The organism is Microbacterium telephonicum, from assembly GCF_003651225.1.
Taxonomy (GTDB): domain Bacteria; phylum Actinomycetota; class Actinomycetes; order Actinomycetales; family Microbacteriaceae; genus Microbacterium; species Microbacterium telephonicum.
Window position 1 is genome coordinate 566893 of the sequence record NZ_RCDB01000001.1, and the last position, 55324, is coordinate 622216.

Consider the following 55324-nt stretch of genomic DNA (forward strand, 5'->3'; position numbering starts at 1 on the left):
CCGGCGCCGTGCGGGCCTCACGCCTCCGCGCGGTCGGCGGCGGCGCCCGGCGCGGGGAGCGCGGCGGTCGCGGCCCAGCTCGCGAGCACGCGGAGCGCATCGGCCGACGGCGTGCCGGGCTCGGCGGTGTACGTCGACAGCGTCAGCCCCGGGTCGGCGGGCAGCTCGAACGCCTCGTAGGTGAGCTCGAGCTCGCCGACGACCGGATGGTGGATCCGCTTGACCCCGGAGCGGTGGAAGCGCACATTGTGCGCCGCCCACAGGGTGCGGAACCGCTCCGACCGGGTGGAGAGCTCGCCGACGAGGTCGGTCAGCCGCCGATCGAACGGATTGCGACCCGCCTCGCCGCGCATCGCGGCGACGAGCTCCTGCGTGTTCTTGTCCCACTCCACGTAGAACTCCCGTGCGGCGGGATCGAGGAACGCGAAGCGGGCGCTGTTCGGCGCCGGATCGGCGAACACCGGGGAGTACAGCGCGCGGGCGAGGGGGTTCGCGGCGACGTAGTCGAAGTAGTTGTTGCGGATGATCGCGGGCGCCTCGGTCATCGCATCGAGCAGGCGCTGCAGGCTGGGGCGCACCGCATCCGTCTTCCGCCGCGGCCGCCGGGCGGCCGGTGACGCGTTCGCGGTGCGGGCGAGGTCGAACAGGTGCGCCGTCTCGGCTTCGTCGAGCTGGAGCGCGCGGGCGAGCCCGTCGAGCACGCTCTCGCTCGCGCCCGACAGGTCGCCGCGTTCGAGGCGCGTGTAATAGTCGACGCTGACGCCGGCCAGCAGGGCGACCTCCTCGCGGCGCAGTCCCGGCACGCGCCGGTTGCCGCCGAAGGCCGGGAGTCCGGCGCGGTCGGGGGTGAGGCGGTCACGTCTGCTCGTGAGGAATTCGCGCACCTCGCTCCGGTGATCCATGCCTCCGACGGTACGCCGTGCGGATGCGGGGAGGGAGGTACTGCCGGTACCGGGCACGACGTCCACTGCCGCCGCGGACGCGCCCGTCGTTGACTGGAGCACGACAGAGCATGACCGTCCGCACGACAAGGAGACCCCCGTGATCGACCTCACCCTCAACAACGGCGTCACGCTGCCCGCACTCGGGCTCGGCGTCTTCCAGAGCCCTCCCGAGCAGACCGCCGCCGCCGTGCGCGCCGCCCTCGAGGCCGGGTACCGGCACATCGACACCGCCGAGGCCTACCGCAACGAACGGGAGGTCGGCGCGGGACTGCGGCAGTCGGGAGTCCCGCGCGATGATGTGTTCCTCGAGACCAAGGTGTGGGTCAGCGACTACGGCTACGACCAAACCCTGCACGCGTTCGACAAGTCCGCCGGCAAACTCGGCGTCGACACGCTCGACCTGCTGATCCTGCACCAGCCCGTGCCCAGCCGGTTCGCCACGGTCCTGGCTGCCTACCGCGCCCTCGAGACGCTGCTCGCAGACGGACGCGTGCGTGCCATCGGCGTCAGCAACTTCATGCCCCACCACCTCGACGCCCTCCTCGCCGAGACCTCGATCGTGCCGGCGGTGAACCAGATCGAGGTCCATCCGTACTTCGCCCAGCGCGATGTGCAGCGCGCGAACGCCGCGCACGGCGTCCTCACCCAGGCCTGGTCGCCGATCGGCGGCATCACCTTCTACCCCGGTTGGGGCGACGGGAAGCGCTCGGCCCTCGACGGCGAGACCATCGGCGCGATCGCGGCGGCCCACGACGTGTCGCCCGCCCAGGTGATGCTGCGCTGGGGCATCCAGCAGGGGCGGTCCGTGATCCCGAAGTCGGTGAACCCGGCGCGCATCGCGCAGAACATCGACGTGTTCGGCTTCGAGCTCACCGGCGACGAGATCGCCCGCATCGACGCGCTCGAGACGGGCGTGCGCGGCGGTCCCGACCCCGACCAGCCCCGCGACGCGTTCTTCGACGTCGTCATCGACGAGGCCTGACGGCTTCCCCTCGGCTTTCCCTCGAAAAGGAGATCACCATGCACACCCGCACCCTCGGATCGCATCGCGGCGACGGCGGCTTGACCGTCTCGGCGGTCGGCCTCGGCGCCATGGGCATGTCCATGAGCTACGGACCGAACCCCGGCGACCGCGACGACATGATCGGCGTGCTCCGCCACGCGGTCGAGCGCGGCGTCACCTTCATCGACACCGCCGAGGTCTACGGACCGTACGACAACGAAGAGCTCGTCGGTGCCGCGATCGCTCCGATCCGCGACCGGGTCACCGTCGCGACGAAGTTCGGCTTCCGCATCGTCGACGGCGCGATGGCCGGCACCGACTCGCGTCCCGAGAACATCCGGGCCGTCGCCGATGCGTCGCTGCGCCGGCTCGGCGTCGACGCGCTCGACCTCTTCTATCAGCACCGCGTCGACCCGGCGGTGCCGATCGAAGACGTGGCCGGCACGGTCGGCGAACTCATCGCCGCCGGCAAGGTGCGCCACTTCGGGCTGTCGGAGGCGTCGGCCGCGACGATCCGACGTGCCCACGCGGTGCAGCCGGTCACCGCGGTGCAGAGCGAGTACTCGCTGTGGACGCGCGACCCCGAGCCGGAGGTGCTGCCCACGTGCGTCGAGCTCGGCATCGGCTTCGTGCCGTTCAGCCCGCTCGGCAAGGGGTTCCTCACCGGAACCGTCGCGGCCGATGCGACGTTCGGAGGCGGCGAGATCCGCGCCCGGGTCCCGCGGTTCCAGCCCGACAACCTCCGCGCCAACCAGGCCCTCGTCGACCGGGTGAAGACCCTCGCCGACGATCACGGTGCGACGCCCGGTCAGGTGGCACTGGCGTGGCTGCTCGCGCAGCATCCGTTCATCGTGCCGATCCCGGGCACGCGTCGCCGTGAGCGGGTCGACGAGAACGCCGCCGCGACGACGGTGCGACTGTCGGCCGACGACGTCGCCGCGCTGAACGCACTCGCCGCGACCGTCGGCGTGGCCGGCGACCGCTACGACGCCGCCGGGATGGCCGCCGTCGGTCTCTGACGCGGCGGGCGGTGGTGGGCGCCCCGACCGCCGCCGAGCGTGTCACACGAACGGCCGTGAGGATGCGGGGTACGCGACCGTTCGTGTGACATGCGCGACCGCCGTGTCACGCGAAGTGCCTTCTGGCCGAGCGGGAAGCGACCGTTCGTGTGACATGCCGCGACACCCCGCGCGCTGTGACGCCCGGGCAGAATGGCCGCATGGCCCCCGACGCTCCCGGCGCGCTCGACGACATCGTCGTCGAGCTGTACGCGGTGCCGCCGGCGGAGTTCACGGCCGCACGCACCGCACGCGCCGCAGAGTCGGATGCAGACCTGGCGGCGGAGATCCGCAGCATCCGCAAACCGGTCGTCGCCGCCTGGGCGGTCGACCTGCTCGCGCGCGAGGGGATGCTCGGCGATGCGATCGCGCTCGCCGCCGACCTCCGGGAGGCACAGGAAGGGCTGGATGCGGCGGAGCTCTCGCGACTCGGACGGCAGCGGCGGCAGCTCGTCGCCGCTCTCGCCGGTCAAGCCGTGAGTCTCGCCGACGAGCGCGGCGTGGCGGTGAGCGCCGCCGCGCGCACCGACATCGAGCAGACCCTCAACGCCGCCATGATCGACGCGGATGCCGCCGCCGCCGTGCTCTCCGGACGGCTCGCGAAGCCGATCTCGGCGACCGGTCTCGGCGATGTCGATCTCACCGACGCGCTCGCCGGATCGGTTCCGGCCGGCGCCGCGCCCGCGCCCCCGCCCGACGACCTCGCCGAGCGTCGTGCGCGCAAGGTCGCGGAGAAGGTCGTGCGCGAGGCCGAACGCGAGGCGGAGGGTGCCGAGCGCGAGCGCGCACGGGCCGACGCGCGCCGCGACCGGGAGCAGGCGCGCCTCGACGATGTCCGCGAGCGTGTCGACGCGCTCAGGCGCGACCTCGAGCGCGCCGAGGCCGACGCCTCCGACGCCGAGGAGCGGCTGGCCGACGCCGCCCGCGCCGCGAAAGCCGCCGCCACCGCCGCCCGCGCCGCCACCAAGAAGGCCGCCGCCGCCCGCGCCGCCCTCGACTGACCGCCCGCGCGCAGCGTCCGCGCGCAGCATCCACCCGCCCTCACCCCCCCCTCGCGCAAACGGAACTAGGGTGGGGCGGATGCCTGAGATCACCGCGGTCGGATGGGCGCTGCTCGCGTTCGGGGCGCTCGTCGTGGGGCTGTCCAAGACCGCGATCCCGGGTGCGGGGACGGTCGCGGTCGCGCTGTTCGCGGCGGTGCTGCCGGCGCGGTCTTCGACGGCGACGCTCCTGCTGCTGCTGATCCTCGGCGACGTGCTCGCCCTGTCGATGTACCGCCGCCACGCGGACTGGCGCGCGCTGCTGCGGCTCGCGCCGGCGGTCGTGCTCGGGATGGTCGTGGGTGCCCTGTTCCTGCTGTTCGCCGACGACGGCGCCGTCCGCCGTGTCATCGGCGGCATCCTGCTCGCCCTCCTCGCGCTCACCGTCTGGCTGCGCCGGCGGCCCGCGCCGCGGCCCGCGCCGACCCGCGCGCCGGACGACGAGCACCGCGCCGCTCCCGCGGGGCGGCTCGCCGCGGCCGGCTACGGCTCGCTCGGCGGGTTCACGACGATGGTCGCCAACGCCGGTGGACCGGTGATGTCGCTGTACTTCCTCGCCGCGCGGTTCGACGCGAAGGCGTTCCTCGGCACGGCGGCGTGGTTCTTCGCGATCGTCAACGTCGCGAAGCTGCCGTTCATGATCGGCTCCGGCCTGCTGACCGTCGACGCGCTGCTGCTCGACCTCCTCCTCGTCCCGGCGGTGCTCGTCGGCGCCCTCGTGGGCCGGCTCGTCGTCGCCCGGATGACGCAGTCGCTGTTCGAGCTGATCGTCATGGGCCTCACCGCCGTCACCGCGGTGTACCTCATCGTGGCCTGACGCTCAGTCGGCGGGGTCGAGTAGCGCCGCCAGCAGCGTCCGCATGGCGGCGACGGGGTCGGTGCCGTCGGCGAGCCAGCGGATCTGCACGCCTTCCCACGCCGACACCACGAGCCCGGCCAGCTGCACGGGATCGCGCCGGGAGCGGATGCGGCCCTCAGCCTGGTCGAAGGCGATCATCCGGCCGTAGTCGACGGTGACAGCCGCGTACCGGCGCAACAGCCACTCGTGCGCCTCGTGGTCGGGCGCCGTCGCCTCGGCCGAGACGACCGAGAACATGCGCACGAGCTCGCGCCTGCCGAGATTGCGTTCGACGATGCCGAGCACCATCGGCATGAAGCCGTCGTGTCGCGCGCGGCCCTCGGCATCCGGGTCGGCGGCGTCCTCCTGGTCGAGTACGGCCTCCAGCAGCGCCGACTTCGTGGGGAAGTGGTGCATCAGGGTCGTCAGCGGCAGCCCGAGCTGCGCCGCGATCTGGCGCAGCGAGCCGCCCCGGTAGCCGTACGACGCGAACACCGCGGTCGCGGTGCGGATGATCTCCAGCCGCCGTTCCGCCGTCTTCGCGTAGGGACCGCGGCGGGCGGGCGGAGTGTCCGGCATGAGGGAAGCGTAGCCGCCCCGCGTAAAACGTGCACCTGCACGGGTTTTGATCTAGGATCAAGCGTGTGACGACGCAGACGACGAGATATCGCTGGGTGAAGAACGGCTCGCTGGGGGCGGGGAAGCTGCGCTACGGCGCCGACTACAACCCCGAGCAATGGCCCCGGGAGGTGTGGGACGAGGACGTGCGCCTCATGCAGGAGGCCGGCGTCAACATCGTCTCCCTCGCGATCTTCTCGTGGGCGCTGCTGGAGCCGCGCCCGGGCGAATACGACTTCGCCTGGCTCGACGAGATCATGGACCTCCTCCACGCCGGCGGCATCGACGTCGACCTCGCCACCGCGACCGCGTCGCCGCCGCCGTGGCTGGCGAAGCAGCATCCGGAGATCCTCCCGGTCGGCGAGGACGGCACCGTGTTCTGGCCGGGGTCGCGTCAGCACTGGCGACCCACCTCACCGGTGTTCCGCGCGCACGCCCTGCGGCTGACCCGTGCGCTCGCCGAACGCTACGCCGACCACCCCGCCCTGGTCGCCTGGCACGTCTCGAACGAGCTCGGATGCCACAATCTCTACGACTACTCCGACGACGCGGCCGCGGCCTTCCGGATCTGGCTGCAGGAGCGCTACACGAGCATCGACGCTCTCAACGACGCCTGGGGCACCGCCTTCTGGTCGCAGCGGTACGGTGACTTCGACGAGATCCTGCCGCCGCGCACGGCCCCGACCTTCCGCAACCCCGGCCAGCGTCTGGACTTCGAGCGGTTCAGCTCCGACGCCGTCCGCGACCACCTGCGCGTCGAGGGCGCCGTGCTGCGCGAGGTGACCCCCGACGTGCCCGTCACGACGAACTTCATGGTCGCCCAGAACGTGCGCGACATCGACTACGTGTCGTGGGCGGGCGACGTCGACTTCGTCGCCAACGACCACTACCTCCGCCCGGGCGAGCTCGGCCGCGACGACCTGTCGTTCTGGGCCAACCTCACCGGCAACATCGCCGGCGGTCGCCCGTGGTTCCTCATGGAGCACGCCACGAGCGCCGTCAACTGGCGCGAGGCGAACCCGCCGAAGCGTCCCGGCGAGTTGATGCGCGACGCCCTCACGCACGTCGCCCACGGCGCCGACGCGGTCTGTTACTTCCAGTGGCGGCAGTCGCGCGCCGGTGGCGAGCGCTACCACTCCGGGATGCTGCCCCACGCGGGCACCGACTCCCGTGTGTTCCGCGACGTCGTCGCCCTCGGGGCGAAGCTCGGCGAGCTCGCCGGCGTCACCGGCTCGGTGCGCGAACGCGCCCGCGTCGCCGTGCTCTTCGACTACGAGTCGTGGTGGGTGAGCGGCCGCGACGGGCACCCGACCGAGGGGCTGCACTACGACGTCGAGACCCTCGCGTGGTACCGCGCGCTGCTCGACCAGGGCGTGCGCGCCGACGTGGTCCCCGCCTCGTCGGACTGGGACGGCTACGAGGTCGTGATCGCGCCGATGCTGCACGTCGTCGACGCGGGCCTGCAGGGCCGCATCGACGCGTACGTCACCGGCGGCGGCCACCTCGTCACCACGTACTTCTCGGGCACCGTCGACGAGCACGACCGCGTGTGGCTCGGCGGCTATCCCGGCGCGCTGCGCGCGACCCTCGGCATCCGCGTGGAGGAGTTCGTGCCGCTGCTGCCCGATGAGACGGTCGCGCTCTCGTCGGGAGCATCGGCGTCGACGTGGACCGAGCGCATCGTGCACACGGATGCCGACGTCGAGGTGCTCGACGGCTACGCCGACGGCGACCTCACCGGCCTTCCCGCCGTGACCCGGCGGCGCCCGGCCGCGGGCGGCTCCGCGACCTACGTGTCGGCCGACCTCGGCCGCACCGGGGCGCTCGGGGTGCTGCGCTCGCTCGCGGTCGACGTGGACGCCCTCGTCGGCGACCCGCTCGCCGCCGACGGGCGCGTCGAGGTGATCGTGCGCCGGCAGGGCGCGACCCGCTACCTCTTCCTCGCCAACCGCACCGACGAGTCGGTGCTGGTGTCGGGCATCGGCCTCGCTCCCCGGGAGGTCGTCGTGCGCGAGGTGCTGATCGACTGAGCCGGCCGGTGGGGTGGATGCCGCCCCGTGGAACACACCCGAGGGAGCCCTCGGTGACACGTCGTCGCCGAGGGCTCCATCGGCATGTGGGCCGGCGGCACCTCGGTCGCGCCTCCGACTCGCGGGAATGGTTGACCGCTGTCTACAGTTGACGTACATCAACGATAAGCGTACAGTTGACGCAGATCAACGATTTAACGCAGGAGTCCACCTTGTCATCACCCGTCGCACCCGCGCCCGAGAGCACACGCTCCGCGCGCGAGGTCTTCACCGCGATCTCCGGCCTCGTGGTCGGCATGTTCGTCGCCGTGCTCTCGGGCACGGTCGTCTCCACCTCGTTGCCGGTCATCATCGCCGACCTCGGGGGCACCCAGTCGCAGTACACCTGGGTCATCACGGCGAGCCTGCTCGCCACCGCCGTCTCGACGCCGATCTGGGGAAAGCTCGCCGACCTGGTCGACCGCAAGATCCTCATCCAGCTCTCGCTCATCCTCTTCACCGTCGGCACCGTCATCGCCGGCTTCTCGACCGACACCAACATGCTCATCGCGGTGCGCGTCGTGCAGGGCCTGGGCGTCGGCGGCCTCATGTCGCTCGTGATGATCGCCGTCGCGCTGATCATCTCGCCTCGTGAGCGCGGCAAGTACATGGGTGTCGTCGGCGGCATCATGGCGCTCGGCACCATCGGCGGACCGCTGCTGGGCGGCGTCATCACCGACGCGTGGGGCTGGCGCGCCAACTTCTTCGTCGGCGTCCCGTTCGCGATCGTCGCGCTCGTGCTGCTGCAGTTCACCCTGCACCTGCCCAAGCCCCGCCGCGAAGGCAAGATCTCGATCGACTACTTCGGCATCGTGCTGCTCGCCGTCGGCGTCTCGTTGCTGCTGATCTGGGTCTCGATGGGCGGCAACCAGTTCGAGTGGGATTCCGCCACCAGCTGGGAGCTCGGTCTCGGCGCCGCCGTCGCCCTGCTCGCCTTCATCGCCGTCGAGTTCTTCGTCAAGGAGCCCATCGTCCCGATGACGCTCTTCAAGAACCGCACGTTCACGCTGTCGGTGCTCGCCTCGATCGCCATCGGCGTCTCGATGTTCGCCACCTCGGTGTTCCTCGCCCAGTACTTCCAGCTCGCCCGTGGCGCCACACCGACCGAGTCGGGTCTCATGACGATCCCGATGATCGTCGGCCAGATGGGCGCGTCCATCATCATCGGCCAGCTCGTCAGCCGCTTCGGAAAGTGGAAGGGCTGGATGCTGACCGGCTCCGTCCTGACCCTCATCGGCGTGAGCCTCATGGCGACGCTGCGCTACGACACCCCGTTCGTGCAGGTCGCGGCCTACATGGTGGTGCTCGGCGCGGGCCTGGGCATGGTCATGCAGAACCTGACGCTCATCGTGCAGAACGACACCCCGCCCACGCAGCTGGGTGCAGCATCCTCGAACGTCAACTTCTTCCGCACGATCGCGGGCACCATCGGCGTCACGATCATGGGCTCGATCCTCTCGACGAAGGTCGGCGAGTACGTCGCCGATGGGCTCGCGGGCTTCACCCCGAGCACGCCGGAGGACGCCGACGCGTTGCAGCACCTCGCCTCGGGCAACGTCCCGCACGTGTCGTCGCTGCCCGAGGGCATCCGTGCGATCGTCGAGGGCGCCTACGGCCACGGCATCGCCGACGCGTTCATCATCGCCATCCCGCTCGCGGCGCTGGCCATCGTCGCCATCGCGTTCGTGAAGAACAAGCCGCTGTCGACCAAGACGGCCGCCGAGGCGCTGCAGGAGGCCGAGGAATCGGTCATCGAGGTCGCCGAGGCCGAGATCGGCGCCGCCACCGGCACCATCTCGACCGTCGGCGGCGATCTGCGCGGCACGGCCACCTCCCCGGTCGCGGTGCTCGAGCGCACCGACGGCGAGCAGCGTTCGCGCTGACATGAGCGCCACTGGCTCGCTCGCGTCCCCGGCACGGGTCCACGGTGCCGGGGACGCGGCGGATCCCGCCCGCCCCTTCGACGAGGTCGAGGCCTCGATCAACCTGCTGTTCGCCCGTACCCGGATGATGTGGCGCGACGCCGCCGTCCGCGTGCACACCGATCTGCAGCCCTCGGGCTACAAGCTGCTCGCCCACATCGTGCGCAGCGGCAGCGCGAACGCCCACCAACTGGCCGAGCTGTTCGAGATGGACAAGTCCGTCGTCAGCCGCCAGGTGCGCATGCTCGAAGAGGTCGGGCTGCTCGAGTCGCGACCTGCCGAGCACGACGGGCGGATGCGGGTGCTCACCCCGACGCCGGCCGCCGTCGCCCTCGTCGACGAGCTGCGCGCCGAGTTCCACGCGCGCCTGCGCGAGGTGCTCGCCGGCCTCACCCCCGCCGAACTCGAAGCCGGCGCGAAAGTCGTGCGCTGCCTCGCCGAGTTCTGACCCGCCCACGCGAGGTCGTGATCGCCCGCCCGCTAGGTCCTCCGTCACTTGCTGGGCACCGCCGACCTGACAGGATGGCGGCATGGCGGAGCGGGTGACGGCGGAGCGCATCCGCGAGCACGTGCTGCGACTGGGGGAGCAGCATCCGCCCGGTGAGCGCCGCGCGGTGGATGTGACCGTCGTTCGCGCTGATGAACACATGCACGCCGTCGGGGTCGAGCACGTGGTCGTTGTTGAGGGCGGGCAGCCCGTCGGGCGTGATGTCGCGCAGCTCACGGGACGCGAGGTCGAAGCGCCACAGCCTGCCGTCGCCGTTGAGGATGAGCGCGTCGCCGTCGAGGGTCCAGTTCGGCGCCTCGAGCAGCATCCGCTCGTGCACGAGAACATCGTCGACGCCCCCGTCGACGTCGATCACCGACACGACGCAGCGCTGGCCGGGGGAGAGGCGGCGGTACGCCCCGTCCGCGTCGTCGTCGGTCACGACACGAATTCGGCGACGGTGGTGGCTCCCGCGTCGAAGCGGAAGGTCCGCCCGATGCTCGCGGGCGTGCGCAGTGCCGCCGCGACCACGGCCGCGACGTCGGCGCGCGGCACCGAGCCGCCCGGCTTCGCCTCGGCGACGCCCCCGGTGCCGGGCTCCTCGGTGAGTGTGCTCGGCGCGATGACCGTCCACTCCAGTTCCGAGTCGCGCAGCACCGCGTCGGCCACCGCCTTCGCCTGCGCATACGTGAAGAACGACTCCGACTGCGGGATGCCGTGATCCAGACGCGAGCCCGCCCACGACACCATCACGTAGCGCCGCACGCCCTCGGCGAGGGCTGCCTGCATCGACAGCACCGCCGCGTCGCGGTCGATCGCGTTCGTGCGCGCGGGGGAGCCGCCGCCCGCACCGGCCGACCAGACGACGGCGTCGTGTCCTTCGACGAGCCCGCGCCACTCGTCGAGCGTCATCGTCTCGGCGTCGGCGACGACCGCCTCGGCACCGAGGGCGCCGATCTCGGTGACGTGGTCGGGGTTGCGCACGACCGAGGTGACAGTGTCGCCGTCGGCGAGCAGGAGAGGGGTGAGGAGGCGGGCGACCTTGCCGTGGCCGCCGATCAGCAGGATGGCGCTCATGCCTCCACGCTACCGACGCCCGCGCAGCCGCGGGCCGTCGCGGTTCCCTCCGGTGGTCGAGTAGCCGGCGCCGACGGCGTATCGAAACCCGCGCACCCACCATCGGTTGCGGGGTCCGGGGCGTTTCGACTCGTCGCTGCGCTCCTCGCTCAACGACCGGGAGGGGGCATGCACCGACCCCCGGTCGTTGAGCGAGCGGAGCGAGTCGAAACGCGCGAGCAGCCCGTTTCGACGCGGCCCATAGGCTGGAGGCATGGCGATCCAGCACACCGTGGTCTTCCGTCTCGTCCACCCCGAGGGCTCGGTCGAGGCCGCGGCGTTCCTGCGCGACGGGGAGGCGGCGCTGACCTCGATCCCGGGCGTGACGGACTTCCGGATCCAGCGGCAGGTGAGTGCCAAGAGCGATCTGACGCTGCAGTTCTCGATGGTCTTCGCCGACCAGGACGCCTACGACGCGTACAACACGCACCCCGCCCATGTCGGGTTCGTCCAGGACCGCTGGATCCCCGAGGTGGCCGCCTTCCAGGAGTACGACTTCGTCGCACGGTGACGCCTCCGCGCGCCGCGGGATAGGAATCCGCCGCTCGTAGACTGGCGGGATGACGGCCGCCGACCCCGATGCCCCGCGCTCACGCGGTGCGTACGCGAAGGGGATCGCGCGACGTCAGGAGATCCTCGACCGGGCGATCGAGGTGTTCGCCCAGCGCGGCTCCGAGCGCACGAGCCTGCGCGCCATCGCCCGGGAGGTCGGAGTCACCCACGCGGCACTCACGCACTACTTCGGCTCGCTCGAAGAGCTGCTGGTCGAGGTGTACCGCGAATCCGAAGCGGATGCCGACAGCCACGTCGCGCCGCCGGTCGAGGTGACGCCCGGCGAGGCGATGCGCATCTCGGCCGAAGAGAACCGGGCCATCCCGGGGCTCGTGCAGCTGTACTCCCGACTCGTCGCGGCGTCGCTCGAAGAGGGCCATCTCGCCGCCCACACCTTCGTCACCGAGCGATTCGCGCGGTTGCGGGCGTCGATGGCCGACGGGGTGCGGCGGCATCAGGATGCCGGCCGCATCCGCGCCGACGTCGACCCCGAGCTCGTCGCGGCGCTCGTGATCGCGGCCTCCGACGGCCTGCAGACGCAGTGGCTGCTCGACGGCGCCGTCGACCACGAAGCCGCCCTGTCGATGCTCGACCGTCTGCTCGCCCCGCCCGCCTGACCCCGCATCCGCCCGCCGCCCGCCCTCGCCGCGCCTCGGCGTCGGGTTCTTCTCTCAGCGGATGCCGGATGCCGGATGCCCGATGCCGGCGGGCGGGCCGGCGGGGCGTCAGAGCGTCGCGGCGAAGGGGTCGAAGGCCTCGGGCAGCAGCGGCACGGGGGCCACGGTGCTGGCGACCTTCACCGTCTCGCCGGTCGCCGCGGACTCCTCGGCCGACAGCAGCACGTCGAGCACGTGGAAGCCGAGCTCGCCGGAAGCGACGTGCGGGCGGCCGGCGGCGATGGCGCGCACCATGTCGAGCGCTCCGAGGCCGCGGCCGACCTCGACGTCGGCGTGCTCGATCTCCACCCACTGCTGCTCGAACGACATCCCGTCGCGCAACACGCCCAGCGGCGCGACGACCGCGATGCGTCCGGCGAACTGGTTGGGGTCGGGGATGACGATCGTGCCCTCGGTGCCGTGGATCTCGACGATGCCGTGACGCTCGAGCGCGGAGTCGAAGCTCAGCAGCGTCTGCGACTGCTGCCCCGACTCGAACGCCGCGATCACCTGCATCGTGGAGGGCACCTCGACGGGGAAAGTCTCACCGGCGCGTGGTCCGGTGTGGATCTCGCGCTCCTCGCGGGCCTTCGTGCCGAACGCCGATACGCGGTCGACGGGCCCGAACAGGCTGACGAGCGCCGAGAAGTAGTACGGCCCCATGTCGAGCAGGGGTCCCGCACCGTGCGCGAAGAGGAAGCCGGGGTTCGGATGCCAGAGGTCGGGGCCCTGCGTCTGGAACACGGTCTGGGCGAACAGCGGACGACCGATCCGACCCTCCTCGATCGCGCGGCGCGCGGCCTGGAAGCCCGGGCCGAGCAGTGTGTCGGGCGCGGAGCCGATGCGCACACCCGCCGCCTCGGCCTCGCGCAGCAGCTCGGCGGCGCCGTCCCGGTCCAGCCCCAGCGGCTTCTCGGTCCACACGTGCTTGCCGGCGGCGACCGCGCGGCGGGACACCTCGATGTGGGCGGCGGGGATCGTGAGGTTGATGACGAGGTCCACGCCCGGGTGGGCCAGCACGTCGTCGGCCGAGCCGTGGGCGGGGACGCCGTACTTCTCGGCCTGCGTGCGGGCGCGCTCGAGGTCGAGGTCGCCGACGATGAGCACCTCGGTGTCGGGGAACGCCGACAGGTTCTGCAGGTAGGTGTCGCTGATGACCCCGACGCCGATGACGCCGATGCCGACCGCGCTCATCGGACGAACCCGCCCTCGGTGAGGAACGCGTAGCTCGCGGCGATGTCTTCGAACACGTCGCCCGGGGCGTTGTCGTATTCGATGATCGCAAACTGCACGGCGGATGCGGCGCGCAGCGCCTCGGCCAGCGGCACGTCGCCCTCGCCGGGGCGGCGCTGGTCGAGACTGGCCGAACCGAACTCGGCGGCATCCGGGGCGAACGGGTTGCGCTCCGGCGCGATGCCGTCCTTCACGTGCACCGCGACGAGGCGGTCGCCGAGGGACGAGACGAGGCCCGTGACGTCCTGGCCGCCGACGAGGGCCCAGTACAGGTCGAGCTCGATCGCGACGCGCTCGTCGGTGAGCTTCACGAAGCGCTCGAACGCGGTCTCGCCGTCGAAGTCGGCGATGAACTCCTGGGCGTGGTTGTGGTAGCCCACGGTGAGACCGAAGCCGGCGGCGACGTCGACGAGTCGGTTGAGCCGGTCGGCGATGTCGGTGACGCCGTCGAGCGTCAGCCAGCGCTCGGTGGGGACGAACGGGTCGATGACCGTCGTCATGCCGATCGTGGCGGCGGCCTCGAAGACGACCTCGGGTGCAGGGGTGGGGATCGAGCCGTCCGGCGTCCACAGCTCGTCCGACAGGAGGGGCGCGTGGCCGGTGGGGGATGCGAGTCCGGAGGCGTCGAGTGCGGCGCGGATCTCGGCGGGGCGCCGCACGAAGTCGAAGGCCTCGACGTCGCGCAGGCCGATCGCGGCGAGCTTGTCGAGCGATCCGCCCATGTCGGCGGAGAAGGCGTCGGCGAGCGTGTAGAGCTGGACCGAGGCTGCGGGCTTGGAGGTGTCGGGCAGGGCCACGATGACCTTTCCTTTCTGGCGTCGTCGCACGCGCGGGGATCCGCGCGACCTCACGATAACAGAAAACCTCCACTTGGAGGTATGTCTCCCGTGGATATTCCCCGCGGTCCGTCAGGATGGGACGATGAGCACCCTCTCCTGGTCCGACGGACGCTGGACCCATCCCCCCGTCGCCGCCGTCGAACGCGGTGGCGCACTCGTCGTCACCGCCGCCGAGGGGAGCGACGCCTGGCGGCGCACCTCCTACGGCTTCGTGCACGACAGTGAGCACGCGCTCGTCGTGCCCTTCCCGGTCGGTGGCGCGATGGAGGTCGATTTCGTCGCCGCGTTCGAGGCGCAGTTCGATCAGGCGGGCCTGTTCGTCACGGCATCCGACGAGCGCTGGGTGAAGGCGGGAGTCGAGTACGCCGACGGGCTGCCGCAGGCCGGCGCCGTCGTCACCGACGGGATGTCGGACTGGTCGGTGGCGCCCGTGCCCGAGTGGCAGGGCCGCGTCGTCACGGTGCGCGCCAGCCGCGGCGACGACGCGATCACGCTGCGCATCGGCGTCGACGGCGGGCCGCTGCGGCTGCTGCGACTGCTGCCGTTCCCGGGCGACGCGGATGCGGAGGCCGGACCGTTCGTATGCGCGCCGACGCGCGCCGGACTCGCCGTCGAGTTCCTCGCCTGGCGACTGCTCGACGCCGACGCCGCCCTGCACTGATCCGCTCACGGCGGTCACGGCGGGTACATGACAGGATGCGGATGTCGATGACGACCGCCCGGAAGGCCCCCATGGACATCTCCCTCGTCGATCCGACGCTGCGCAAGACGGTGCAGCGGATGCCGAACGTGCCGATCACGAACCCGGTGGCGCTGGCGCTCGCGCCGTCGCTGTCGCGCCTTATCCCCGGGCGCCGCGTCGACGGCGTCGAACGCCACCGCGTGGACGCCGACGGCGTGCGGGTGCGCGTGTACCGGCCCGCGAACCCGTCCGGCGCAGCGCTCCTGTGGATCCACGGCGGCGGGCTCGTGCTCGGCGCGGCGGCCATGGACGACGGGCTGTGCGGCGAGACCGCCCGCGACCTCGGCGTCACGGTCGTGTCGGTCGACTACCGCTTCGCGCCCCGGCATCCGTTCCCCGCCGCGATCGACGACGCCTGGACCGCGTGGCGCTGGCTGCAGGCGCGCGTCGGAAATCTCGGGCTCGACCGGGACCGCATCGCGATCGGCGGGCAGAGCGCCGGCGGGGGACTGGCCGCGGCCCTCGTCCAGCGCGCAGTGGATGCCGGCGACCGCGTCGCCGCGCAGTGGCTGTTCTGCCCGATGCTCGACGACCGCACCGCGACCGATCGCGCCCGAGACGCGCAGGCGCACTTCGTGTGGGACAACCGTGCGAACCTCGTGGGCTGGCGGTCCTATCTGGGCGACAGCCTCGGCGCCGCCGAGCTGCCGCCGTACGCCGCCGCGGCGCGTCGGGACGACCTCGCCGGGCTGCCACCCACGTGGATCTACGCGTCGGAGATCGAGCTGTTCCTCGAGGAGGACCGGGCCTACGCGGATCGCCTGCGCGCCGCCGGAGTCGACGTCACGTTCGACCTCGTTCCCGGCGCCCCGCACGGCTTCGAGGCCTGGGCCGGGGACACCGACCTCGCCCGCGACCTGTTCGGGCGCGCGCGGGCGTGGCTCGGTGCCCGCCTCGCCGCCTGAGGCTGCGGGTCACACCCCTCCCGGACGCCCGTTCGCAAGTGCGGTGCGGATGCGGCGACACGCCGGTGCGGCGGATCAGGCATCGGCGTGTCGCGGCATGGGCCTTGCAGTTGTGTACCGGAAGCTGAGCCTCGGCGCCCCGGGCGTCAGTGCGGAACGGGGTGCGAGCGCTCGAGCGCGGCGCCCTCCACGTCGACGTCGGGCACGATGCGGTCGAGCCAGCGCGGCATCCACCAGGCGGCCTTGCCGGCCAGGTGCATGAGCGCCGGGACGAGCACCATGCGCACGACGAACGCGTCGAACAGCACACCGATGGCGAGACCGAACCCGAGCGGGCGCACCATGCCGAGGTGGCTGAAGACGAACCCGCCGAACACCGACGCCATGATGATCGCGGCGGCGGTCACCACCGCACGTCCGCCGCGCACACCCGCGACGACCGACTCTCGCGCCGGGATGCCGTGCACGAACGCCTTGCGCATCCCCGAGACGAGGAAGAGCTGGTAGTCCATCGCGAGCCGAAGCGGCATCCTGGCTCATCCAGGTGCTGCGCGCACCCGAACTGCTGCTCGCCGAAGGGCCCGCGTAGGGTCACCGGCGGTCGTCGGTGGTCTGTCCGTAGACGTTCTGGTAGCGGTGGTAGAGCGCGTCGATGCTCTCCTGCGGGATCGGGATCAGCTCGCCGCCCTGCTTCGCGATGTGCACCGTGCGGGCGACGTCTTCGAGCATCACCGCCGCCTTCACCGCATCCTTCGCCGTCGCCCCGATCGTGAACGGCCCATGGTTGCGCATGAGCACCGCCCGCGACCGGTGACCGGTCAACGTGTCCACGATGCCCCGCCCGATCGAATCGTCCCCGATGATCGCGAACGGCCCCACCGGGATCGGCCCGCCGAACTCATCGGCCATCGCCGTGATCACACACGGGATCTCCTCACCTCGCGCCGCCCACGCCACCGCGTAATCCGAATGCGTGTGCACCACCCCGCCGACCTCAGGCATGTTCCGATACACGTACGCGTGCGCCGCGGTATCCGACGACGGCGACCGATCCGCACCCGGCGTCCCCGGCACCACGTTCCCGTCCAGATCGCACAGGATCATGTTCTCCGGAGCCAGATCGTCATACGACACCCCCGACGGCTTGATCACGAACAGATCCGCACCGGGAACCCGCCCCGACACGTTCCCACCCGTCCACACCACCAACCCGTACCGCACCAACTCTGCATGCAGCCCCGCGACCTCGGCACGCGTCCGCGCGATCGCGACCTCGAGGCGGGCGTTGTCTTCGGCGACCTGGCTCATGGGCGATATGTTACCGGTAACAGGTCGGCGGGGAAAGCCTCAACTCCACTGTCAGACGAGCCCACCCGACGCTCCGACCAGCACGATCGCGACGGCGAGCACGGCGGTCGCGATCGTCACGAGTGCCATCCCGAGCAGAAGCCCCGCCCCCGGCATCCGAGCGCGGTCTCCGTCTCGCAGCAGCGCGGCGGATGCGGCGCGGTAGCGCCGCCGAGCGGCGACCCAGACGAGCGCGGCGACGACGAGGCCCGTCATCCCCGCCAGGATCCACCACGGGTCTCCGAGGGCGACCGGCAGCAGCCGCATGCTCACGAGCGAGCCGACGCCCAGGGCGAGCGCCGTGCGGCGCCAGGCGAGCTCGGTGCGCTCGGGCTGCAGGCCGGGGTCGAAGACGCTCATCGCAGCACGACCGACAGCAGCACCAATAGGCCCGCGGCCGTCACCGCCACTCCGAGGAACGGTCCGAGCAGCGACGGAGGCAGGGGAGCGTTCAGCCGCAGCGCCCGTTCGGTGCGCATCCAGCTCGACCAGGCGAGCGCCGAGGTCAGCACGGCGGAGATCACGAGCACGAGCGATGCCGCCAACCGCAGCTGCGGATGCAGGTCGAGCCCGAGCACCTCCAGCGCGACGCCGCCCGCGAGCAAAGCGAGCGCCGTGCGGATCCACGCCAGGAACGTGCGTTCGTTGGCGAGGCTGAACCGCGCGTCGGGTTCGTCGCCGTGCCGGTAGACCGCTGCCGGGAACCGCCGGTCGGATGTCGTCATGTCCACCTCCGTCGCCCTCACCCTCGCGCATGCAGGTGAACGCATGCGCGAGGACGGAGGGGCGGAAGGCCCGGCTCAGTGCGCGGGCTGGGCCTGACCGAGGCGCAGCCAGGTGTCGACGACCGTGTCGGGGTTCAGTGACACGCTCTCGATGCCCTGCGCGACGAGCCACTCGGCGAGGTCGGGATGATCCGACGGGCCCTGACCGCAGATGCCGACGTACTTTCCGCGCCGCCGGCACGCCTCGATCGCCATCGACAGCAGCTTCAGCACCGCCGGGTCGCGCTCGTCGAACGTGTCGGCCACGAGGGCGCTGTCGCGGTCGAGGCCGAGCGTGAGCTGGGTCATGTCGTTCGAGCCGATCGAGAAGCCGTCGAAGAACTCGAGGTAGTCGTCGGCGAGCAGCGCGTTGGTGGGCAGCTCGCACATCATGATGACCTTGAGCTCGTCGACGCCACGACGCAGACCGTTCTCGGCGAGCAGCTCGACGACCGAGTGGCCCTCGCCGACGGTGCGCACGAACGGCACCATCACCTGCACGTTCGTGAACCCCATCTCCTCGCGCACGTACCGCAGTGCCTCGCACTCCATGTCGAAGCACTCCCGGAAGTCCGGCGAGATGTACCGCGAGGCGCCGCGGTACCCGATCATCGGGTTCTCCTCCTCGGGCTCGTACAGTTCGCCGCCGATGAGGTTGGCGTACTCGTTGGATTTGAAGTCGCTCATCCGCACGATCACGGGCTCGGGGGCGAAGGCCGCCGCGATCATCGAGACGCCCTCGGCGACGCGGCGCACGAAGTAGTCGCGCGGCGATGCGTACGCGGCGATGCGTGCGGCGACCTCGGCCTCGACGTCGTCCGGCAGGCTCTCGAACTCGAGCAGGGCGCGGGGATGGATGCCGATCTGCCGGTTGATGATGAACTCGAGGCGCGCGAGCCCGACGCCCCGGTGCGGCAGTCGGGAGAACGAGAACGCCTGGTCGGGTGTGCCGACGTTCATCATGATCTTCACGGGCGACTCCGGCATCGCGTCGAGGTGCGTCTCCTCCTCGGCGTAGTCGAGCAGCCCTTCGTAGACGAACCCGGTGTCGCCCTCGGCGCACGAGACGGTGACCTCCTGGCCGTCCCGCAGCGTGCGGGAGGCGTCGCCGGTGCCGACGACGGCCGGGATGCCGAGCTCGCGCGCGATGATCGCCGCGTGGCAGGTGCGCCCGCCGCGGTTGGTGACGATCGCCGAGGCGCGCTTCATGATCGGCTCCCAGTCGGGGTCGGTCATGTCGGCGACCAGCACGTCTCCGGGCTGGAACGCCGCCATCTGCGACACGTCGGTGAGCACGCGTACCGGCCCTGCGCCGATGCGCTGCCCGATGGCGCGACCCGCCGTCGCGACGGTGCCGGTCTCGTGCAGCTTGAAGCGGCGGATGACGTTGGCCGACTCCCGCGAGACGACGGTCTCGGGTCGCGCCTGCAGGATGTACAGCTTCCCGTCGACGCCGTCGCGTCCCCATTCGATGTCCATCGGGCGCCCGTAGTGGTCCTCGATCACGAGCGCGTGACGGGCGAGTTCCGTGACCTCGTCATCCGTGATCGAGAACCGGCCCCGGTCGGATGCCGGCACGTCGACGAACGCGGTGCTCGCTCCCGCCTCGCGGCTGTCGGTGTAGCGCATCGCGATCGCCTTCTCGCCGACCGAGCGCTTGAGGATCGCCGCCTTCCCGGCGCGGAGGGCCGGCTTGGACACGTAGAACTCGTCGGGGTTGACTGCGCCCTGCACGACCGCTTCGCCGAGGCCGTACGCCGAGGTCACGAACACCGCGCGGTCGAATCCCGACTCGGTGTCGACCGTGAACATGACGCCGGAGGCGCCGATGTCGGAGCGGACCATGCGCTGCACGCCGGCCGAGAGGGCCACCTCGGCGTGCGCGAAGCCGTGGTGTACGCGGTAGGCGATCGCGCGGTCGTTGTAGAGGGACGCGAAGACGCGTCGCACCGCCTGCAGCACGTTGTCCACTCCGCCGACGTTGAGGAACGTCTCCTGCTGTCCGGCGAACGACGCGTCGGGGAGGTCTTCGGCGGTCGCGCTCGAGCGCACCGCCCAGGTCACGGTGTCGGGTTCGGGGTCGGTGGCCACGAGCCGGTCGTAGGCGTCGCGGATGTCGGCCTCGAGGTCGCCCGGCAGCGGGTGGTCCTCGATCCATCGGCGGATCTCGGTGCCGACCGCGGTGAGGGCGGTCACGTCGTCGACGTCGACGGTGTCGACCGCCTGCTGGATGCGGCGCTCCAGGCCGTCGTGGGCGAGGAACGCCCGGAATGCGTCGGCGGTGGTGGCGAAGCCGCGTGGCACACGCACGCCGAGGTCGGTGAGATGGGAGACCATCTCTCCCAGAGACGCGTTCTTGCCGCCGACCTGCGGCAGGTCGGCCATGCCGATGTTCTCGAACCAGAGGATGTTGGTCACTTCGGTCTCCTTGTCGTTCGCCGACCCGTCGTGCGGGTCAGGAGCGGAGTTTCAGGGTTTGCAGGATGACGGCGGACATCTCCTCGACGCTTTTCGTCGACGAGTTCAGGAACGGCACGCGGGTGCGGCGGTACAGGTCCTCCGCGCGCCGGAGTTCGAGGGTGCACTGCGCGAGGCTCGCGTAGGTGGAGTTCGGTCGACGCTCGTGACGCACCTGGCTCAGCCGCAGCGGCGTCGTGGTCAGGCCGAAGCAGCGCGCGGCGTAGGGCTGCACGAGCGAGGGCAGCCCGTCGGTGGGGAAGTCGTCGTCGGTGAGCGGATAGTTCGCGACGAGCAACCCGTACTGCAGGGCGAGGTACATCGTCGTCGGGGTCTTGCCGCACCGGCTGGGGGCGATGATGATGACGTCGGCGAGGTCGAGGGCGCGCGCGCTCTGCCCGTCGTCGTGCTCGATCGCGTACTCGACGGCGCGCATGCGTGCGAAGTAGTGCTCGGTGTCGGCGAGGGTGTGGAACTGGCCGAGCTGCTCGGATGCCGTCGTGCCGAGCGTCTGTTCGAGTTCGGTCAGGTGGCCGCCGAGCAGGTCGATGCGGGTCGCGGGTGCCGCGGCGAGCACGGCGCTGACGGCGGCGTCCTTCGTCGTGGTGAACACGATCGGCTGAAGTCCCGCCTCGGCGGCGGCGGTGATGTCGGCGACGACGTGGGCGGCGCCGGTGGGCGTGTCGACGAACGGAATCGTGTGCCGTTGGAACGTGAAGCCCGGAAAGTTCGACAGCAGCGCACGACCGAGTGTCTCGGCGGTGATACCGGTGCTGTCCGACACGAAGTAGGCCGCGCGCGTCGTCCCGGGCGCGGCGACGAGCGGCGGCGTGGGCGGATCGGAGAGCATGCGTCGACGCTAGCGAGACCTGCCGCGGTTCTTTCGCCGATTCGGGGGTGAAGGAATCGCCGTTCTTGACGCTCCGCCAAGAGTTCAGTCGGGAAGGCGCGATTTCCAGAGCTCGTCGACCGCCACCGCCGTTCCCAGGATGCGCTCCGCGGCCCGGTGCCCCGACATCAGGGCGGCCGTCACGGTGGCCGGGTCGTCGGTCCAGGTCGCCTCGCCCGCGAGGTGCAGCACGCCGCCGACCGGCGTCGCGAGCGCGTCGTGGTCCTCGGGGCGACCGCCGACGGCGAGATACGCGTACGACCCGCGCGAGTACGGGTCGTCGCGCCATCGGGTGACGTGAACCGACGTCGGCGTGGTCACGGCGTCGCCGTAGAGACGGCGCAGCGCCGCGAGCACGTCGTCGGCGACCTGTTCGTCGCTCCGGTCGCGGATCAGGGCGGCGGTCGGCCCCGCGGCGAAGGTCAGCAGCGTCGGCGTGCCGTGGAGGGCGGTCAGGTCGTACCAGGAATGCCACGAGAGGCCGGCGGGTCCCTGCACGCGCAGCGCGTAGACATCGGCGTCCCAGAAGGCCTCGTCGAAACGCAGGAACACTTTCTCGAACTCGTTCATCTCCAGTCGCGTCAGGGCGGTCGCGATCGGCGCGGGCAGCGGCGGCGCGATCGTGAACGCGTCGGATCGCAGCACGCCGACGGGCACCGTGACGACGGCGTGGTCGGCGCTGAGCACCGTGTCGCCGACGGCGACCCGCACCCCCGCCGCATCCCACTCCACCCGCCGCACCTCGTGCCCGAGTCGGATGTCGAGATCCTGCGCCAGGTGGGCGGCGAGCTCGTCGTACCCGCGCGGGAAGACCACTTCGTCGCCGTCGACCTGGTCGTCGTCGAGGCCGTGCGCGTCGAGCAGCGTGCTGTGCACGCCGTACTGCTCCTCGCTGCGGTGCCGCAGGAACTCCCGCACCCGCTCGGTCCGCTCCGCGTCCCACCCCGCCGACTCGAGCGCGCGCTCGCACGCCGTGTCGTATGACGTGCCGGGGGCGGATGCGGCGACCGCCGCGGCGAGCAGGCCGTCGACGGTGCGCACGTCATCCACGAACGCCTGCTGCTCGGCATCCGTCAGGCGTGTGCCCTCGGGGCCGAAGTACCGGATCGGCCGGCCGCCGGGCTGATAACTGCCGACCGTGAACTCGATCGTCGGCATCCCGAACGCGGCCGCCGCCGCGGCGAGCGGGCTGTCGGTGATGCCGTGGATCCACGACGCGCCGAGGTCGGTGATCTGCCCGCCGCGCCGCTCGGTGTGCGTGCGCCCGCCGATGCGGTCCCGCGCCTCCAGCACCATCACGGTGCGTCCGCGTCCGCGCAGCAGTCGCGCGACGGTGAGCCCCGCCACTCCGGCGCCCACCACGATCGTGTCGATCTGCGTCATCGCGATCCTCCCTGGTCTCGGTCAGCGTAGTCTCGCGCCGATGCGCCGCCGGCACGCGGGGCGCTGATAGATTCCCGAGGATGGAAACGCACGCCTCCTACTGGTTCGGCGCATCGGACGACGAGCAGCGCTCGACCACCGTCATGGAGGCGATGCGGCTGTACCGCGCGGCCGAGGTCGCGATGCGCCGTCGCACGCAGCGCTCGATGGACATGGGTGAGAACGAACTGCTCGTGCTGCGCTTCCTCTCCCGCGCGCGGCTGCGCGACGAGCCGGTCACTCCGATCACGCTGAGTCGGTATCTCGGTATCACGTCCGCATCGACGACGGCGCTGCTCGACCGGCTCGAGATGTCGGGGCATGTGCACCGTACCCCGAATCCGCGCGACCGCCGCAGTGTGCTCATCACTGTGAGCGACAAGTCCGAGTCGGAGATCCGCGGCACCCTCGGCGCGATGCACGAGCGCATGATGGCGATCGTGCGGGGGATGGGCGAAGGGGAACGGGCCACCGTCATCGCCTTCCTCGACGCGATGCGCGACGCGGTCGACCACGTCGACCACTGACCCGAAATCAGCCGGCGCGGCGCCGTGGTTCCCGCTCCTCCTCCGCGATGGCGTCGGCGGCCTCGGCGAGGTGGTCGAAGAAACGCGCGACGGCATCGCGTTCGAACGGGCTGAGCTCCGACGCGATGCGTCGGGTCTCATCGGTGAACGCCCCCACGGTGGAGTCCACGAGCTCTTCGGCGTGCGCGGTCGCGGTGATGTGCAGACTGCGCCGATCGGACGGATGCCGGGCGCGCTCGATCGCGCCCGACTTCTCGAGGCGGTCCAGCAGCGCCGTGGTCGACGCCGAGGTGATGCCCAGATGGCGGGCGATGAGCGTCGGGGTGACGGCGCGGGAATCGTCCCGTTCGGTCATGAGGAACTGCACGATGCGCAGCTCGTTGTCGGTCATCCCGCTGTTCTGGCGGGCGCGTGCGTTCATCGCATCGTGCGCGAGTCGGTAGCGCGCCAAGGCGCTCGTCACTCGGCGCGAGATGGCGTCGGCGTCGTTTTCTTCATCCATTGAGTCATCCCTTTGGTGCTCCCAACGTAGCAGAAAAATATAGTTTGACTAACTAGTTGTTTCGTGAGTAACGTTCCTGGCAACACAAAGAAGGGATCGAGACCATGGGTCGCCTGTACTACGGAAGCTCGCCCGATCCGATCGAGATGTCGGACCGCGTGCTGGCTCATCTCAAGGTCGTGATCTCGACCAAGCTCCGTCGCTCCGAGAGCTTCCCGCTGTCGTGGGACCGCGACGGCGAGCGGTCGACGCTCTGGCTGCACTGCTCGATCCCGTTGCGGTTCGAGGTGTCCGCCGAGGCTGCCGGCGCCATCGACCGCGTCTACCTCAACGAGCTCGCGAAGGCGGCCAACTCATCGGGCGGGATCGTCGTCGACCTCGACGCGGAGGACAAGACCGCAAAGGTCGACCGGCCCGCGAAGCTGGTGCGTGCGGCATGACCCTCACGACCGACGACAGGCCCGAGGCGGAGGGGCACGGCGCACGCGATCGCGGGCGCATCACCTGGGCCACGGTCGACAGTGGCTTCCACGTCGCCAGCACGGCCGGAAATTTCGTGGGGTCGGTGTACACCACGGAGTCGGGCGCCTTCGTGGCCTATGACGGGACCTCGACGCCTCTCGGCCGCTACCAGACGCGTGAGGCCGCGCAGTCGGCGGTCGAGGCGTGGGAGCCGCCGGAGGAGCGTGCGCGCAAGCTCGCGCTCGACCGTTCGATGCTGCCCGCCGCCACCGTTTCTGCGGTCGTGGCAGGCGGAGTCGCAGCGATGGCGGGCCTGCTCGCGCCGTTGCTGTGAACGCTCAGGCGAGCGCAGCTCGCGCCTCGTCCGTTTTGCGCTGCAGGTGAGCGCACAGCTCCGACAGAGTGAGCAGATCGGCCGAGAGCTTGGCCACTCCGACCGCGTCGAGATCGAACGACTCGGAGCGTGGCTCGAAGGTCACGACCCAGCGGGGGATTCCGGCGTCGACGACCGGCTGGATGTAGGTCACCGTGGACGCGGTGCGCAACGACACGACGACCAGCCCGGAATCGGGGCCCGCGACGTAGTTCTGTTCGAGCACCGCGACGTCGGGGTAGATACCCTGCTGTCTGAGGATGAACTCGGTCACCCACGACTCCACGGTCGCCTGGTCGCGGTACGGCATGGCACCTCACTCGGGGGGAAGACGACGCCGACGGCGCCTCCCCTCACCCTAAGCCACTCGCGGTCTGCGGGCCGCACCCCCGGAGGAGAAAGATTCGAATGGGCAGCCTGACTTATGAGGGATCCGTCAAGGTCGACTTCGACGATCGGGTGCTCGCGCACCTGCAGGTCGTGATCGGTTCCAAGCTGCGTCGCGGTGAGGCCTTCTTCTTCAGCTGGCGCGAGGACAGAAGCCTGGGAGACGGTCGCTCGAGCGTCTGGCTCAACCCGCGGTGCTCCCTCGTCTTCAAGTACTTCGGGTCGCGTGCGCCGCGGCTCAACGCCGCATGGATCGATGCACTCGCCGACACCGCCAACACCCCCGGCGGTCTGTACGTCGTGCCCGAGCCGGCCGACGTCCCCACTCTCGGCGACGACGCCGACTGACGCTCGACCTCTCGAACGGGGCACAGGGAACGCCCCCGCGCGCGATTCGGCGTGGCGGGGGCGTCCGTGTGCACGACGACGCGTCTCAGGTCACGCCGCCGGCGTCTTCTGCGGTGCCGTCGCCCGTGCCCGTCTCGGCGGCGATCCGATCGGCCGCCGCGCTGTCGACGAGCGCGTCGTCGGCATCAGGGTCGAGTGCGGTCTCCCCGTCGACCTCGACCGTGACGTCGTCGTCGCGGACGGCATCCGCCTCGACATCGGAGTCGTCCCCACCTGCCAGCGGCGGGAACGGCACCATCGGATTGCCCGTCACTTGAAGGCGTCCTTCGCCTTCTCGCCGGCCTGCTTGACGTCGGCCTTCACCTGGTCGGCCTGGCCCTCGGCCTCGAGGCGCTCGTTGCCTGTCACCTTGCCGGCGGCTTCCTTGGCCTTGCCGCCGAGGTCTTCGGCGGTGTTCTTGATCTTGTCGTCGAAACCCATGGTGTTCTCCTTTCGACGCCGCCGGCGGATCACCGGCGACCTGTGCACGACGCTAGGTGTGGGCGCCGCCGCGACCGACCCCCTTGACAGGCTCGGTGGGTGTTGATCCGCTGGGGGCATCGACCCTACTGCGCACCCCCGCCGCTCGCGGTCCCGGCCGGTCCCGCTGATCGCGGCGATCGCCGTGCTCGCCGGGTGTGCTGCGGAGGCGGATGCGGGCACGTCCGCGTCGCCGACCTGCTCCCGCGGCCCGTGTGCACGACGGCGGCCGGATCGCGTTCGGACCCGACGGGATGCTCTACGTCACGACCGGTGACGCGGGAGTGCGGGAAGCCGCGCAGGACCCGTCGAGTCTGGCGGGCAAGATCCTGCGGATGACCCCCGACGGTGGGGCGCCGGACGACAACCCGACCTCATCGAACCCGGCGGCGACTACGGCTGGCCCATGGTCGAGGGCGCGGCCGGCGACCCGCGGTTCATCGACCCGGTGCAGCAGTGGGCGACGTCGGAGGCGAGCCCCAGCGGCATCGCCGTCGTCGGCGGCACGCTGTTCATCGCGAACCTGCGCGGCGAGGTGCTGCGCGCCGTGGCAGTCGGTGACCCGGGTGCCTCGACCGAGCACTTCGCCGGATCCCTGGGACGGCTGCGGGCGGTGGCGGCGGCATCCGACGGATCGCTGCTGCTGGTCACGGGCAACACCGACGGGCGCGGGGACGCCCGTGCCGGTGACGATCGCGTGCTGCGCGTGGAACTGTCAACCCCTGTGCGCTGACCGCCCCCGCCGTCGTACGCTCACGACCCAGGAGGCACGATGGGGAAGTTCATCTACGAAGGCGCGCACAAGGTCGACTTCGAGGATCGGGTGCTCGCGCACCTGCAGGTCGTCATCGGGAACAAGCTGCGCCGCGGCGAATCGTTCCACTTCAGCTGGAAGGACGACCCGTCCATCGGCGACGGCCGCACCACCGTCTGGGTGCATCCCCGCGCCACCCTCGTCTACAAGTACTACGGCGGACGTCGCCCGACGCTCAACCGCACCTGGATCGACGTGCTGAGCGACACCGCGAACTCTCCCGGCGGACTGTACCTCGTGCCGGAGCCGCCGGACGACCACGAGGGCGGTGACCACGATGAAGCGGATTGACATCGAATACGGCGGGCGCATGTACAGCGTCGGCGGCCGCGAGCCCGACGAGGTGATGCGCGAGATCGAGGAGGGCATAGAGAGCGGCCACCACTGGCTCCGCGTCAACGACGGGGAGGGGATGCGGCGCGACGCGCTGCTGCTGGTGACCCCCGGCGTGCCCATCGCCGTCGTCCCCATTCCGGGAGAGCCGAGCGTCGACCCGGACCCGCGTCCGTACGTGCTGCCCGACTGACGCTCAGGCACGCGCGGCCCTCGGCGTCAAGCCCCTCGGCGTCGTTCGTGATCGGACGGACGATGCGGACGGAGGTGGGCGTCATGTCCGATGTTCTCGATGACGAGGACCGTGAGGAAGAGGACCGCACGGTGCCGGGACTGCTCGTGGAAGAGCTCGACGGCGGGTGGCGACTCTGCGACGACGGGGTGGCGGGCGGCGATGCGGCGCACGTGATCGCGTACGTCGAATCCATCGCGGCCGGGTTCGACGTGGTGTGGTGCACGGGGCCGCGGCGCCGCCAGCAGTTCTCGCGCTGGACGGCGGTGATGGATGCCGCCGCACGCCACGTCGGCGGCCATCGCTCGTCGGGCGCGACGGCGCCGGTGCGGATCCCGCACCAGCCTCCCGCGCGTGGCTGAGTCCCTCGGCGTCGCGGGGGCGGCCCCGGCGGGTTGTCAGCGTGCCGCGGAGGCCGCGTCGACGGCGTCGGCGAACGCCGCCATCGACGGGAACGCCAGGTCGGGCGTGACGTCGGCCCGGGGATCGGGGGTCGCGCCCCAGCCGGGCTGGGCGTGGCGGCGGTCGATCCAGACACCGGGGAGCCCGGCATCCTGGGCCGGCACGTGGTCGTGGAACAGCGACTGCGCAACGTGCAGCAGACGTCCCGTCCAGCCGCGTTCGCCGACGCGGGTCTGCAGCGCGGCGAAGTTGGCGGGAGCCGGCTTGTACGAGCCGATGTCCTGCGCGGTGAGGATCTCGTCGAAGGTGACCCCGAGGCGCCGGTTGCTCCCCGCGAAGCTCTCCCGGTCGACGTTGGAGAGGATGATGAGCGCGTAGTGGCGCTGCAGGCGCTCGAGGGCCTCGGCCGAGTCGGGGAATGCGGGCCAGTCCGGCACCGACGTGCCGAGCGCGTCGGCGTCGGCATCCGTCACGGGGAAGCCGAGCGCGACGCCCGTGCGGCGGAAGGCCTCGCGCAGCACATCGGGGTAGAGCGTCGTGGGTGCCTCGCGTTCCACGGCCGCCTCGTGCCCGGCGTACGCGACGAGCACCTGCTCGTCGGTGACGGTGGCGTCGAAGCGGCGCGCCCACGGGCCGAGCACGGCGGCGATGCCCGCCTCCCAATCGATGAGGGTGCCGTAGCAGTCGAAGCTCAGGGCGTCGTAGGCGGTGAGGTCGAGGGTCATCGGGGCTCCTGGGGGTCGGGGGTGGGCGCGGGGTCGTCGGGGGTGTCGGCGGTGCCGGGGCGGTCGAAGGCGGCGACGAGGAACGCCTCCGCGTCGTCGAGATGGGCCTCCCAGGCGTGGAGCGCGTCGTCGAGATCGCCGGCTTCGAGCGCGGCGAGCAGGGTGGAGTGCTCGTCGTACAGCTCTCCGAGGGAGCGGTAGCGGGTGCGCAGCAGCGCGACGAGCAGCCGCATCTCGGTGCCGATGCTGCGGAAGGAGCGGGTCAGCCGCGGCGAGCCGGCGGCCTCGACGACGGCGAGGTGGAAGCGCACGTCGGCGTCGGGGCCGTTCTCCCAGTCGTCGCCGGCGCGGCCGAAGGCGGCGAGCGCGTCGCGGATGCCGGTGGTGTCGAGGTCGCCGGCGACGATGGCGCGCACGGCCTCGCCTTCGACGAGCCGGCGCAGCCGGTGGATGTCGTGCACGTCGGCGGCGGTGAAGGTGCGCACGCGTGCGCTGTGTCCGGGTCGTCGCTCCAGCAGTCCCTCGCCGACGAGGGCTGCGACCGCCGCGCGCGCGGTGGGGCGGGCGATGCCCAGCCGAGAGGCGATGTCGGTGTCGCGCAGCTCCTGACCTGCCGGCAGCACGCCGCGCAGCAGCATCCGCCGCAGGTGCGCCGCGGCCGCCTCCGCGACCGACGCGCTGCCCCCGCCCGCGCCCGCCCACACATCCTCTGCTATTCCCCCCATCCCGCAACTGTATAACAGTTAGTCCATCCAGACCCCTCGCGGAGAGGTGGGGCGGGTGATGGATCGGCTGGGAATGCGGGGGGAGCGGGCGGATGCCCGGTGGGGGCCGCCTGGGGTGGAGGGCAGCAAGGGGAGTACTCCCGTCTGCGGCACACCCGTCACTACGAGACCATCGTCGGTCTCCGGGATGCCGGCCCCGTCGGGGTGGAGGCGCCCGAGCACGGCCCAGCCGCGCGCGGGCACGACGGCCGGTTCGCCGGTCATCTCAGCGCCGCCGGGCGGCGGGTGTCAGCTCGTTCTCGCCGTAGCTGTCGTCGTCGGGATTGAGCGTGACCCCGGGTGCGACGATCGCGTCGATCGCGTCGAGGACGTCGTCCGACAGCGTCACGTCGAGTGCGGGGAGCGCCGTCTCGAGGTGTGTCATCGTCCGCGGGCCGACGATCGCCGAGGTGACGGCGGGGTGGCGGATGACGAACGCGATCGCCAGTTCGGTCATCGACAGGCCGGCGTCGTCGGCGACCTGCTGCAGCCGGTCGACGGCGTCGAGCTTGCGCTGGTTCGCCGGCACGGTCATGTCGAAGCGCACGGCGGCGCGGGACCGTGAGGTGGGGGCGTTCCCGCCTCCCCATTTGCCGGACAGCCAGCCCGCGCACAGCGGGCTGTACGTCAGCACGCCCATGCCGTGCCGCTGCGCGGTCGGCAGCACGTCGGACTCGATGCCGCGCACGAGCATCGAGTACGGCGGCTGCTCGGTCGCGAAGCGTTCGAGGTGGCGCTCACGCGCGGTCCACTGGGCCTCGACGATGCCGCTCGCCGAGAACGACGACGATCCGATGAGGCGCACCTTGCCCTGGTGGACGAGATCGGAGAGCGCGCCGAGCGTCTCGGCGACGTCGGTGTCGGGGCTGGGGCGGTGCACCTGGTAGAGGTCGAGGTAGTCGGTCTGCAGCCGGCGCAGCGAGTCCTCGACGGCCCGGAAGATCCAGCGACGCGACGAGCCGCGGTGGTTCGGGTCGTCGCCCATGGGGTTGAAGAACTTCGTCGCGAGCACGACGTCGTCGCGGCGGCCCTTGAGCGCCTTGCCGACGATCTCCTCCGACCGCCCGTCCGCGTAGATGTCGGCGGTGTCTACGAAATTGACGCCCGCGTCGAGGGCGGCGTGCACGATGCGCACGGCGGCCGGCTCGTCGTCGTCGCCCCACGGGCCCAGCATCATCGTCCCCAGGCACAGGGGGCTCACGCGCACCCCGGTGCGCCCCAGCGGTCGGTACTCCATGCGCCCGACCCTACTCGGACCGGGTGGCCCGGCATCCGCTCACCCGTCGCTTCTGGCGACCGGCCGGCCCGTCAGCCCGCCACAGGTGACGGCCGAGCAGATGCCGGCGGTCTCAGAGCCGGGTCCAGGCCTCCGTCAGCACACCGCGGAGGATCTGCTCGATCTCGTCGAATTCGCTCTGGCCGATCGTGAGCGGCGGGGCGAGCTGGATGACGGGGTCGCCGCGGTCGTCGGCGCGGCAGTACAGGCCGGCGTCGAACAGCGCCTTGGAGAGGAACCCGCGGAGCAGTCGCTCGGACTCGGCGTCGTCGAAGGTCTCCTTCGTCGCCTTGTCCTTTACGAGCTCGATGCCGAAGAAGTAGCCGTCGCCGCGCACGTCGCCGACGATGGGCAGGTCGGTGAGCTTCTCGAGGGTGCGGCGGAAGGCGGGGGAGTTCGCGCGCACGTTCTCGACGAGACCCTCCTCCTCGAAGATCGCGAGGTTCTCGAGGGCGACGGCCGACGAGACCGGATGCCCGCCGAAGGTGTAGCCGTGGGGGAACGAGACCGTGCCGTGCGCGAACGGCTCGTAGATGCGGTCGCTGACGATCGTGCCGCCCAGCGGCGCGTATCCGCTCGTGACGGCCTTGGCGAACGTGATCATGTCGGGCTGGTATCCGTAGGCGTCGGCACCGAAGTAGTGCCCGAGGCGGCCGAACGCGCAGATGACCTCGTCCGAGACGAGCAGCACGTCGTACCGGTCGCAGATCTCCCGCACCCGCTGGAAGTATCCGGGCGGCGGCGGGAAGCAGCCGCCGGAGTTCTGCACCGGCTCGAGGAAGACCGCGGCGACCGTCTCGGGACCCTCGAACTGGATCATCTCCTCGATGCGGTCGGCCGCCCACACGCCGAACTGCTCCTCGGTGGTGCCGGCGAAGCCCATCTCGCCCGCGCGGTAGAAGTTGGTGTTCGGCACGCGGAACCCGCCCGGGGTGACCGGTTCGAACATCGACTTCATGCCCGGCAGACCCGTGATCGCGAGGGCGCCCTGCGGGGTGCCGTGGTAGGCGATCGCGCGGGAGATGACCTTGTGCTTGGTGGGCTGACCCTGCAGCTTCCAGTAGTGCTTGGCGAGCTTGAACGCCGTCTCGACCGCCTCGCCGCCGCCGGTCGAGAAGAACACCTTGTTCAGGTCACCGGGGGCGAGGTCGGCGATCTTGTCGGCCAGCTCGATCGCCGCCGGATGCGCGTACGACCAGATCGGGAAGAAGGCGAGCTCCTCCGCCTGCTTCGCGGCGGCCTCGGCCAGGCGTCGCCGTCCGTGACCGGCGGCGACGACGAACAGTCCCGACAGCCCGTCGATGTACTTGCGACCCGTCGAGTCCCAGATGTGGTGGCCCTCGCCCTTGACGATGATCGGCACCCCCGACCCCTCGGTCATCACGGACTGCCGCGCGAAGTGCATCCACAGGTGGTCGCGCGCCATCTCCTGCAGTTCGGCATCGGTTCGGGTCATGGTGTCCTCCTCGTGTTCACGGTACTGCGGGTGTTCCTCGCGGGCAGGCGCTCAGTGGCCCCGGCCCGAGATCCAGTCGGCGACGCGGGCGACGGATGCCGTGCGCGCCGTTCCGCGCGCCTCGACGCGGTCGGCCCAGTGGTAGGCGCCGTAGATGGCCTGCACGGCCAGCCAGCGCAGCGGCTCCGGCTCCCATCGGCGGGCCCGGTGTCCGACCCAGGGCAGGGCGACGAGGTCGGTGTCGCGCCGCAGCACGAGATCGGCGAGCGTACGACCGGCGAGGTTCGTCGTCGCGACCCCGGTACCGACGTAGCCGCCCGCCCAGCCGAGGCCCGTCGCCGGATCGTGGCCGACGGTCGCGGCCCAGTCGCGCGGCACTCCGAGCACTCCCGACCACGCATGCTCGACCGGCACCCGCGCGGCGGCGGGGAAGAAGTCGCGCAGCAGCGCCGTGAGCGAGCGGATCGTGCGCTCCTGCGTGCGGCCGTCGCCGTCGACGCGCGACCCGAAGCGGTACGGCACGCCGCGGCCGCCGAACGCGATCCGGCCGTCGGCGGTGCGCTGCGCGTACATGTAGACGTGCGCCATGTCGCCGAGGGTCGCCGCATCCGACCAGCCGATCTCGTCCCAGACGGATGCCGGCAGCGGAGCCGTGACGACGAGAGACGAGTTCATGGGCAGCCAGGTGCGGTGCTCGCCGCGCAGGTCGGGGGTGAAGCCCTCGGTCGCGCGCAGCACGTGACCCGCGCGCACCGTCCCGCGGGCCGTTTCGGCGCGCCCTGCGGAGATCGCGGTGACCGCGGTGTCCTCGTAGATCGTCACGCCGAGGCGCTCGACGGCGGCGGCGAGGCCCCGGGCGAGCTTGGCCGGGTGGATGCGGGCGCAGTGCGGATGCCAGATGCCGCCGGTCGCGCCGTCGACGCGCACGTGGTCGGCGGTCTGCCGCGGCCCCCACAGCTCGACGTCGGTGTGCGGCTGGGCGGCCTCGGAGCGGAACCACGCCTCCAGGCGCGCCTGCTGGGCGGGGCCGCGCGCGACGTTGAGTTCGCCGCCGACACGGATGTCGGCGTCGATGCCCTCCGCGGCGGCGACCCGCACCACTTCGGCGACCGTCTCGTTCATGGCCCGCTGCTGGCGGGCACCGGCATCCGCGCCGTACTGCTCCCGACCGCCGGTGACCGAATTGGTGAGCCAGCCGCCGTTGCGCCCCGAAGCCCCGAACCCCGCGAAGCGCCGCTCGAGCACGGCGACACGGAGGTCGGGCTGCAGCGTCTTCAGGTAGTACGCGGCCCACAGCCCGGTGTAGCCGGCGCCGACGATCGCCACGTCGACGTCGAGGTCGCCCGGCAGCGCCGGTCGCGGTACCGGCAGCCCGAGTTGCTGCCACCAGAACGAGACGCCGCCGTTGCCCGTCACGTCAGGCTCGTCATCACGTGCTTGATGCGGGTGTAGTCCTCGAACCCGTAGACCGAGAGGTCTTTGCCGTAGCCGGAGTGTTTGAAGCCGCCGTGGGGCATGTCGGAGACGAACGGGATGTGCGCATTGATCCACACGCACCCGAAGTCGAGGTCGCGGCTGAAGCGCATCGCGCGGGCGTGATCGCGGGTCCACACCGACGCGGCGAGGGCGTACGGCACGCCGTTCGCGAGTGCGAGCGCCTCGGCGTCGTCGTCGAAGGGCTGCACCGTGAGCACCGGGCCGAACACCTCCTGCTGCACGAGTTCGTCGTCCTGCCGGACGCCGGTGACGATCGTCGCCTCGAAGAAGCAGCCCGTCGAGCCCTGGCGTGCACCGCCGATCGCCACCCGCGCGTGGGCCGGGAGGCGCTCGAGGAAGCCGGTCACGCGCGCGAGCTGGTCGGCGTTGTTGAGCGGGCCGAAGAACGCGTCGGGGTCGTCGGGGGCGCCGGTCTTCGCGTGGCTGCGGGTGCGGGCGACGAGACGCTCGACGAGCGCGTCGTGCACCTCGCGCGCCACGAGCACGCGGGTCGCGGCCGTGCAGTCCTGACCGGCGTTGAAGAACGCGGCGCTGGCGATGCCCTCGGCGGCGGCGTCGAGGTCGGCGTCGGCGAACACGAGCGCGGGCGCCTTGCCGCCGAGCTCGAGGTGCACGCGCTTGAGCTGCGTCGCCGCGGACTGCGCGACCTGCATCCCGGCGCGCACCGATCCGGTGATCGCCACGAGCTGCGGGGTCGGGTGCTCGACGAGCAGTCGGCCGGTCTCGCGGTCGCCGAGCACGACGTTGAGCACGCCGGCGGGGAGGATCTCGGATGCCAGCTCCGCGAGGCGCACGGTCGTCTGCGGCGTCGTCTCGCTGGGCTTGAGCACGACGGTGTTGCCGGCGGCGATCGCCGGTGCGATCTTCCAGATCGCCATGTTCAGCGGGTAGTTCCACGGCGTCACCTGCGCGACGACGCCGATCGGCTCGCGCCGCACGAACGAGGTGAACCCCGCGGCGTACTCCGCGGCGGCACGCCCGTCGAGGTCGCGTGCGGCACCGGCGAAGAACCGCAGCTGGTCGACGGACTGGTCGATCTCGTCGGCGACGAGGCTCGCCCGCGGCTTGCCGGTGTCCTGCGATTCGAGGTCGGCGAACTCCTCCGCGTGCGCCTCGAGCGCGTCGGCGAGGCGGAACAGCGCCAGCTGACGCTGGGCGGGGGTCGCGGCACGCCACGCCGGGAAGGCCGCCTCGGCCGCGGCGAAGGCGGCATCCACGTCGGCCGCCGTCGAGGTGCCCGCCTGTCCGTACACCTCGCCCGTCACGGGACTGACGAGGTCGAGAGCGGGGCCGGATGCGGCGACCTGTCGGCCGCCGACGACGTTGTGCAGCACGACGCCCCGCCGCATCACGCGATCGCCTCGTCGGCGACGTCGAGAGCGCGGTCGATAATGTCGAGTCCGCGGATGAGGTCGTCTTCGGAGATCACGAGCGGTGGGGCGACGTGCACGCGGTTGAAGTGCGTGAACGGCCAGAGTCCTGCCTTCTTGCACGCCGCGGCGACGGCGGTCATCGGGGCCGCGTCGGCTCCGGCGGCGTTGAACGGCACGAGGGGTTCGCGGGTCTCGGCATCCTTCACCAGCTCGATCGCCCAGAACAGGCCGCGGCCGCGCACGTCGCCGACCGACGGATGCCGCTGCGCCATCGCGGCCAGGCGAGGCGCGACGATGCGGTCGCCGAGGTCGCGCACGCGCTCGAGGATGCCGTCGCGGCGGAACACCTCGAACGTCGCGACGCCGGCGGCGCACGCGAGCGGGTGTCCCGAGTAGGTCAGGCCGCCCGGGAACGAGACGGTGTCGAAGTGGGAGGCGACGGCATCCGAGATGAGCACGCCGCCCAGCGGCACGTACCCGGAGTTGACGCCCTTGGCGAAGGTGACGAGGTCGGGGACGACGTCGAAGGCCTGGAACGCGAACCATTCGCCGATACGGCCGAAGCCGACCATCACCTCATCGGCGATGTAGAGGATGCCGTACTTGTCGCACAGCGCCCGCACCCCGGGCAGGTAGCCGGGCGGGGGCACGAGGACGCCGTTGGTGCCGACGACGGTCTCGAGGATGATGGCGCCGATCGTCGAGGCGCCCTCGAGGATGATCGTCTGCTCGAGGTGCTCCAGGGCCCGCGCCGTCTCCTGCTCGGGGCTCGCCGCGTGGAACGGGGACCGGTACGGGTACGGGCCGAAGAAGTGCGCCACCGACCCGTCGGCCGGCTCGTTGGCCCACCGGCGCGGGTCGCCGGTGAGGGTGATCGCCGTCGACGTGTTGCCGTGGTAGCTGCGGTACATCGACAGCACCTTGCGCTTGCCGGTGACGATCCGCGCCATCCGCACCGCGTTCTCGTTCGCGTCGGCGCCGCCGTTGGTGAAGAACACCTTCTCCATCCCGTCGGGGGCGACGGCGGCGATCTCGCGCGCGAGCTGCCCGCGCACGTCGTTGGCCATCGACGGCTGGATCGTCGCGAGCCGGCCCGCCTGCTCCTGGATCGCGCGGACGAGGTCCGGATGCTGGTGACCCAGGTTGAGGTTCACGAGCTGGCTCGAGAAGTCGAGGTACGTGTTCCCTCGGTAGTCCCAGAAGCTCGCCCCCTCGCCGCCCGCGACGGGGAGCGGATCGATCAGCGCCTGCGCGCTCCAGGAATGGAACACGTGTCCGCGGTCGTCCGCGCGCACCCGCGCATCCGCCTCGAGGTCGATGAAGGTTTCGGTGGTCATCGTCGGAGTCCTGATCGGGGTCAGTGGTTGCTGGGGAAGCCGAGGCTGATCTGGCTCTCGCTGGGGTCGGGCCAGCGGGAGGTGACGACCTTGCTGCGCGTGTAGAAGTGGATCGACTCGGGGCCGTAGATGTGCGAGTCGCCGAACAGTGAGCTGCGCCATCCGCCGAACGAGAACGCGCCCACCGGCACCGGGATCGGCACGTTGACGCCGACCATGCCCACCTCGATGTCGAACTCGAATTGCCGCGCCGTGCCGCCGTCGCGCGTGAAGACCGCGGTGCCGTTGGCGAACGGGCTCGTGTTGACCAGTTCGACGGCCTCGTCGTACGACGCGACGCGCACGACCGAGAGCACCGGTCCGAAGATCTCGTCGTCGTACACCTTCATGCCCGGCCTCACGTGGTCCACGAGCGAGACGCCGAGGAAGAAGCCATCGCCCTCGAAGTGCTGAGCCGTGCCGTCGACGACGACCGTCGCGCCCTCGGCGGCGGCGCCGGTGACGTACGAGGCGACCTTGTCGCGGTGCTCGCCAGTGATGAGCGGGCCCATCTCGCTCGCCGCGTCGGTGCCCGCACCGATCGTCAGGCCGGCGACCCGGTCGGCGACCTTCGCGACGAGGGCGTCGGCGACGTCGTCGCCGACCGCCACGAGCACCGAGACGGCCATGCAGCGTTCGCCGGCGGATCCGTAGGCGGCCGACACCGCGGCGTCGGCGGCGGCGTCGAGGTCGGCATCCGGCATGACGACCATGTGGTTCTTCGCGCCGCCGAGCGCCTGAACGCGCTTGCCGTTCGCGGCGGCCCGCTCGTAGATCGAACGGGCGATCGGGGTCGATCCGACGAAGCTCACGGCCCGCACGTCGGGGGAGTCCAGCAGTGCGTCGACGGCGACCTTGTCGCCCTGCACGACGTTGAGCACGCCGGCGGGGAGTCCCGCCTCCTCGTACAGCTTCGCGAGGAACAGCGATGCCGACGGGTCCTTCTCGCTCGGCTTGAGCACGACCGTGTTGCCGCACGCGATGGCGGATGCCGTCATCCACAGCGGGACCATGACGGGGAAGTTGAAGGGGGTGACACACGCGACGACGCCGACGGGCTGCTTCACGGAGTGCACGTCGACGCCGCGGGAGACCTGCTCGGAGTGCTCGCCCTTGAGCAGGTGCACGAGGCCGGCGGCGAACTCGACGTTCTCGATGCCGCGGCTGATCTCGCCCTTGGCGTCGGAGAGCACCTTGCCGTGCTCGCTCGTGATGATCGCGGCCAGTTCGTCGGCGCGGTCGACGAGCAGCTGACGCAGCCGGAAGAACACGTCGGCGCGCTTGATGAGGCTCGTGGCGCGCCACGACGGCAGCGCCGCGGCGGCGGCGGCGATCGCGGCATCGGTCTCGGCGGTCGACGCGAGGGCGACCTCGTGCTGGGCGCGCCCGGTGGCGGGGTCGAAGACGACGCCGGTGCGCTCGGACGAGCCGGATTCGGCGCCGGCGATGTGGTGGCGGATGAGGGCCATGGGAGCGTCCTTCGGAGGGGAGAGGGCGGCACCGGACAGATCGACCGGGACGCCTAAGCTGATCTGCACCCCAGTGTCACAGAGCAGGAGTCAGGATGCAGGCGCCCGAACGTCGCAAAGAATCCGCAATCCGGACGGATCGTCCGACCACGCCCGGCGGGCTGCCGTCGGTGCGCGAGGTGCTCGAACTCGATGCCGTCGCCGCCGGCCGGCCGGAGGTCTTCGGCGAGGACGACTGGCTCGACGCGCCGGTGCGCTGGGTGCACGTCTCCGACAGTGCCGGCGTCGCGCGTCTGCTCGACGGCGGCGAACTGCTCCTGTCGACCGGGTCGGCGTGGCCCGCCGAGCCCGCCGAGCTGCGCGCGTTCATCGCCGAACTCGCCGACGCGGGGCTGTCGTGTCTCGTGCTCGAACTGGGCACCCACTACCGCTACGTCCCGGCCGTCGTGCTCGCCGCCGCACGCGAGCGGCGCCTGACCCTCGTCGCGTTGCACCGCGAGGTGAAGTTCGTCACGCTCACCGAGCACGTGCACCGCCGGATCATCGCCGACCAGTCGGCCGCCCTGCAGGCCCGCGAAGAGGTGCGCACACGGTTCACCGCCCTGGCGCTGCGCGGGTCGCCGGCCGACTTCATCGTCGCGCAGCTCGCCCAGACGCTCGAGGCTCCCGTCGTGCTGGAGAGCCTCGCGCACGACGTCATCGTCGCCGACGTGCCGCCCTCCCGCGAGGAGGAGGTGTTCACCCGCTGGGAGGTGCGCTCGCGCATCGCGCACCGCGGTCACACCGACGCCGACGAGCGTCTCATCGTCCCGGTCGAGGCCCGCGGCATCCGCTGGGGGTATCTCGTCGCGCTCCCCGGGCCGGAGCATCCGGCCGGGCGCGCCGCCGTGCTCGAGCAGGGGGCCATCGCCCTCGCGCTCGGGCGCCTCACCGACGCGGAGGGCGACGAGTGGGCCCGCGTGGGGCGTCGCGCACTCGTCGACGGCCTGCTGGCCGGCCGGTTCACCGGGCACGCGGGGGCGACGTCGCGCGTGGAGGCCTCGGGGCTGCCGATCGAGGGGGCGCAGCTGCTGGGCGTCGTCGCCTCGGGTGTCGAGGTGCGCGCGGATGCGCCCGACGCCGCCGCGCGAGCCCTCGGCGGACGGGCGGTCGCCGGTGCCGTCCCGGGAGGCGCGGCCGGCGTGGCCGTGCTGCTGTCGCTGCCGTCACGGGTGCGGTTCGACGACGACGCCGCGCGCCGCTTCGCCCGCGCGCTGAGTCCTCACGCGGAGCGCATGGTCGTCTCGGTGGGCGCGGCATCCGTCGGTCTCGACGGCGCGCTGGCATCGTTGCAGGAGGCGATCGACCTGTCGCGCAGCGCCGGCGACCGGGCGGGCCGCGGGCCGCAGATCCGCCGTGTCGAGAACCGCCCGCTCGCGCGGTTCGTCACGGCGCTGCGCGACGACCACCGCCTGCTCGACCACGGCGAGCGGATGCTGGCGCCGCTCATCGAGTACGACCTGTCGCGCGGCGGCGACCTGCTCGACGTGCTGGGGGCGATGCTCGCCCATCCCGGCAACCGCACGGCGGCGGCATCCGCGTCGCATCTGTCGCGCTCGGTGTTCTACCAGCGCATCGCGCTGATCCAGGAGCTGTTGGCGGTCGACCTCGACGACGGCGAGGTGCAGGCGGCGCTGCACCTCGCGCTGCTCGTACGCCGCTCCGTCGCGCGCTGACGCCCCGCCCACCCGCTCACCAGCCACAAGCGGCGACTCGGATGCCGTCCCCACCCACCGAAAGTGACTGTTGAGCGATGGGGCGCGGGCGCCGGGGGCGCCGGGTCAGACCAGGTAGACCTTGCGGAGGGTCTCGTGCACCGTCCAGACCGTCTGCATCCCGGCCTCCAGTCGCACGACCGACCCCGGCCGCAGCTCGATCGGATCCTGCGGCGGGTCGGTGAACTCGACCGTGCCGGAGCCGGTGACCACGACGAACACCTCATCGATCTCGGTGTCGCGCATCGCGCCGGCGGTCATCTCCCACACGCCCACGCCCATGTCCTCATCGAGGTCCATCGAGCCGGTCTTCGGCGACCCCGACACGATCTGCGCCGGCGACACCGCCGTGAGCGGGACCGCCACGGCGAGGGCGTCGATCACGACGCCCGCCTCCATCTCCCCGTCGTCACTCACGAGTCGAACCCCAATCCCAGCTTGTCGAGCGTCTTCAGCAGCAGGTTGCGCCGGCCCTGGTTGTGGTCGGCGCGGTCGAGCGACCATCGTGTCACGTTGATGCCGATCGCCGCGGCCGGTTCCGGCGGGAACGGCAGCGGGCGCCCCCGCACCATCTCGAGCTCGGTCTTCTCGTTGCGGACACCGGCCAGGAGGTCGAGCATCACGTCGGCGGCGAAGCGCGTCGAGCCGACGCCCAGGCCCGTGAAGCCGGCGGCGTAGGCCACGCGGCCGCCGCGGGCTGTGCCGAAGAACGCCGTGAACTGCGTGGACGTGTCGATCGCGCCCGCCCACTGGTGCGAGAACCGCAGCCCCTCCAGCTGCGGGAACGTCGTGAAGAAGTGGCTCGCGAGCTTGTTCCACACATCGGGGCGCTGCTCGTACGACGGGTCGACGCGGCGGCCGTAGTGGTACAGCGCGTCGTACCCGCCGAACAGGATGCGGCCATCCTGCGACAGCCGGTAGTAGTGGAACTGGTTGGCCATGTCGCCGATGCCCTGCCGGTCGTGCCAGCCGATCGCGTCGAGCTGCGCGTTGCTGAGCGGCTCGGTCATGAGCGCGTAGTCGTAGACCGGCACCGTCATCAGGCGGTTGCGCTTGAGCAGCGACGGGAACACGTTGGTCGCCAGCACCGCCTGGTCGGCGTCGACGCGGCCGTGCTCGGTGACGACCGTGACGCCCGTGCCGGACGTGTCGAGGCGCTGCACGCGGGAGCGCTCGAAGATCTCCACGCCACGCTCCTCGGCGACACGGGCGAGCTCCGCCGCCAGCCGCGCCGGGTGCACGAGTCCGCAGGTGGCCTTCTCCCACACCGCGGCCAGATACGTGGGGGAGGCGACGGCGGCCTGCGCGGCATCCTGATCGAGGAAAACGACGTCGGGGTCGCCCTCCGCCGCCCATTCCTCGAGCCAGGCGACCTCGTGCGGCTCGATCGCCGGGGCGAATTCGCCCGTGCGCTCGAACTGGAAGTCCATGCCGTACTCGGCCTCGCTGGCCTGGATCGCGTCGAGGTTCTCCCGGCCCAGCCGGTCGAGCAGCGGCAGCTCGTCGGGCCAGCGGTTCGCGCCGTTCTCGTGCCCGTGGGTGAGGCTCGACTCGCAGAATCCGCCGTTGCGGCCGGATGCCGCCCACCCGGTGCGGTTCGCCTCGACGACCACGACGCGCCGGCCGGGGTCGCGGGTCTTGGCCAGCAGTGCGGTCCACAGCCCGGTGTAGCCGGCGCCGACGATCACGAGGTCGGCGGTGACCGTGCCGTGCAGGGGCGGGCGGTCTGGCCGCAGCTCCTCTGGCAGGTCGTCGATCCAGAACGCGCCGGTGCGCGTCTGCTCGAGGCTGTGGTCGATGACGGATGCCGAGGGCACACGTCTTTCGAAGACGGTGGTTCCCACGGGTATCACTTCCTATCGGGGTGTTGCGGGTGTGGTGCGGGAGGACGGCGGATGTCGGGACTCTACGCGTCGTCGGCGGCGTACACGCGGGCGCCGTCGACGAACGTCTGCAGCACGCGTGTGGCGCCGATCCGGTCGGCGGGTCCGTCGAACGGATCGCGGTCGAGCACGGCGAGGTCGGCGAGCTTGCCGACCTCGATGGTGCCGGTGGTCGCGTCGAGGTGGTTCACCCACGCCGATCCGGCGGTGTACGCGGTGAGCGAGGTGGCGAGGTCGATGGCCTGCTCGGGGAGGAACGCGTCGTACTCGCCCTCCTCGTACCCGGGGGCGGCCCGGCGGTTCACCGCGGTGTGGATCGCGGCGAGCGGATCGGGGGAGCTCACCGACCAGTCCGATCCGGCAGCCAGCACGGCGCCGGAGCGCAGCAGGTCGCCGAACGGGTACTGCCACGCCTCGCGGGGCGCGCCCAGGAACGGAAGCGTCAGCTCGACCATCTGTGGCTCCAGCGTCGCCCACAGCGACTGCATGTTCGCCGCGACGCCGAGCCGGCGGAACCGCGGGATGTCGTCGGGGTGCACGACCTGGATGTGGGCGATGTGGTGCCGGTTGTCGCCGCGGCCGTTGCGGGAGATCGCGTGCTCGACGGCGTCGAGGCACTCGCGCACCGCGCGGTCGCCGATCGCGTGGAAGTGCACCTGGAACCCGAGGGCATCCAGCTGCGGCACCACCTCGCCGAGCACCTCCGGCGGCACGAACGAGATCCCGGAGTTGTCGGTGGGGTGCCCGTGGCCGTCATGATAGGGCTCGAGCATCGCGGCGGTGAAGTTCTCGGCCACGCCGTCCTGCATGACCTTGATCGTCGTCGCGCGGAAGCGCTCGCCGGTGAACCGGTCGCGCTTGTCGACGAGGTCGGGGATCTGCTCGGCGCCGCGGGAGCGGTCGAACCACAGCGACCCGACGACACGTCCGGTGAGCAGTCCCTCCTCTTCGGCGCGCACGTAGCTCGGCGCGGGGTCGGCGGCGTCGCCGTACTCGGAGCCGACGATCGCGTCCTGCCAGGACGTGATCCCGAAGGAGTGCAGGTGGCGCTGGCCGAGCAGCAGCGCCTCCAGCATCCGGTCGGCGGAGTCCTCCGGCAGCAGCCGGTTCACGAGGGTCATCGCGCCCTCGTGCAGCGTGCCCGACGGGGCGCCGCCGGCGAGGCGCTCGATGCGCCCGTCGGCCGGATCGACGGTTCCCGCGTGGATGCCGGCGCGTTCGAGCGCGCGGGAGTTGACCCACGCGCCGTGCCCGTCGCGGTTGGTCAGGAACACCGGGCGGTCGGGCACGATCGCGTCGAGGTCGGCGGCCGTGGGCGTGCCGCCCGGGAACGCCGACATCTGCCAGCCGCCGCCGAGGATCCATTCCTCGTTCGGATGCTGCGCCGCGTACGCGGCGATGCGCTCCAGGTACTGCGGGCGCGTCGCATCGCCGGAGAGGTCGCAGCGCAGCATGTCGAGCCCGCCCCACACCGGGTGCACGTGGGCGTCTTGGAAGCCGGGCACCAGCATCCGCCCCGCGAGGTCGACGACCTCGGTCGACGGTCCGATGAGCCCCCGCACCTCGTCGCCGCCGACGGCGACGATGCGGCCGGCCCGCACGGCCACCGCCGACGCGCGCGAACGCACGGTGTCGGCGGTGAAGACCGGGCCGCCGGTGAACACCAGGTCGGCGTGCATCAGCCGCCCGCCATGGTGCGGGCGATGTCGGTCGCCGAGTCGCCGGCGCGCTTGAGCACGACCGCCACGACCGCGAGCGCGATGAGGGTCAGCACGAGCATGACGGTCGAGACGGCGGCGACCTCGGGGCGCAGACCCGAGCGCACGGCCGACAGGACGTACACCGGCCACGGCGTCGTGCCGGAGACCTGCACGAACGCCGCGACGATCGTGTTGTCCAGGCTCAGCGTGAACGCCAGCAGGAAGCCGGCGAGCACGGCGGGCAGCGCGAGGGCGAGGGTGACCCGGCGGAAGGTGGTCACGGGCTTCGCGTACAGATCACTCGAGGCCTCTTCGAGATTGGCGTCCTGACCGACCAGGCGCGCGCGCACGATGTACGAGACGACCGCGGTCGCGAACAGCGACGAGCCGATCGACAGGCGCACGATGCCGTCGTTGAACATCGTGACGCCGAGGTCCTGGCCGAGCCAGACGAACCAGGGGAGGAGCGCCACGGCGTCGACGATCTCGGGCGTCACCGACACGAGCAGCAGCAGGCCGAGGAACCACCACACCCACTTGCCCGGGTAACGCGCCATCGCGATCCCGGCGAGCGTGCCGAGCGTCGTGGCGATGATCGCGGAGATGAGCGCCGTGATGAGCGAGACGCGCACCGCGTTCTGCACCGCGGGCTTGTGCAGGATCGTCGCGAACGCGTCGAAGCCGAACGAGTCGAACGACACGAGCAGGCGTCCGGTGTTGAACGAGTAGACGACGATGACGATGATCGGCGCGAACAGGAACAGCAGCACGAGCACGCCCCACAAGTTCAGGGCGATGTCGGTCCACGACCGGTGCGAGCGCTTGCCGCTGCCGAGCATCGAGCCGTCGCGCTGACGCAGGATCGTCTCGGTCTTCGTGACGCTCATCGGACCGCCTCCTCGGTTGCGGATGCTGCGGCGGTCGGCACGGGATCGAGCTCGACGCGGTTGCGATGCCGGAACGGGAGGGCGACGAGCCACAGGAGGAGGGCCGCGACGCCGATCGTCGCGGTGATCACGAGCATGAGCACGACGGCCATCGCCGAGCCGAGCGCCCAGTTCTGGGCGGTCTGGAACTGGCTGGCCACGAGCTGGCCGATCATGTTGCCCTTGGCGCCGCCGAGCACCGTCGCGGTGATGTAGTCGCCCATGAGCGGGATGAACACGAGCAGCACGCCGGCCACGACACCGGGGCGCGACAGCGGCAGCGTGACGCGGAAGAACGTCGACACCTTCCCGGCGCCGAGATCCTTCGACGCCTCCCGCAGTGCCGGGCCCACGCGGTCGAAGGCGACGAACAACGGCAGGATCATCAGCGGCAGGTAGTTGTAGACGACGCCCAGCAGCACCGCCTGACGCGTGTAGAGCAGGTCGAGCGGCCCGCCGAGCAGTCCCACCGACTGCAGCGCGGTCGACAGCCAGCCCTCGGGGGCGAGGATCACCTGCCAGCCGATCGTGCGGATGAGGAAGTTCGTCCAGAACGGGATGAGCACGAGCGCGATGAGCAGTCCGCGCCGCTCGGGCCGCACCTTGAACGCCATCCAGTACGCGACCGGCGCTCCGATCAGGAAGCACAGCGCCGTGCCCAGCACGCCGACCCACAGCGTGTTCTGGAACGTCGTCAGGAACGTCGGCGAGAACGCCTCGACGTAGCGGTCGAACGACAGCACGTCGTTGGCGTGCGTGCCGAAGATGCCGGGCTTGTATCCGAAGCTGAACCAGACGACCAGGCCCACGGGGGCCACGAAGAACACCAGCAGCCACACCCAGGCGGGGACGGCCAGCGCCCCACCCCAGGAGCGACGCGGCGAGGTCTCAGGCACCCGCGGCGGCCTTCATCTCGTTCCAGATCTCCACGCGCACCGTCTGCGAGTCGTTGAGCTCCTGCTCGTGCATCGTGGACAGCTGCTCGTCGGTGAAGAAGATGAGCTCGGGCAGTTCGAGGCCCTCGGCGGTCGCTGCGGCCTCCATGTCCTTGCCGCCCACGTGGTAGCCGATGTAGTCGAGGTTCAGCATGAGGTTCTCGGGCGTCATCGAGAAGTCGATGAACGCGTGCGCGGCCTCGGGGTTCGGGGCGCCCGCGGCGATGGCCCAGTTGTCCATCCACAGTTCGGTCGACGGGCCGGGCAGCACCCACTGCCAGCGGTCGGGCTCGCTCGATTCCAGCAGGCCCAGGCGCGCGTCGCCGTTCCACGCCTGCATGAGCACCTGCGTGCCCTGCGGGATCGCGTTGGTGCCGGGGTAGGAGTCGAAGGCGGCGATGTGCGGGGCGAGCTCGTTCACGAGGAAGTCCCGGCAGGCCTGCAGCTCGGTCTCGTCGGTCGTGTTCCAGTCGGCGCCCTTCGCCCAGAAGTACGAGCCGATGATGCCGGCCGGGTCGTCGGACATGCTCGTCTTGCCGCTGGCCTCGTTCATGGCGGCGTCGAAGAAGTCGTCCCAGGTGGACAGCTCGCGCGTGATGACGGTCTTGTCGTAGACGTATCCCGTCGTCCCCCACGCCTTGCAGACGGAGTAGTCGTTCTCGGGGTCCCACGCGCGGCCGAGGTAGGCCGGATCCATGTTCGCCAGGTTCGGGAGCAGGTCCTTGTTGAACTTCGTGAGTAGGCCGTTCTCGATCATCTGGGGGATGAACACGCCGGTCGGCACGACGATGTCGTATCCGGAGGTGCCCTTGGCGGCGACGAGCTTGGCGATGAGCTCCTCGTTGGAGCTGTAGGAGTCGAGCGTGACCTTCGGGCCCATCTCGCTCGTGAAGTTCGCGACGACGTCGGGGGAGTCGTAGTCGCCCCACGTGTACACCGACAGGCTGCTCTCCAGGGCGCCACCGGTCGCCTGCGCCGACGGGTTCGCGCCGCCTGCGGGCGTGCAGGCCGCCAGCAGCGCGGCGCCGCCGGCCGCGGCGGCGAAGGAGAGGAAACGGCGACGCGACAGCTCGCGGGCGATCACCGGCACGGCGCTCTCGTGGGCGAGGACGCGGATCGGGGTGCGGGACTCGGGCATCGGGGCCTCCAGGGGTCTCGGTCGGTGTCGGGTACAGCGGTGGATCGGGTCGTTCGGGTGGATCGGGTCGTTCGGGTCGCGGGGTGGGCCGGATGCCGGGGCGCGGACGCCCGGCATCCGTGCGCCGGTCAGGCCGTCGGTGGGGCGATGTAACCGCCGGCCTCCGCGGCGTCGTCGGCGGGGAACAGCAGCACGTGCGCGGGCGACCAGCTGCACACGACGGCGTCGCCGACGCGCAGATCGGGCGCCTCGGGGGTGGGCCGCCGCGAGATGAGGCTCTGCTCCTGGTCGGTGCCGCCGTGCAGCCGCACCAGGTACTGCATGGTCTCGCCGAGATGTGACAGGCCGATGAGCTCGCCGCGCACCGCGTTGGCCTCCGGCAGGTCGGAGCCGGGTGCGTCGGCGTCGATGCGCACGTTCTCGGGACGCACCGCGGCCTCGCCGCGCGCAGAGCGCAGCGGATCACCGGCCGACCGTGCCAGCACGTGCGGCGACGCGACGGCGGTGCCGCCGTGCGCGCTCTCGCCGCGGAAGAAGTTCTGCTGCCCCACGAACGCCGCGACGTACGCCGAGGCGGGACGCGCGTACACGGTGTGCGGATCGGCGAGCTGCTCGATGCGTCCGGCGCGCATGATCGCGATGCGGTCGCTCATCGACAGGGCCTCGCCCTGGTCGTGGGTCACGAAGACGAAGGTGATGCCCAGTCGGGCCTGCAGCAGTTTGAGCTCGAGCTGCATCTCCTCGCGCAGCTGGCGGTCGAGCGCGCCGAGGGGCTCGTCGAGCAGCAGCACCGACGGGCGGTTGACGAGGGCGCGGGCGAGTGCGATGCGCTGCTGCTGCCCGCCGGAGAGCTGCGTCGGCTTGCGGTCGGCGAAGCGGCGCATCTGCACGAGGTCGAGCGCCGACGACACGCGCTCGCGCACCTCCGCCTTCGGCGTGCGCCGCTGCTGCAGGCCGTAGGCGATGTTCTCGGCGACGGTCATGTGCGGGAAGAGGGCGTAGGCCTGGAAGACCGTGTTGACGTCGCGCTTGAACGGGGGTGCGCCCAGCACGTCGGTCCCGGAGATGCGGATCGACCCGGCATCCGGATGCTCGAACCCGGCGATCATGCGCAGGGTGGTCGTCTTGCCGCACCCCGACGGGCCGAGCAGCGACAGGAACTCACCGGGTCGGATGCGCAGGGAGAGATCGTCGACGGCCACCTGGTCGCCGTACCGCTTGGTCACGCCGGTCAGCGTGACGTCGCCGCGGTCGACGTCGAGGTCGGGGCTGTCGATCGTCGTCTCGGGTGCCGACGTCACAAGATCTCCGCTCTCATGCTCCGCCCTGGAACACGTGCGGTCATTCAATACGTCCGAATCCGGCGGTGCAATGAATGCGCGGCGGAACCGGACGAACCTGTTCACCGGAAGGTCCGTCCCGACACTTTGTCCGGACGCGCTTCACCTGCGCGAAACACCCGCGTCGCGCGCCGGTGCATGGCAGGCTGTCGTGCGTCGGGCGATCGTCGTAGCGCTTCGACGATCCCCATCACCCTCGCCGAGGAGGCACCGTGACCGACGTCCGACCGATCATCCCGGGGTTCTATCCCGACCCCTCGATCTGCCGTGTGGGGGACGTGTACTACGTCGTGAACTCGAGTTTCGAGTACCTACCGGGCCTGCCGATCCATGCGAGCACCGACCTCGTCACGTGGCGGTTCGTCGGCAACGCGCTCACCCGTCCGAGTCAGATCCCCGAGCACCGGGGCAACCCGAGCGGCTCGGTCTACGCGCCGACGATCCGCCATCACGACGGACGCTTCTGGATCGTCTGGACCGACACCAACCAGCACGGTGCCGGCGTCGGGCAGCTGCTCGTCCACGCCGAGGATGCGGCCGGCCCCTGGTCGGATCCGGTCGAGATTCCCGGCACCGTGGGCATCGACCCCGACCTCAGCTGGGACGAGGACGGCGTCTGCCACCTCACCTGGGCACCGCACGCCGAGCACCTGCATCCGCTGGGCACGGTGCCGATCGATCCCGAGACCGGGACGCTCCTGGCCGAACCGCGCCTGCTGTGGCGGGGGACCGGTGGGGCCCATCCCGAGGGGCCGCACCTGTACCGCATCGACGGCTGGTGGTACCTGCTCGCCGCCGAGGGCGGCACCGAGCGCGGCCACTCCGTGACGATCGCCCGCGCGCGCACCCTCGACGGGCCGTTCGAGCCGGCGCCGACGAACCCGATCCTCACGCACCGCGGCATCCAGCACCCCGTGCAGAACGCGGGCCACGGCGACCTCGTGCAGCTCGTCAACGGATCGTGGGCCATGGTGCACCTCGGCGTGCGCCCCCGCGGCGCGACGCCCGGCTTCCATCTGAACGGCCGCGAGACGTTCCTCGTCGGCGTCGACTGGGTCGACGGCTGGCCCGTCGTCGACGAGGGGCGCTTCACCGCGACGCCCGTCGACGCGTCGTTCCACGACGACTTCACCGACGCCGCGCTGGCGGGTCGCTGGCTCGGCGTCGGCATGTTCCCCGAGACGTTCACGGAGCCGACCGGCGACGGCGGCGGCGTCGTGGTGCGCGCCGGCCGCGGCCCCGGCATCCCGCTGCTGTGCGTGCGCGCCGTCGACGAGGAGTGGACCGTCGACGCGCGGGTCGACGCGGCAGGAGGCGTCGCCGCGCTCGAGGTGCGCATCGACGAGGCGCACTCCTACGCGCTCGTCCATGACGGTCGCACCGTGTCGGCGGTGCTGACGATCGGACCGGCCGTCTCGACGCTGGCCACCGTCGAGTCGGGGCCGGAGGCCGTCCTGCGCCTGCGGGCACGGCTGCCCGAGCCCACCTCGCGGTGGGGCGAGCCGCAGCCCGACATCGTCGATCTCGTGGTCGTGTCGGCAGAGGGCGCGGAGACCGTGCTCGGGTCCGCGGACGGCCGCTACCTTTCCACCGAGGTCGCCGGGCTGTTCACGGGACGCGTCGTCGGCGTCCGCGCGGTGTCGGGGGACGTGGTGCTCCGCTCGTTCTCGTACACGGCCGGCCCCCGCGACGCGGGCGACGGCCGCGCCGCAGACCACGGGGCCGCGGGCTAAAGGCGCGGGAGCGCTCCCAACCGTTACGCGCTCGTTGCCTGGATCCGTTTGACGGATCCGGATGCGGGCGTTACATTCATCGAAGCGGTTCGATTGTTGGAGCCGCGAACAAATCGGGCGACGGAAGTCCGGTTGCACGAAGGAGTGACATGGATCGGCGGACGACGCGCGAGATCCCCCGCACATCGGCGGTGGGCGCATGACCTCGCAGGCGGTTCTCACCGAGGTGGCGGCGTCCACCATCGAGGAGGGTGCCGAGCAGAAGCAGCGCCGTCGCGGTGCGCGCAAGCCGCGGGAGGCGGGCGGCAAGAAGTCGTTCGTGATGTTCCTGTGCATCCTCCCGTTCATCGTGCTGGTGTTCCTGTTCGCGTACTTCCCGCTCTACGGGTGGATCTACTCGCTCTACGACTACAAGCCGGCGCTGGGCCTGGAGGGCTCGGAGTTCGTCGGGCTGCAGTGGTTCCAGCTGCTGGTGAGCTCGCCGACGCAGATGCAGCAGATCGGCCAGGTGCTGATCAACACGCTCGCCATCAGCTTCCTCGGCATCGCGACATCGGTGCTCCCGCTCGCGTTCGCGATCTTCCTCAACGAGGTGAAGGCGCCCTGGTTCCGCAACTCGGTGCAGACGCTCACGACGCTCCCGAACTTCATCTCGTGGGTGCTCGTCTACATGATCGCGTTCTCGCTGTTCTCCAGCTCGGGGCTCGTGAACAACGTGCTCGGCGACTGGGGGCTCATCACGGCGCCGATCAAGTTCCTCGACACCGATCAGAACGTCTGGCTGACGATGACGCTGTGGTCGATCTGGAAGGGCCTCGGCTGGGGTGCGATCATCTACCTCGCGGCGATCAGCGGCATCGACCAGGCGCTGTACGAGTCGGCCGAGATCGACGGCGCGGGACGCTTCCAGAAGATGTGGTACATCACGGTGCCCCAGCTGATGCCCACGTACCTCGTGCTGCTGCTGCTGTCGATCGCGAACCTGCTCAACAACGGCATGGAGCAGTACTACGTGTTCCAGAACGCGTTCAACAAGCAGTACATCCAGGTGCTCGACCTGTACGTCTACAACATCGGCATGACCGGTAACAGCCTGTCGATGGCGACGGCGATCGGCATGCTCAAGTCGATCATCTCCGTCATCCTCCTGCTCACCGTCAACGCGATCGCCAAGCGCGTCCGCGGCCAGTCGATCGTCTGAGGTACCCGGAATGACCACCCTGACCAAGCACACCGCGGTCCGCTCCGGCGGCGACGTCGTCTTCTCGATCGTCAACTACACGGTCTTCATCCTCATGGCCGTGCTGTGCGCGTACCCGTTCTACTACCTGATCATCAACTCGATCAGCGCCAACGACGTCTCCGCGCTCGGCGACGTGCGCATCTGGCCGGTCGACATCCACTTCTCCAACTACGAGAAGGTGTTCCAGCTGCCGGGCCTGCCGATGGCGACGCTCGTCTCGATCGGCCGCACCGTGATCGGCACGGTCGCCACCGTGTTGGCCTCCGCGTTCCTCGGGTTCATGTTCACGCAGTCGCGGATGTGGGGACGCAAGTTCTGGTACCGGTTCGTCATCATCACGATGTACTTCTCGGCCGGCCTCATCCCGATCTTCATCATCATGAAGACCCTCGGTCTGACGAACAACTTCTGGGTGTACGTGCTGCCGTTCATCGTGCAGCCGTTCAACATCATCCTCGTCAAGACGTTCGTCGAGTCGATGCCCGCGTCGCTGCAGGAGGCGGCCGAGGTCGACGGTGCAGGCATCCTGCAGATCTTCTTCCGCATCTACCTGCCGAACATGACCCCGATCCTCGCGACCGTGGCGATCTTCTCCGCGGTCATGCAGTGGAACATGTTCCAGGACACGCTGATCTACGTCACCGACCAGTCGCTGTACACGCTGCAGTACCTGCTCTACATGTTCATCAACCAGGCGTCCTCGCTCGCCCAAGCGGCGCAGGATGCCGGGGGCAATCTGTCGTCGATCGTCGGGGCCGCGACCTCGCAGACTCCCACATCGATCCGGATGACGGTGTCGGTGCTGGTCGTGCTGCCGATCATCTTCGTCTACCCGCTCTTCCAGCGCTTCTTCGTGAAGGGCATCATGCTCGGCGCCGTCAAGGGCTGACGCGCCGTACACACCACCAAGAAAGGAAATGCAATGAAGCTCACTCGGAAGGTGATGCTGACGGTCGCCGCCATCGTCACCGCCGGCTCCTTGGCCTCCTGCTCGGGCACCGCCGCCCCCACCCGGAGCGCGATCGACGAGTTCCCCGACAAGTGGGACGACGAGATCACGATCGACGTCTTCGACGGCCTCGCGAACTACATGGGCATCCAGCAGGGCTGGTTCGCCAAGATCGTGAAGGACAAGTTCAACATGAAGCTCAACATCATCGCGCCCAACGTGGCCGGTGGTGGCGACACCCTCTACAACACCCGCGTCGCGGCGGGTGACCTCGGCGACATGATCATCACCGACAAGGGGCAGAAGCTCGACGAGCTGGTCCAGGGCGGCCTGGTCATGGACGTCTCCGACATCTACCCGGCGATGGACAACGCCGCCGAGTACGACGCCGCCGTGCAGAACCTCGCGGGCGAGTCGGGTGGCATCTACGCCTTCCCGACGTCGGTGTCTTCGCTCAAGCCGACCGAGGCGTCGGAAGGTCTGAACCCGACCTTCGGCCCCTTCATCCGCTGGGATCTGTACAAGCAGCTCGGCTACCCGGAGCTCGGCACCCTCGAGGACCTGATCCCGGTGCTCGAGCAGATGCACGAGCTCGAGCCGACCGCCCCCAACGGCAAGCCGACCTATGCCTTCTCCCTGTTCAAGGACTGGGACGGCAACATGATGAACAACGCGAAGCAGCCCGCGACGTTCTACGGCTACGACGAGATGGGCTTCGTGCTCGCCCAGGCCGACGGCTCGGACTACCAGTCGATCCTCGACGCCGACAGCGGCTACATCCGCAGCCTCCGCCTCTACTTCGAGGCGAACAAGCTCGGCCTCGTCGACCCGGAGTCGACGACGCAGAACTACGACACGCTGTACTCGAAGTTCCAGAACGGGCAGGTCATGTTCTCGTGGTGGCCGTGGCTGGGACAGACCGCGTACAACACCGAAGACAACATGGCCGCCGGCAAGGGCTTCGAGATCGCGCCGGTGGCCGACCAGAAGATCTTCTCCTACGGCGCCGAGGCCTACGGCGGCAAGCAGGTGTTCGCGATCGGCTCGAAGGCCGAAGACCCGGAGCGCATCGCCGCCTTCATCGACTGGCTCTACTCGCCCGAGGGCGCGTACGCCAACAGCGCGCAGACGCAGGGCTCCGCGGGACCGCAGGGTCTCACGTGGGACCTCAATGCCGAGGGCGAGCCGGAGCTCACCGAGTTCGGCAACCAGGTGTTCCTGCAGGGTGGCGGCAACGTGCCCGAGGAGTGGGGCGGCGGCGACTACGCCGACGGCGTCTCGGCCCTGAACGCACCGTCGGTGCTTCCGGTGTCGGTCGACCCGGCCACCGGCTTCCCGTACAGCTACACGTTCTGGCCGTCGTACCAGGAGGCCACCGCCAACGCGCTGTCCGAGGACTGGTCGGCGCAGATGGGCGGCGCCACCTCGACGATGGAGTACCTGCAGAACGCCGACCAGATCACGGTCGCACCGGGCGCCAGCTACACCGCCCCCGCCGACTCGTCCGAGATCGAGACGCTGCGCAACCAGGTCAAGGCCGTCATCGTGCAGTACTCGTGGCAGATGGTGTTCGCGACCAGCGACAGCCAGTTCGACTCGCTGCTCAAGGAGATGCAGGACACCGCCGCGGGCCTCGGCTACGACAAGGTGCTCGAGGTCGACATGGCCAACGCGAAGGACCAGAACGACCAGCGCGTCGCCATCGCGAAGGAGTTCGGCTGAGCCGCTGATCGGCTGATCTGCTGATCTGCTGATTCGAGGGCCCGGGGCTTGCGCTCCGGGCCCTCTCGCGTGCCGTCGGCGTGCGTGGACGTTCCGTGTCACACGAACGGCCGTCCCGGTGGGTGTGGGGCGCCCTTCGTGTGACATGCGGATGCGGGATGTCAGCATCCGTGGTCACCGCATCCGCGTGTCACACGAACGGCCGCCCGGGCGTGCGCGGGGAGACCGTTGGCGTGACATGCGGATGCGGGGTGTCACACGAATGGCCGCGAACCGCAGTTGGGGGCGACCGTTTGCGTGACATGCGACGGGCGGCGTCGGCTCGCGCCGCTGGTCAGTCCTGGGGCGGGCCGAGGCGGTCTTCGTCGACGGGGGCGGCGTCGTAGCGAGCGTAGACGGAGCGGAACAGGAACGCGGTGCCGTAGGCGCCCACCGAGAAGGCGACGGTCAGCACGATGACCCAGAACAGCGGGAAGATCACGGTGATCGCCACGACGGTGATCGGGATGATGAGGATGCCGAACGTGCGCACCGGTTCGGCGGCCGGCAGCAGCAGCGCGTTCTTCAGCGTCTGTCGGAAGCCGTTGCGGAACTTCGCGACCAGCGCCATCGCGTGCAGGAACGCCGCGAAGACGTACACCGCACCGGCGGCGGAGATGATGACGGCGCCGATCGCGAGGGGCTCGGGGCTCGCCGCCCAGAACGCCGTGGAGAAGGCCAGCATCACGAACGGCACCAGCAGCGAGAGTCCGAGAAGCGTCGCCCGCGGGAAGTTCCGCGTGAAGGCGGGGAAGTAGTCGGCGACCGGGCGTCCGCTCTCGTCGTCGGAGTAGCGGATCGTCACTTCGTACAGCGCGCTCGTGGCCGCGGGGATCGTCACGACCGGCACGCACGAGACGATGTACATCACGTTGAGGGCGACGAAGGCGAGGAAGCCGGTGATGCCGCCGAGGGTGCGACCCTCCGGATCGATCTTCACGCCGGCACCTCGGCCGCGGCCGCGCCGGATGCCGACACCCCGGCCGCAGCCGCGCCGGCCGCGTGCGCACCCGAGGCCAGCCGGGGGGCCAGCAGCTGCACGCGCGCAGTCTCCGCGCCGTCGAGCAGCGCGAGCACGGTGCGCGCGCCGGCCGCTCCGAGCTCTTCGGCGGGGATGTCGATCGTGTCGGTGAGTCCGGCCACCGACTGCGCGAGATCGAGCGGCGCGAGTGCGATGACGTCGGTGCGGGTGCCGCGTTCGCGGTCGAGGCGCGCGAGTCGCGCCATGACGAAGGGCAGGGCGGCCTCGTTGTGCACGAGGAACGCGGTGATGTCGGCATCCGCCGCGACCTGCTGCACGACGTCGACGCTCGCGACCGAGCTGGGCGTCGCGTGCACCGTGCCGACGATGCCGTGCGCGGTGCAGCCGGCGAGGAATCCGCGGGTGAGACGCTCCGCGTACGACGTGTGGCGCTCGAGCACCTCGGCGGGGGCGCCGAGCAGTGCGACGCGCGTGTGGCCGAGCGCCGCGAGGCGCTGCGCGGCGAGGTGTCCGGCGGCCTCGAAGTCGAAGTCGACGCACGAGACGGCCTCGGCGCCGTCGGGCAGTCCGATCAGCACGCTGGGTGTCGAAAGCTGCGACAGCGACGCGAGGCGGGGGTCGTGCGATTCGATGTCCATGACCAGCAGCGCGTCGACCGCCGAGGCTCGGGCCGCCCGCTCGAGGCCCGCGGCGTCGTCGCTCGTGAGCAGCAGGATGTCGTACTGGTGCGCGCGCGCCTCGCGCACGACGCCCGCGACGATCTGCATGACCACGTGCACGTCGACGCCCGCCCGCAGCGGCGCCTGCAGTCCGATGACGTTGGTCGCGCGCGACGCGAGCGACCGGGCGCTCGCGTGCGGGCTGTAGGCGAGGTCGGCGATGGCCTGTTCGACGCGCGAGCGGGTCTCCTGCGAGATCGTGCGCTTGCCGCTCATGACATACGACACGGTCGAGATCGAGACCCCCGCCGCGTGGGCGACATCGGCGATCGTGGCCATCAGGACTCCTCAGCTTCGATGATCGTCGGCTCGTGCGGCTGCACGGTGCGCCGGACGGTTCCGATGCCGGGCCCGGTCATCTCGACCGTACCCCGGCGCGCGGCGTGCACCCGCACGCGCACGAGACGCGACTGCGCCCACTCCAGGTCGACGGCGTACCCGCCGCGGGCGCGGATGCCGGTGACCCGACCGTCCGTCCACGTCGGCGGCAGTGCCGGGAGCAGTCGCAGGATGCCGTCGTGCGAC

The 55324-nt window shown here is 70.9% G+C and carries 57 protein-coding genes and 2 pseudogenes (1 of these 59 cut by a window edge); 24 read left to right on the plus strand and 35 right to left on the minus strand.

Going from position 1 to position 55324, the window contains the following annotated elements:
* Positions 1 to 17: 17 nt before the first annotated feature.
* Positions 18 to 902, minus strand: coding sequence for a helix-turn-helix domain-containing protein (locus tag C7474_RS02785; RefSeq protein ID WP_121057419.1), 885 nt, complete (start codon positions 900 to 902; stop codon positions 18 to 20).
* 142 nt (positions 903 to 1044) lie between these two features.
* Here C7474_RS02785 and C7474_RS02790 point away from each other — a divergent pair, with 142 nt between their 5' ends.
* From C7474_RS02790 to C7474_RS02805, 4 genes are all read left to right on the plus strand, one after another.
* Positions 1045 to 1926 (plus strand): aldo/keto reductase, encoded by an 882-nt coding sequence (locus C7474_RS02790; RefSeq protein ID WP_241965113.1) that lies wholly within the window; start codon positions 1045 to 1047, stop codon positions 1924 to 1926.
* A 38-nt stretch (positions 1927 to 1964) separates the two neighbouring features.
* Positions 1965 to 2966 carry an aldo/keto reductase gene (locus C7474_RS02795; RefSeq protein WP_121057421.1) on the plus strand — a complete coding sequence of 334 codons (1002 nt, stop codon included), beginning with the start codon at positions 1965 to 1967 and terminating at the stop codon, positions 2964 to 2966.
* A gap of 200 nt (positions 2967 to 3166) precedes the next feature.
* A complete protein-coding gene (locus C7474_RS14975) occupies positions 3167 to 4006 on the plus strand; it encodes a transposase (protein WP_158597294.1) in 840 nt (279 codons plus the stop codon).
* A 79-nt stretch (positions 4007 to 4085) separates the two neighbouring features.
* On the plus strand, positions 4086 to 4862 hold the full coding sequence (locus C7474_RS02805) for a sulfite exporter TauE/SafE family protein (RefSeq protein WP_199692349.1): 777 nt from the start codon (positions 4086 to 4088) through the stop codon (positions 4860 to 4862).
* A 3-nt stretch (positions 4863 to 4865) separates the two neighbouring features.
* Here the strand turns inward: C7474_RS02805 and C7474_RS02810 are convergent, their stop codons facing one another.
* Positions 4866 to 5462: a TetR/AcrR family transcriptional regulator gene (locus tag C7474_RS02810; protein WP_121057424.1), complete on the minus strand. Its 597-nt coding sequence runs from the start codon at positions 5460 to 5462 to the stop codon at positions 4866 to 4868.
* A gap of 65 nt (positions 5463 to 5527) precedes the next feature.
* Between C7474_RS02810 and C7474_RS02815 the strand changes: the two genes are divergently transcribed.
* The 3 genes from C7474_RS02815 to C7474_RS02825 all read left to right on the plus strand — a co-directional run bounded on the left by C7474_RS02815 (position 5528) and on the right by C7474_RS02825 (position 9940).
* On the plus strand, positions 5528 to 7531 hold the full coding sequence (locus tag C7474_RS02815; protein WP_121057425.1) for a beta-galactosidase: 2004 nt from the start codon (positions 5528 to 5530) through the stop codon (positions 7529 to 7531).
* A gap of 212 nt (positions 7532 to 7743) precedes the next feature.
* Positions 7744 to 9453 (plus strand): MDR family MFS transporter, encoded by a 1710-nt coding sequence (locus C7474_RS02820; protein ID WP_121057426.1) that lies wholly within the window; start codon positions 7744 to 7746, stop codon positions 9451 to 9453.
* A gap of 1 nt (position 9454) precedes the next feature.
* Positions 9455 to 9940 carry a MarR family winged helix-turn-helix transcriptional regulator gene (locus C7474_RS02825; RefSeq protein WP_121057427.1) on the plus strand — a complete coding sequence of 162 codons (486 nt, stop codon included), beginning with the start codon at positions 9455 to 9457 and terminating at the stop codon, positions 9938 to 9940.
* On the opposite strand, the gene C7474_RS02830 is transcribed toward C7474_RS02825, so the two are convergent.
* Together C7474_RS02830 and C7474_RS02835 are read right to left on the minus strand one after the other, a co-directional pair.
* Positions 9882 to 10421 (minus strand): TolB-like translocation protein, encoded by a 540-nt coding sequence (locus C7474_RS02830; protein ID WP_121057428.1) that lies wholly within the window; start codon positions 10419 to 10421, stop codon positions 9882 to 9884. The genes C7474_RS02825 and C7474_RS02830 overlap by 59 nt on opposite strands.
* Positions 10418 to 11056 carry an NAD(P)H-binding protein gene (locus tag C7474_RS02835; protein WP_121057429.1) on the minus strand — a complete coding sequence of 213 codons (639 nt, stop codon included), beginning with the start codon at positions 11054 to 11056 and terminating at the stop codon, positions 10418 to 10420. Before C7474_RS02835 ends, C7474_RS02830 begins: the two co-directional genes overlap by 4 nt.
* 253 nt (positions 11057 to 11309) lie before the next feature.
* On the opposite strand from C7474_RS02835, the gene C7474_RS02840 reads away from it, so the two are divergent.
* The gene (locus tag C7474_RS02840) at positions 11310 to 11606 is read left to right on the plus strand and encodes a Dabb family protein (RefSeq protein ID WP_121057430.1); all 297 of its coding nucleotides are present in this window, start codon (positions 11310 to 11312) and stop codon (positions 11604 to 11606) included.
* A gap of 49 nt (positions 11607 to 11655) precedes the next feature.
* Entirely contained in the window at positions 11656 to 12264 is a 609-nt protein-coding gene (locus C7474_RS02845) for a TetR/AcrR family transcriptional regulator (RefSeq protein ID WP_121057431.1), read from the plus strand.
* A 108-nt stretch (positions 12265 to 12372) separates the two neighbouring features.
* Here the strand turns inward: C7474_RS02845 and C7474_RS02850 are convergent, their stop codons facing one another.
* Both C7474_RS02850 and C7474_RS02855 read right to left on the minus strand, forming a co-directional pair.
* Entirely contained in the window at positions 12373 to 13497 is a 1125-nt protein-coding gene (locus C7474_RS02850) for a Gfo/Idh/MocA family protein (RefSeq protein WP_121057432.1), read from the minus strand.
* Positions 13494 to 14258 (minus strand): sugar phosphate isomerase/epimerase family protein, encoded by a 765-nt coding sequence (locus tag C7474_RS02855; RefSeq protein WP_121057872.1) that lies wholly within the window; start codon positions 14256 to 14258, stop codon positions 13494 to 13496. Before C7474_RS02855 ends, C7474_RS02850 begins: the two co-directional genes overlap by 4 nt.
* 199 nt (positions 14259 to 14457) lie before the next feature.
* Between C7474_RS02855 and C7474_RS02860 the strand changes: the two genes are divergently transcribed.
* On the plus strand, positions 14458 to 15036 hold the full coding sequence (locus C7474_RS02860) for a DUF1349 domain-containing protein (RefSeq protein WP_121057433.1): 579 nt from the start codon (positions 14458 to 14460) through the stop codon (positions 15034 to 15036).
* 41 nt (positions 15037 to 15077) lie between these two features.
* Positions 15078 to 16022 (plus strand): alpha/beta hydrolase, encoded by a 945-nt coding sequence (locus C7474_RS02865; RefSeq protein WP_241965069.1) that lies wholly within the window; start codon positions 15078 to 15080, stop codon positions 16020 to 16022.
* Positions 16023 to 16168: 146 nt separating this feature from the next.
* On the opposite strand, the pseudogene C7474_RS02870 reads toward C7474_RS02865, so the two are convergent.
* The 7 genes and pseudogenes from C7474_RS02870 to C7474_RS02900 form a co-directional block, all read right to left on the minus strand.
* A pseudogene (locus C7474_RS02870) lies at positions 16169 to 16540 on the minus strand (MMPL family transporter); the annotation flags it as partial.
* A gap of 73 nt (positions 16541 to 16613) precedes the next feature.
* On the minus strand, positions 16614 to 17330 hold the full coding sequence (locus tag C7474_RS02875; RefSeq protein WP_121057434.1) for an L-ribulose-5-phosphate 4-epimerase: 717 nt from the start codon (positions 17328 to 17330) through the stop codon (positions 16614 to 16616).
* Positions 17331 to 17381: 51 nt separating this feature from the next.
* Positions 17382 to 17729 carry a DUF202 domain-containing protein gene (locus C7474_RS02880; protein ID WP_121057435.1) on the minus strand — a complete coding sequence of 116 codons (348 nt, stop codon included), beginning with the start codon at positions 17727 to 17729 and terminating at the stop codon, positions 17382 to 17384.
* Positions 17726 to 18094, minus strand: a complete 369-nt coding sequence (locus tag C7474_RS02885) for a YidH family protein (RefSeq protein WP_121057436.1) — start codon at positions 18092 to 18094, stop codon at positions 17726 to 17728. The genes C7474_RS02880 and C7474_RS02885 overlap by 4 nt, the downstream gene beginning before the upstream one ends.
* 75 nt (positions 18095 to 18169) lie before the next feature.
* On the minus strand, positions 18170 to 20551 hold the full coding sequence (gene ppsA / locus C7474_RS02890) for a phosphoenolpyruvate synthase (RefSeq protein ID WP_121057437.1): 2382 nt from the start codon (positions 20549 to 20551) through the stop codon (positions 18170 to 18172).
* A gap of 37 nt (positions 20552 to 20588) precedes the next feature.
* Positions 20589 to 21440, minus strand: a complete 852-nt coding sequence (locus C7474_RS02895; protein WP_121057438.1) for a pyruvate, water dikinase regulatory protein — start codon at positions 21438 to 21440, stop codon at positions 20589 to 20591.
* Between the two features lie 84 nt (positions 21441 to 21524).
* Complete coding sequence (locus C7474_RS02900; protein ID WP_121057439.1) at positions 21525 to 22862, minus strand: flavin monoamine oxidase family protein; 1338 nt, start codon at positions 22860 to 22862, stop codon at positions 21525 to 21527.
* Between the two features lie 80 nt (positions 22863 to 22942).
* Here C7474_RS02900 and C7474_RS02905 point away from each other — a divergent pair, with 80 nt between their 5' ends.
* Positions 22943 to 23428 (plus strand): MarR family winged helix-turn-helix transcriptional regulator, encoded by a 486-nt coding sequence (locus tag C7474_RS02905; RefSeq protein ID WP_121057440.1) that lies wholly within the window; start codon positions 22943 to 22945, stop codon positions 23426 to 23428.
* Between the two features lie 7 nt (positions 23429 to 23435).
* On the opposite strand, the gene C7474_RS02910 is transcribed toward C7474_RS02905, so the two are convergent.
* On the minus strand, positions 23436 to 23930 hold the full coding sequence (locus tag C7474_RS02910) for a MarR family winged helix-turn-helix transcriptional regulator (RefSeq protein ID WP_121057441.1): 495 nt from the start codon (positions 23928 to 23930) through the stop codon (positions 23436 to 23438).
* 104 nt (positions 23931 to 24034) lie between these two features.
* Here C7474_RS02910 and C7474_RS02915 point away from each other — a divergent pair, with 104 nt between their 5' ends.
* Entirely contained in the window at positions 24035 to 24370 is a 336-nt protein-coding gene (locus C7474_RS02915) for a DUF7882 family protein (RefSeq protein WP_121057442.1), read from the plus strand.
* Positions 24367 to 24726 carry a peptide ABC transporter permease gene (locus C7474_RS02920; protein ID WP_121057443.1) on the plus strand — a complete coding sequence of 120 codons (360 nt, stop codon included), beginning with the start codon at positions 24367 to 24369 and terminating at the stop codon, positions 24724 to 24726. The genes C7474_RS02915 and C7474_RS02920 overlap by 4 nt, the downstream gene beginning before the upstream one ends.
* A gap of 4 nt (positions 24727 to 24730) precedes the next feature.
* Here the strand turns inward: C7474_RS02920 and C7474_RS02925 are convergent, their stop codons facing one another.
* A complete protein-coding gene (locus C7474_RS02925; RefSeq protein ID WP_121057444.1) occupies positions 24731 to 25075 on the minus strand; it encodes a protein-L-isoaspartate carboxylmethyltransferase in 345 nt (114 codons plus the stop codon).
* Between the two features lie 98 nt (positions 25076 to 25173).
* Here C7474_RS02925 and C7474_RS02930 point away from each other — a divergent pair, with 98 nt between their 5' ends.
* The gene (locus tag C7474_RS02930) at positions 25174 to 25500 is read left to right on the plus strand and encodes a DUF7882 family protein (RefSeq protein WP_121057445.1); all 327 of its coding nucleotides are present in this window, start codon (positions 25174 to 25176) and stop codon (positions 25498 to 25500) included.
* A gap of 85 nt (positions 25501 to 25585) precedes the next feature.
* Here C7474_RS02930 and C7474_RS02935 read toward each other — a convergent pair whose 3' ends face one another.
* The gene (locus C7474_RS02935) at positions 25586 to 25813 is read right to left on the minus strand and encodes a hypothetical protein (protein ID WP_241965070.1); all 228 of its coding nucleotides are present in this window, start codon (positions 25811 to 25813) and stop codon (positions 25586 to 25588) included.
* A complete protein-coding gene (locus C7474_RS02940) occupies positions 25810 to 25980 on the minus strand; it encodes a CsbD family protein (RefSeq protein ID WP_121057446.1) in 171 nt (56 codons plus the stop codon). The genes C7474_RS02935 and C7474_RS02940 overlap by 4 nt, the downstream gene beginning before the upstream one ends.
* Before the next feature lie 242 nt (positions 25981 to 26222).
* Here C7474_RS02940 and C7474_RS02950 point away from each other — a divergent pair.
* The 4 genes and pseudogenes from C7474_RS02950 to C7474_RS02965 all read left to right on the plus strand — a co-directional run.
* Positions 26223 to 26752 (plus strand): annotated as a pseudogene (locus tag C7474_RS02950) (PQQ-dependent sugar dehydrogenase); the annotation flags it as partial.
* A gap of 39 nt (positions 26753 to 26791) precedes the next feature.
* Positions 26792 to 27124 (plus strand): DUF7882 family protein, encoded by a 333-nt coding sequence (locus C7474_RS02955; protein ID WP_121057448.1) that lies wholly within the window; start codon positions 26792 to 26794, stop codon positions 27122 to 27124.
* Complete coding sequence (locus C7474_RS02960) at positions 27111 to 27359, plus strand: hypothetical protein (protein WP_121057449.1); 249 nt, start codon at positions 27111 to 27113, stop codon at positions 27357 to 27359. The genes C7474_RS02955 and C7474_RS02960 overlap by 14 nt, the downstream gene beginning before the upstream one ends.
* 83 nt (positions 27360 to 27442) lie before the next feature.
* A complete protein-coding gene (locus tag C7474_RS02965; RefSeq protein WP_147436673.1) occupies positions 27443 to 27760 on the plus strand; it encodes a hypothetical protein in 318 nt (105 codons plus the stop codon).
* Positions 27761 to 27796: 36 nt separating this feature from the next.
* Here C7474_RS02965 and C7474_RS02970 read toward each other — a convergent pair whose 3' ends face one another.
* The 8 genes from C7474_RS02970 to C7474_RS03005 form a co-directional block, all read right to left on the minus strand.
* Entirely contained in the window at positions 27797 to 28525 is a 729-nt protein-coding gene (locus C7474_RS02970; protein WP_121057451.1) for an HAD-IA family hydrolase, read from the minus strand.
* Entirely contained in the window at positions 28522 to 29250 is a 729-nt protein-coding gene (locus C7474_RS02975) for a GntR family transcriptional regulator (RefSeq protein WP_121057452.1), read from the minus strand. Before C7474_RS02975 ends, C7474_RS02970 begins: the two co-directional genes overlap by 4 nt.
* 265 nt (positions 29251 to 29515) lie before the next feature.
* A complete protein-coding gene (locus tag C7474_RS02980; RefSeq protein ID WP_121057453.1) occupies positions 29516 to 30526 on the minus strand; it encodes an aldo/keto reductase in 1011 nt (336 codons plus the stop codon).
* Positions 30527 to 30638: 112 nt separating this feature from the next.
* Positions 30639 to 32021: an aspartate aminotransferase family protein gene (locus C7474_RS02985; RefSeq protein WP_121057454.1), complete on the minus strand. Its 1383-nt coding sequence runs from the start codon at positions 32019 to 32021 to the stop codon at positions 30639 to 30641.
* Between the two features lie 51 nt (positions 32022 to 32072).
* Positions 32073 to 33437 (minus strand): NAD(P)/FAD-dependent oxidoreductase, encoded by a 1365-nt coding sequence (locus tag C7474_RS02990; protein WP_121057455.1) that lies wholly within the window; start codon positions 33435 to 33437, stop codon positions 32073 to 32075.
* A complete protein-coding gene (locus tag C7474_RS02995) occupies positions 33434 to 34867 on the minus strand; it encodes an aminobutyraldehyde dehydrogenase (RefSeq protein ID WP_121057456.1) in 1434 nt (477 codons plus the stop codon). The genes C7474_RS02990 and C7474_RS02995 overlap by 4 nt, the downstream gene beginning before the upstream one ends.
* Complete coding sequence (locus C7474_RS03000; protein ID WP_121057457.1) at positions 34867 to 36228, minus strand: aspartate aminotransferase family protein; 1362 nt, start codon at positions 36226 to 36228, stop codon at positions 34867 to 34869. Before C7474_RS03000 ends, C7474_RS02995 begins: the two co-directional genes overlap by 1 nt.
* Before the next feature lie 20 nt (positions 36229 to 36248).
* Positions 36249 to 37736 carry a CoA-acylating methylmalonate-semialdehyde dehydrogenase gene (locus tag C7474_RS03005; protein ID WP_121057458.1) on the minus strand — a complete coding sequence of 496 codons (1488 nt, stop codon included), beginning with the start codon at positions 37734 to 37736 and terminating at the stop codon, positions 36249 to 36251.
* A gap of 95 nt (positions 37737 to 37831) precedes the next feature.
* Here C7474_RS03005 and C7474_RS03010 point away from each other — a divergent pair, with 95 nt between their 5' ends.
* Positions 37832 to 39451 (plus strand): PucR family transcriptional regulator, encoded by a 1620-nt coding sequence (locus C7474_RS03010; protein ID WP_241965071.1) that lies wholly within the window; start codon positions 37832 to 37834, stop codon positions 39449 to 39451.
* A gap of 105 nt (positions 39452 to 39556) precedes the next feature.
* Here C7474_RS03010 and C7474_RS03015 read toward each other — a convergent pair whose 3' ends face one another.
* From C7474_RS03015 to C7474_RS03045, 7 genes are all read right to left on the minus strand, one after another.
* A complete protein-coding gene (locus C7474_RS03015; RefSeq protein WP_241965072.1) occupies positions 39557 to 39907 on the minus strand; it encodes a cupin domain-containing protein in 351 nt (116 codons plus the stop codon).
* Positions 39904 to 41334 carry an NAD(P)/FAD-dependent oxidoreductase gene (locus tag C7474_RS03020; RefSeq protein WP_121057460.1) on the minus strand — a complete coding sequence of 477 codons (1431 nt, stop codon included), beginning with the start codon at positions 41332 to 41334 and terminating at the stop codon, positions 39904 to 39906. The genes C7474_RS03015 and C7474_RS03020 overlap by 4 nt, the downstream gene beginning before the upstream one ends.
* Before the next feature lie 62 nt (positions 41335 to 41396).
* Positions 41397 to 43052, minus strand: a complete 1656-nt coding sequence (locus tag C7474_RS03025) for an amidohydrolase (RefSeq protein WP_241965073.1) — start codon at positions 43050 to 43052, stop codon at positions 41397 to 41399.
* Positions 43052 to 43912, minus strand: a complete 861-nt coding sequence (locus C7474_RS03030) for an ABC transporter permease (RefSeq protein ID WP_121057877.1) — start codon at positions 43910 to 43912, stop codon at positions 43052 to 43054. The genes C7474_RS03025 and C7474_RS03030 overlap by 1 nt, the downstream gene beginning before the upstream one ends.
* A 44-nt stretch (positions 43913 to 43956) precedes the next feature.
* A complete protein-coding gene (locus tag C7474_RS03035; protein ID WP_121057461.1) occupies positions 43957 to 44895 on the minus strand; it encodes an ABC transporter permease in 939 nt (312 codons plus the stop codon).
* Positions 44888 to 46072, minus strand: a complete 1185-nt coding sequence (locus C7474_RS03040; protein WP_121057462.1) for a polyamine ABC transporter substrate-binding protein — start codon at positions 46070 to 46072, stop codon at positions 44888 to 44890. Before C7474_RS03040 ends, C7474_RS03035 begins: the two co-directional genes overlap by 8 nt.
* A gap of 128 nt (positions 46073 to 46200) precedes the next feature.
* Entirely contained in the window at positions 46201 to 47373 is a 1173-nt protein-coding gene (locus C7474_RS03045) for an ABC transporter ATP-binding protein (RefSeq protein ID WP_199692350.1), read from the minus strand.
* Positions 47374 to 47624: 251 nt separating this feature from the next.
* On the opposite strand from C7474_RS03045, the gene C7474_RS03050 reads away from it, so the two are divergent.
* The 4 genes from C7474_RS03050 (at position 47625) to C7474_RS03065 (ending at position 53059) form a co-directional block, all read left to right on the plus strand.
* The gene (locus C7474_RS03050) at positions 47625 to 49145 is read left to right on the plus strand and encodes a glycoside hydrolase family 43 protein (RefSeq protein ID WP_121057463.1); all 1521 of its coding nucleotides are present in this window, start codon (positions 47625 to 47627) and stop codon (positions 49143 to 49145) included.
* 199 nt (positions 49146 to 49344) lie between these two features.
* A complete protein-coding gene (locus C7474_RS03055) occupies positions 49345 to 50346 on the plus strand; it encodes an ABC transporter permease (protein WP_121057464.1) in 1002 nt (333 codons plus the stop codon).
* Positions 50347 to 50356: 10 nt separating this feature from the next.
* Positions 50357 to 51277, plus strand: coding sequence for a carbohydrate ABC transporter permease (locus C7474_RS03060; RefSeq protein ID WP_121057465.1), 921 nt, complete (start codon positions 50357 to 50359; stop codon positions 51275 to 51277).
* A gap of 33 nt (positions 51278 to 51310) precedes the next feature.
* Complete coding sequence (locus C7474_RS03065; protein WP_121057466.1) at positions 51311 to 53059, plus strand: type 2 periplasmic-binding domain-containing protein; 1749 nt, start codon at positions 51311 to 51313, stop codon at positions 53057 to 53059.
* Between the two features lie 334 nt (positions 53060 to 53393).
* Here C7474_RS03065 and C7474_RS03070 read toward each other — a convergent pair whose 3' ends face one another.
* The 3 genes in view from C7474_RS03070 to C7474_RS03080 are tightly spaced (each overlapping or abutting the next) and all read right to left on the minus strand, a layout consistent with a single transcriptional unit that may run on beyond the window.
* Positions 53394 to 54038, minus strand: coding sequence for a YesL family protein (locus tag C7474_RS03070; RefSeq protein ID WP_121057467.1), 645 nt, complete (start codon positions 54036 to 54038; stop codon positions 53394 to 53396).
* The gene (locus tag C7474_RS03075) at positions 54035 to 55078 is read right to left on the minus strand and encodes a LacI family DNA-binding transcriptional regulator (RefSeq protein WP_121057468.1); all 1044 of its coding nucleotides are present in this window, start codon (positions 55076 to 55078) and stop codon (positions 54035 to 54037) included. The genes C7474_RS03070 and C7474_RS03075 overlap by 4 nt, the downstream gene beginning before the upstream one ends.
* Positions 55078 to 55324: the final stretch of a glycosyl hydrolase family 95 catalytic domain-containing protein gene (locus tag C7474_RS03080; protein WP_121057469.1), read on the minus strand. It continues 2105 nt past the right edge of the window; 247 of the gene's 2352 nt are visible here — the last part of the coding sequence; the start codon falls outside the window, past its right edge; its stop codon occupies positions 55078 to 55080. Before C7474_RS03080 ends, C7474_RS03075 begins: the two co-directional genes overlap by 1 nt.

Coding starts and splice junctions, on each gene's coding strand:
- C7474_RS02785 (WP_121057419.1), bottom strand. CDS start 902: ATGGATCACCGGAGCGAGGTGCGCGAATTCCTCACGAGCAGACGTGAC.
- C7474_RS02795 (WP_121057421.1), top strand. CDS start 1,965: ATGCACACCCGCACCCTCGGATCGCATCGCGGCGACGGCGGCTTGACC.
- C7474_RS14975 (WP_158597294.1), top strand. CDS start 3,167: ATGGCCCCCGACGCTCCCGGCGCGCTCGACGACATCGTCGTCGAGCTG.
- C7474_RS02805 (WP_199692349.1), top strand. CDS start 4,086: ATGCCTGAGATCACCGCGGTCGGATGGGCGCTGCTCGCGTTCGGGGCG.
- C7474_RS02810 (WP_121057424.1), bottom strand. CDS start 5,462: ATGCCGGACACTCCGCCCGCCCGCCGCGGTCCCTACGCGAAGACGGCG.
- C7474_RS02825 (WP_121057427.1), top strand. CDS start 9,455: ATGAGCGCCACTGGCTCGCTCGCGTCCCCGGCACGGGTCCACGGTGCC.
- C7474_RS02835 (WP_121057429.1), bottom strand. CDS start 11,056: ATGAGCGCCATCCTGCTGATCGGCGGCCACGGCAAGGTCGCCCGCCTC.
- C7474_RS02840 (WP_121057430.1), top strand. CDS start 11,310: ATGGCGATCCAGCACACCGTGGTCTTCCGTCTCGTCCACCCCGAGGGC.
- C7474_RS02845 (WP_121057431.1), top strand. CDS start 11,656: ATGACGGCCGCCGACCCCGATGCCCCGCGCTCACGCGGTGCGTACGCG.
- C7474_RS02850 (WP_121057432.1), bottom strand. CDS start 13,497: ATGAGCGCGGTCGGCATCGGCGTCATCGGCGTCGGGGTCATCAGCGAC.
- C7474_RS02855 (WP_121057872.1), bottom strand. CDS start 14,258: ATGGGCGGATCGCTCGACAAGCTCGCCGCGATCGGCCTGCGCGACGTC.
- C7474_RS02860 (WP_121057433.1), top strand. CDS start 14,458: ATGAGCACCCTCTCCTGGTCCGACGGACGCTGGACCCATCCCCCCGTC.
- C7474_RS02865 (WP_241965069.1), top strand. CDS start 15,078: ATGTCGATGACGACCGCCCGGAAGGCCCCCATGGACATCTCCCTCGTC.
- C7474_RS02875 (WP_121057434.1), bottom strand. CDS start 17,330: ATGAGCCAGGTCGCCGAAGACAACGCCCGCCTCGAGGTCGCGATCGCG.
- C7474_RS02880 (WP_121057435.1), bottom strand. CDS start 17,729: ATGAGCGTCTTCGACCCCGGCCTGCAGCCCGAGCGCACCGAGCTCGCC.
- C7474_RS02885 (WP_121057436.1), bottom strand. CDS start 18,094: ATGACGACATCCGACCGGCGGTTCCCGGCAGCGGTCTACCGGCACGGC.
- C7474_RS02895 (WP_121057438.1), bottom strand. CDS start 21,440: ATGCTCTCCGATCCGCCCACGCCGCCGCTCGTCGCCGCGCCCGGGACG.
- C7474_RS02900 (WP_121057439.1), bottom strand. CDS start 22,862: ATGACGCAGATCGACACGATCGTGGTGGGCGCCGGAGTGGCGGGGCTC.
- C7474_RS02905 (WP_121057440.1), top strand. CDS start 22,943: ATGGAAACGCACGCCTCCTACTGGTTCGGCGCATCGGACGACGAGCAG.
- C7474_RS02910 (WP_121057441.1), bottom strand. CDS start 23,930: ATGGATGAAGAAAACGACGCCGACGCCATCTCGCGCCGAGTGACGAGC.
- C7474_RS02915 (WP_121057442.1), top strand. CDS start 24,035: ATGGGTCGCCTGTACTACGGAAGCTCGCCCGATCCGATCGAGATGTCG.
- C7474_RS02920 (WP_121057443.1), top strand. CDS start 24,367: ATGACCCTCACGACCGACGACAGGCCCGAGGCGGAGGGGCACGGCGCA.
- C7474_RS02925 (WP_121057444.1), bottom strand. CDS start 25,075: ATGCCGTACCGCGACCAGGCGACCGTGGAGTCGTGGGTGACCGAGTTC.
- C7474_RS02930 (WP_121057445.1), top strand. CDS start 25,174: ATGGGCAGCCTGACTTATGAGGGATCCGTCAAGGTCGACTTCGACGAT.
- C7474_RS02940 (WP_121057446.1), bottom strand. CDS start 25,980: ATGGGTTTCGACGACAAGATCAAGAACACCGCCGAAGACCTCGGCGGC.
- C7474_RS02955 (WP_121057448.1), top strand. CDS start 26,792: ATGGGGAAGTTCATCTACGAAGGCGCGCACAAGGTCGACTTCGAGGAT.
- C7474_RS02960 (WP_121057449.1), top strand. CDS start 27,111: ATGAAGCGGATTGACATCGAATACGGCGGGCGCATGTACAGCGTCGGC.
- C7474_RS02965 (WP_147436673.1), top strand. CDS start 27,443: ATGTCCGATGTTCTCGATGACGAGGACCGTGAGGAAGAGGACCGCACG.
- C7474_RS02970 (WP_121057451.1), bottom strand. CDS start 28,525: ATGACCCTCGACCTCACCGCCTACGACGCCCTGAGCTTCGACTGCTAC.
- C7474_RS02975 (WP_121057452.1), bottom strand. CDS start 29,250: ATGGGGGGAATAGCAGAGGATGTGTGGGCGGGCGCGGGCGGGGGCAGC.
- C7474_RS02980 (WP_121057453.1), bottom strand. CDS start 30,526: ATGGAGTACCGACCGCTGGGGCGCACCGGGGTGCGCGTGAGCCCCCTG.
- C7474_RS02985 (WP_121057454.1), bottom strand. CDS start 32,021: ATGACCCGAACCGATGCCGAACTGCAGGAGATGGCGCGCGACCACCTG.
- C7474_RS02995 (WP_121057456.1), bottom strand. CDS start 34,867: ATGCGGCGGGGCGTCGTGCTGCACAACGTCGTCGGCGGCCGACAGGTC.
- C7474_RS03000 (WP_121057457.1), bottom strand. CDS start 36,228: ATGACCACCGAAACCTTCATCGACCTCGAGGCGGATGCGCGGGTGCGC.
- C7474_RS03005 (WP_121057458.1), bottom strand. CDS start 37,736: ATGGCCCTCATCCGCCACCACATCGCCGGCGCCGAATCCGGCTCGTCC.
- C7474_RS03010 (WP_241965071.1), top strand. CDS start 37,832: ATGCAGGCGCCCGAACGTCGCAAAGAATCCGCAATCCGGACGGATCGT.
- C7474_RS03025 (WP_241965073.1), bottom strand. CDS start 43,052: ATGCACGCCGACCTGGTGTTCACCGGCGGCCCGGTCTTCACCGCCGAC.
- C7474_RS03030 (WP_121057877.1), bottom strand. CDS start 43,912: ATGCTCGGCAGCGGCAAGCGCTCGCACCGGTCGTGGACCGACATCGCC.
- C7474_RS03040 (WP_121057462.1), bottom strand. CDS start 46,072: ATGCCCGAGTCCCGCACCCCGATCCGCGTCCTCGCCCACGAGAGCGCC.
- C7474_RS03055 (WP_121057464.1), top strand. CDS start 49,345: ATGACCTCGCAGGCGGTTCTCACCGAGGTGGCGGCGTCCACCATCGAG.
- C7474_RS03060 (WP_121057465.1), top strand. CDS start 50,357: ATGACCACCCTGACCAAGCACACCGCGGTCCGCTCCGGCGGCGACGTC.
- C7474_RS03065 (WP_121057466.1), top strand. CDS start 51,311: ATGAAGCTCACTCGGAAGGTGATGCTGACGGTCGCCGCCATCGTCACC.
- C7474_RS03075 (WP_121057468.1), bottom strand. CDS start 55,078: ATGGCCACGATCGCCGATGTCGCCCACGCGGCGGGGGTCTCGATCTCG.